General features: G+C 67.5%; 54 protein-coding genes (2 of these 54 running past the window's edge). 41 read left to right on the top strand and 13 right to left on the bottom strand.

The window, feature by feature from the left end; genetic code table 11:
* On the top strand, positions 1-911 hold the 3' portion of the coding sequence (locus tag ACTWPB_RS25320) for an ABC transporter substrate-binding protein (protein WP_446223024.1). The gene continues 802 nt to the left of window position 1, outside the view; 911 of the gene's 1,713 nt are visible here — the last part of the coding sequence; its start codon lies off the left edge, out of view; its stop codon occupies positions 909-911.
* Positions 912-939: 28 nt separating this feature from the next.
* Positions 940-1,512, top strand: coding sequence for an adenine phosphoribosyltransferase (locus ACTWPB_RS25315; protein WP_446223023.1), 573 nt, complete (start codon positions 940-942; stop codon positions 1,510-1,512).
* Positions 1,513-1,519: 7 nt separating this feature from the next.
* On the opposite strand, the gene ACTWPB_RS25310 is transcribed toward ACTWPB_RS25315, so the two are convergent.
* Positions 1,520-2,131, bottom strand: coding sequence for a GNAT family N-acetyltransferase (locus ACTWPB_RS25310; RefSeq protein ID WP_446223022.1), 612 nt, complete (start codon positions 2,129-2,131; stop codon positions 1,520-1,522).
* Positions 2,132-2,363: 232 nt separating this feature from the next.
* Here ACTWPB_RS25310 and ACTWPB_RS25305 point away from each other — a divergent pair, with 232 nt between their 5' ends.
* Complete coding sequence (locus ACTWPB_RS25305; protein ID WP_446223021.1) at positions 2,364-3,941, top strand: ABC-F family ATP-binding cassette domain-containing protein; 1,578 nt, start codon at positions 2,364-2,366, stop codon at positions 3,939-3,941.
* Between the two features lie 10 nt (positions 3,942-3,951).
* Here the strand turns inward: ACTWPB_RS25305 and ACTWPB_RS25300 are convergent, their stop codons facing one another.
* Positions 3,952-4,830, bottom strand: a complete 879-nt coding sequence (locus tag ACTWPB_RS25300) for a hypothetical protein (RefSeq protein ID WP_446223020.1) — start codon at positions 4,828-4,830, stop codon at positions 3,952-3,954.
* Between the two features lie 115 nt (positions 4,831-4,945).
* On the opposite strand from ACTWPB_RS25300, the gene ACTWPB_RS25295 reads away from it, so the two are divergent.
* The 3 genes from ACTWPB_RS25295 to ACTWPB_RS25285 all read left to right on the top strand — a co-directional run bounded on the left by ACTWPB_RS25295 (position 4,946) and on the right by ACTWPB_RS25285 (position 7,935).
* Positions 4,946-5,893 carry a hypothetical protein gene (locus ACTWPB_RS25295; protein ID WP_446223019.1) on the top strand — a complete coding sequence of 316 codons (948 nt, stop codon included), beginning with the start codon at positions 4,946-4,948 and terminating at the stop codon, positions 5,891-5,893.
* A 24-nt stretch (positions 5,894-5,917) separates the two neighbouring features.
* Positions 5,918-7,225 (top strand): adenylosuccinate synthetase, encoded by a 1,308-nt coding sequence (locus ACTWPB_RS25290; protein ID WP_446223018.1) that lies wholly within the window; start codon positions 5,918-5,920, stop codon positions 7,223-7,225.
* A gap of 68 nt (positions 7,226-7,293) precedes the next feature.
* Positions 7,294-7,935, top strand: a complete 642-nt coding sequence (locus tag ACTWPB_RS25285; RefSeq protein ID WP_446223017.1) for an NUDIX hydrolase — start codon at positions 7,294-7,296, stop codon at positions 7,933-7,935.
* A gap of 142 nt (positions 7,936-8,077) precedes the next feature.
* On the opposite strand, the gene ACTWPB_RS25280 is transcribed toward ACTWPB_RS25285, so the two are convergent.
* Positions 8,078-8,824, bottom strand: a complete 747-nt coding sequence (locus ACTWPB_RS25280) for a metallophosphoesterase family protein (RefSeq protein WP_446223016.1) — start codon at positions 8,822-8,824, stop codon at positions 8,078-8,080.
* A gap of 32 nt (positions 8,825-8,856) precedes the next feature.
* Positions 8,857-9,048: a hypothetical protein gene (locus tag ACTWPB_RS25275; RefSeq protein ID WP_446223015.1), complete on the bottom strand. Its 192-nt coding sequence runs from the start codon at positions 9,046-9,048 to the stop codon at positions 8,857-8,859.
* Positions 9,049-9,057: 9 nt separating this feature from the next.
* On the opposite strand from ACTWPB_RS25275, the gene ACTWPB_RS25270 reads away from it, so the two are divergent.
* The 26 genes from ACTWPB_RS25270 (at position 9,058) to ACTWPB_RS25145 (ending at position 38,786) form a co-directional block, all read left to right on the top strand.
* Positions 9,058-10,137 carry an alkaline phosphatase family protein gene (locus ACTWPB_RS25270; protein WP_446223014.1) on the top strand — a complete coding sequence of 360 codons (1,080 nt, stop codon included), beginning with the start codon at positions 9,058-9,060 and terminating at the stop codon, positions 10,135-10,137.
* Between the two features lie 310 nt (positions 10,138-10,447).
* Entirely contained in the window at positions 10,448-12,187 is a 1,740-nt protein-coding gene (locus tag ACTWPB_RS25265) for a hypothetical protein (RefSeq protein WP_446223013.1), read from the top strand.
* On the top strand, positions 12,184-12,960 hold the full coding sequence (locus tag ACTWPB_RS25260) for an ESX secretion-associated protein EspG (RefSeq protein WP_446223012.1): 777 nt from the start codon (positions 12,184-12,186) through the stop codon (positions 12,958-12,960). Before ACTWPB_RS25265 ends, ACTWPB_RS25260 begins: the two co-directional genes overlap by 4 nt.
* Complete coding sequence (locus ACTWPB_RS25255; protein WP_446223011.1) at positions 12,957-13,352, top strand: hypothetical protein; 396 nt, start codon at positions 12,957-12,959, stop codon at positions 13,350-13,352. The genes ACTWPB_RS25260 and ACTWPB_RS25255 overlap by 4 nt, the downstream gene beginning before the upstream one ends.
* Positions 13,353-13,357: 5 nt before the next feature.
* On the top strand, positions 13,358-13,975 hold the full coding sequence (locus ACTWPB_RS25250; RefSeq protein WP_446226474.1) for a DUF3558 family protein: 618 nt from the start codon (positions 13,358-13,360) through the stop codon (positions 13,973-13,975).
* Between the two features lie 56 nt (positions 13,976-14,031).
* On the top strand, positions 14,032-14,340 hold the full coding sequence (locus ACTWPB_RS25245; protein ID WP_446223010.1) for a hypothetical protein: 309 nt from the start codon (positions 14,032-14,034) through the stop codon (positions 14,338-14,340).
* On the top strand, positions 14,337-16,655 hold the full coding sequence (locus tag ACTWPB_RS25240) for a TPR repeat region-containing protein (protein WP_446223009.1): 2,319 nt from the start codon (positions 14,337-14,339) through the stop codon (positions 16,653-16,655). Before ACTWPB_RS25245 ends, ACTWPB_RS25240 begins: the two co-directional genes overlap by 4 nt.
* The gene (locus ACTWPB_RS25235) at positions 16,652-17,215 is read left to right on the top strand and encodes a hypothetical protein (protein WP_446223008.1); all 564 of its coding nucleotides are present in this window, start codon (positions 16,652-16,654) and stop codon (positions 17,213-17,215) included. The genes ACTWPB_RS25240 and ACTWPB_RS25235 overlap by 4 nt, the downstream gene beginning before the upstream one ends.
* Positions 17,216-18,136: 921 nt before the next feature.
* Positions 18,137-19,279 (top strand): RNA-guided endonuclease InsQ/TnpB family protein, encoded by a 1,143-nt coding sequence (locus ACTWPB_RS25230; protein ID WP_446223007.1) that lies wholly within the window; start codon positions 18,137-18,139, stop codon positions 19,277-19,279.
* Between the two features lie 172 nt (positions 19,280-19,451).
* Complete coding sequence (locus ACTWPB_RS25225; RefSeq protein ID WP_446226473.1) at positions 19,452-21,710, top strand: RelA/SpoT family protein; 2,259 nt, start codon at positions 19,452-19,454, stop codon at positions 21,708-21,710.
* Positions 21,711-21,949: 239 nt separating this feature from the next.
* Entirely contained in the window at positions 21,950-23,560 is a 1,611-nt protein-coding gene (locus tag ACTWPB_RS25220) for a cutinase family protein (RefSeq protein ID WP_446223006.1), read from the top strand.
* A gap of 52 nt (positions 23,561-23,612) precedes the next feature.
* Positions 23,613-24,920, top strand: a complete 1,308-nt coding sequence (locus tag ACTWPB_RS25215) for a hypothetical protein (protein ID WP_446223005.1) — start codon at positions 23,613-23,615, stop codon at positions 24,918-24,920.
* 9 nt (positions 24,921-24,929) lie between these two features.
* Entirely contained in the window at positions 24,930-25,784 is an 855-nt protein-coding gene (locus tag ACTWPB_RS25210) for a MinD/ParA family ATP-binding protein (protein ID WP_446223004.1), read from the top strand.
* Positions 25,781-26,422 (top strand): hypothetical protein, encoded by a 642-nt coding sequence (locus tag ACTWPB_RS25205; protein ID WP_446223003.1) that lies wholly within the window; start codon positions 25,781-25,783, stop codon positions 26,420-26,422. The genes ACTWPB_RS25210 and ACTWPB_RS25205 overlap by 4 nt, the downstream gene beginning before the upstream one ends.
* A 94-nt stretch (positions 26,423-26,516) precedes the next feature.
* Complete coding sequence (locus tag ACTWPB_RS25200; protein ID WP_378913069.1) at positions 26,517-26,810, top strand: hypothetical protein; 294 nt, start codon at positions 26,517-26,519, stop codon at positions 26,808-26,810.
* Positions 26,810-27,064 carry a hypothetical protein gene (locus ACTWPB_RS25195; protein WP_056810720.1) on the top strand — a complete coding sequence of 85 codons (255 nt, stop codon included), beginning with the start codon at positions 26,810-26,812 and terminating at the stop codon, positions 27,062-27,064. Before ACTWPB_RS25200 ends, ACTWPB_RS25195 begins: the two co-directional genes overlap by 1 nt.
* Complete coding sequence (locus tag ACTWPB_RS25190; RefSeq protein WP_446223002.1) at positions 27,061-27,669, top strand: hypothetical protein; 609 nt, start codon at positions 27,061-27,063, stop codon at positions 27,667-27,669. Before ACTWPB_RS25195 ends, ACTWPB_RS25190 begins: the two co-directional genes overlap by 4 nt.
* Entirely contained in the window at positions 27,666-28,481 is an 816-nt protein-coding gene (locus ACTWPB_RS25185; RefSeq protein ID WP_446223001.1) for a hypothetical protein, read from the top strand. Before ACTWPB_RS25190 ends, ACTWPB_RS25185 begins: the two co-directional genes overlap by 4 nt.
* A 56-nt stretch (positions 28,482-28,537) precedes the next feature.
* Positions 28,538-29,986 carry a hypothetical protein gene (locus ACTWPB_RS25180; RefSeq protein WP_446223000.1) on the top strand — a complete coding sequence of 483 codons (1,449 nt, stop codon included), beginning with the start codon at positions 28,538-28,540 and terminating at the stop codon, positions 29,984-29,986.
* Complete coding sequence (locus tag ACTWPB_RS25175; RefSeq protein ID WP_446222999.1) at positions 29,983-31,479, top strand: SCO6880 family protein; 1,497 nt, start codon at positions 29,983-29,985, stop codon at positions 31,477-31,479. Before ACTWPB_RS25180 ends, ACTWPB_RS25175 begins: the two co-directional genes overlap by 4 nt.
* 7 nt (positions 31,480-31,486) lie before the next feature.
* Complete coding sequence (locus ACTWPB_RS25170) at positions 31,487-33,916, top strand: hypothetical protein (protein WP_446222998.1); 2,430 nt, start codon at positions 31,487-31,489, stop codon at positions 33,914-33,916.
* 4 nt (positions 33,917-33,920) lie between these two features.
* Positions 33,921-34,229 (top strand): transposase, encoded by a 309-nt coding sequence (locus tag ACTWPB_RS25165; RefSeq protein WP_056810706.1) that lies wholly within the window; start codon positions 33,921-33,923, stop codon positions 34,227-34,229.
* Between the two features lie 61 nt (positions 34,230-34,290).
* Complete coding sequence (locus ACTWPB_RS25160; protein WP_446222997.1) at positions 34,291-35,946, top strand: peptidoglycan DD-metalloendopeptidase family protein; 1,656 nt, start codon at positions 34,291-34,293, stop codon at positions 35,944-35,946.
* Entirely contained in the window at positions 35,943-36,509 is a 567-nt protein-coding gene (locus ACTWPB_RS25155; RefSeq protein ID WP_378913062.1) for a hypothetical protein, read from the top strand. Before ACTWPB_RS25160 ends, ACTWPB_RS25155 begins: the two co-directional genes overlap by 4 nt.
* Before the next feature lie 31 nt (positions 36,510-36,540).
* Entirely contained in the window at positions 36,541-38,373 is a 1,833-nt protein-coding gene (locus ACTWPB_RS25150; RefSeq protein WP_446222996.1) for a type IV secretory system conjugative DNA transfer family protein, read from the top strand.
* Positions 38,370-38,786 carry a DUF4913 domain-containing protein gene (locus ACTWPB_RS25145; protein WP_446222995.1) on the top strand — a complete coding sequence of 139 codons (417 nt, stop codon included), beginning with the start codon at positions 38,370-38,372 and terminating at the stop codon, positions 38,784-38,786. Before ACTWPB_RS25150 ends, ACTWPB_RS25145 begins: the two co-directional genes overlap by 4 nt.
* 58 nt (positions 38,787-38,844) lie before the next feature.
* Here the strand turns inward: ACTWPB_RS25145 and ACTWPB_RS25140 are convergent, their stop codons facing one another.
* Entirely contained in the window at positions 38,845-39,396 is a 552-nt protein-coding gene (locus ACTWPB_RS25140; protein ID WP_446222994.1) for a hypothetical protein, read from the bottom strand.
* A 238-nt stretch (positions 39,397-39,634) separates the two neighbouring features.
* Positions 39,635-40,531, bottom strand: a complete 897-nt coding sequence (locus ACTWPB_RS25135; RefSeq protein WP_446222993.1) for a peptidylprolyl isomerase — start codon at positions 40,529-40,531, stop codon at positions 39,635-39,637.
* Positions 40,532-40,616: 85 nt separating this feature from the next.
* Here ACTWPB_RS25135 and hisS point away from each other — a divergent pair, with 85 nt between their 5' ends.
* On the top strand, positions 40,617-41,891 hold the full coding sequence (gene hisS, locus ACTWPB_RS25130) for a histidine--tRNA ligase (RefSeq protein WP_446222992.1): 1,275 nt from the start codon (positions 40,617-40,619) through the stop codon (positions 41,889-41,891).
* A gap of 215 nt (positions 41,892-42,106) precedes the next feature.
* On the top strand, positions 42,107-42,754 hold the full coding sequence (locus tag ACTWPB_RS25125; protein ID WP_446222991.1) for a hypothetical protein: 648 nt from the start codon (positions 42,107-42,109) through the stop codon (positions 42,752-42,754).
* A gap of 29 nt (positions 42,755-42,783) precedes the next feature.
* Here the strand turns inward: ACTWPB_RS25125 and ACTWPB_RS25120 are convergent, their stop codons facing one another.
* On the bottom strand, positions 42,784-43,797 hold the full coding sequence (locus tag ACTWPB_RS25120) for an Rv2578c family radical SAM protein (RefSeq protein WP_446222990.1): 1,014 nt from the start codon (positions 43,795-43,797) through the stop codon (positions 42,784-42,786).
* Positions 43,798-44,001: 204 nt separating this feature from the next.
* Between ACTWPB_RS25120 and ACTWPB_RS25115 the strand changes: the two genes are divergently transcribed.
* On the top strand, positions 44,002-44,850 hold the full coding sequence (locus tag ACTWPB_RS25115) for an SGNH/GDSL hydrolase family protein (RefSeq protein WP_446222989.1): 849 nt from the start codon (positions 44,002-44,004) through the stop codon (positions 44,848-44,850).
* Positions 44,851-44,862: 12 nt separating this feature from the next.
* On the opposite strand, the gene ACTWPB_RS25110 is transcribed toward ACTWPB_RS25115, so the two are convergent.
* Positions 44,863-45,837: an NAD-dependent epimerase/dehydratase family protein gene (locus ACTWPB_RS25110; RefSeq protein ID WP_446222988.1), complete on the bottom strand. Its 975-nt coding sequence runs from the start codon at positions 45,835-45,837 to the stop codon at positions 44,863-44,865.
* A gap of 192 nt (positions 45,838-46,029) precedes the next feature.
* On the opposite strand from ACTWPB_RS25110, the gene ACTWPB_RS25105 reads away from it, so the two are divergent.
* Positions 46,030-46,347: a type VII secretion target gene (locus tag ACTWPB_RS25105; protein WP_446222987.1), complete on the top strand. Its 318-nt coding sequence runs from the start codon at positions 46,030-46,032 to the stop codon at positions 46,345-46,347.
* Positions 46,344-47,966, top strand: a complete 1,623-nt coding sequence (locus tag ACTWPB_RS25100) for a hypothetical protein (protein ID WP_446222986.1) — start codon at positions 46,344-46,346, stop codon at positions 47,964-47,966. Before ACTWPB_RS25105 ends, ACTWPB_RS25100 begins: the two co-directional genes overlap by 4 nt.
* A gap of 57 nt (positions 47,967-48,023) precedes the next feature.
* Here the strand turns inward: ACTWPB_RS25100 and ACTWPB_RS25095 are convergent, their stop codons facing one another.
* Both ACTWPB_RS25095 and ypfJ read right to left on the bottom strand, forming a co-directional pair.
* Positions 48,024-48,518, bottom strand: a complete 495-nt coding sequence (locus tag ACTWPB_RS25095; RefSeq protein ID WP_446222985.1) for a hypothetical protein — start codon at positions 48,516-48,518, stop codon at positions 48,024-48,026.
* Positions 48,519-48,564: 46 nt separating this feature from the next.
* Positions 48,565-49,491 (bottom strand): KPN_02809 family neutral zinc metallopeptidase, encoded by a 927-nt coding sequence (ypfJ, locus tag ACTWPB_RS25090; RefSeq protein ID WP_446222984.1) that lies wholly within the window; start codon positions 49,489-49,491, stop codon positions 48,565-48,567.
* Between the two features lie 209 nt (positions 49,492-49,700).
* Here ypfJ and aspS point away from each other — a divergent pair, with 209 nt between their 5' ends.
* Both aspS and ACTWPB_RS25080 read left to right on the top strand, forming a co-directional pair.
* Positions 49,701-51,515, top strand: a complete 1,815-nt coding sequence (gene aspS, locus ACTWPB_RS25085; RefSeq protein WP_446222983.1) for an aspartate--tRNA ligase — start codon at positions 49,701-49,703, stop codon at positions 51,513-51,515.
* A 76-nt stretch (positions 51,516-51,591) separates the two neighbouring features.
* The gene (locus ACTWPB_RS25080; RefSeq protein ID WP_446222982.1) at positions 51,592-52,560 is read left to right on the top strand and encodes a DUF389 domain-containing protein; all 969 of its coding nucleotides are present in this window, start codon (positions 51,592-51,594) and stop codon (positions 52,558-52,560) included.
* A gap of 2 nt (positions 52,561-52,562) precedes the next feature.
* Here the strand turns inward: ACTWPB_RS25080 and ACTWPB_RS25075 are convergent, their stop codons facing one another.
* Positions 52,563-53,435 (bottom strand): hypothetical protein, encoded by an 873-nt coding sequence (locus ACTWPB_RS25075; RefSeq protein ID WP_446222981.1) that lies wholly within the window; start codon positions 53,433-53,435, stop codon positions 52,563-52,565.
* Positions 53,436-53,775: 340 nt separating this feature from the next.
* On the opposite strand from ACTWPB_RS25075, the gene ACTWPB_RS25070 reads away from it, so the two are divergent.
* Together ACTWPB_RS25070 and ACTWPB_RS25065 are read left to right on the top strand one after the other, a co-directional pair.
* Positions 53,776-54,945, top strand: a complete 1,170-nt coding sequence (locus ACTWPB_RS25070) for a phosphotransferase family protein (RefSeq protein ID WP_446222980.1) — start codon at positions 53,776-53,778, stop codon at positions 54,943-54,945.
* A gap of 75 nt (positions 54,946-55,020) precedes the next feature.
* Complete coding sequence (locus tag ACTWPB_RS25065) at positions 55,021-55,842, top strand: siderophore-interacting protein (protein WP_446222979.1); 822 nt, start codon at positions 55,021-55,023, stop codon at positions 55,840-55,842.
* A gap of 26 nt (positions 55,843-55,868) precedes the next feature.
* Here ACTWPB_RS25065 and ACTWPB_RS25060 read toward each other — a convergent pair whose 3' ends face one another.
* Both ACTWPB_RS25060 and ACTWPB_RS25055 read right to left on the bottom strand, forming a co-directional pair.
* Complete coding sequence (locus ACTWPB_RS25060; RefSeq protein WP_446222978.1) at positions 55,869-57,116, bottom strand: RNA polymerase sigma factor; 1,248 nt, start codon at positions 57,114-57,116, stop codon at positions 55,869-55,871.
* Positions 57,113-57,196 carry the 3' portion of a YciI family protein gene (locus tag ACTWPB_RS25055; RefSeq protein WP_446222977.1) on the bottom strand. Its footprint extends 270 nt past the window's final position, so 84 of the gene's 354 nt are visible here — the last part of the coding sequence; its start codon lies off the right edge, out of view; the stop codon is at positions 57,113-57,115. The genes ACTWPB_RS25060 and ACTWPB_RS25055 overlap by 4 nt, the downstream gene beginning before the upstream one ends.

The raw sequence follows: 57,196 nt of genomic DNA, 5'->3' as shown, positions 1-57,196 counted from the left end.
AGCGGATCGTGGTGTGGCCGAAGGGCACCGACTTCGCCGCCAAGGCGAAGGAGAACGCGCTCGGGGTCGTCGATCTCGGGGCCGGGTCGGTCGCGGATCTGAAGCTCGACGGTTTCGACGAGCAGACGGTCGCGAGTCGCGGCGCCGAACAGCTCGTGCTCGCCACCGGCGGGGTGTTCTCGCGGGTGGAGGTGCGCCGGGCGTTCGCGCAGTGTGTGCCGCGGCAGGCGCTGTTCGACACCCTCGGTAAGGCGGGGGAGCCGCCGAAGCGCGGGCTCGGTGCGGGTGTTCTCAATGCCCGTGTGGTGCAGCAGGATTCGCTGTACTACCCGGCGGTGATCGGGGGCGCCGATCGGTATCGCGGCGCCGACATCCCCGCAGCCACCGCGACCTTGGCCTCCGTCGGCACGGCGCAGCCGACGGTGCGGATCGGTTATCAGGGGCCGGACGCGCGTCGCGCGCAGACCGTGGCGATGATCGCCGAGTCCTGCCGCGGGGCGGGAATCACCGTGGTCGACGCGGGTGCGCCCGAATTCACGCCATTGCGGCTTCCTGAGGGTGCGGTCGACGCGGTGCTCGGCGGAACCGGTGCGGTGCAGGGGCCCGCGGGGTCGAGCGCGGGTGTGGTCGCGTTCGCCGCGTTGCGGGCAGGTAGCGGTCTCGATTTCGGTGGCTTTGCTAACGGTCGCTACGATGCGATCACCGATCAGCTTGCGGGCGAGACCAACTCGACCGCGACGCTGAACCTGCTGACCGAGGCCGAGAACCTGCTGTGGGCACAGCTACCGAGCATTCCGCTGTTCGCGACGCCGCGCACCATCGCCTTCGGCAACGGCATGCAGAACGGGATCGCCGGGCCGACACAGGCCGGTACCGGGTGGAACATGGATCGCTGGGTGTTGCAGCGATGAGAAGTGTAGACGTGAGAGGCGAGGGTTGATGAGCAAGCACGCGGTGGCCGAGTCCGACGATCAGGCCAGTGAGCGGACCGCCGAGGCGGCCGAGGCGGTCACCCGGCTGACCCGCTGGCACGACGACTTCCCCACGCCGGGTGTGCGTTTCGCCGATCTCACCCCGGTCTTCGCCGACGCCGCCGGCTTCCGCGCGGTCATCGACTGCTTCGCCGCCATCGCCCCCGACGTCGACCTCGTGGCCGGTGTCGACGCGCGTGGCTTCCTGCTCGGCGCGGGTGTGGCGGCGACCCTCGGCACCGGTGTGCTCGCTATCCGCAAGGGCGGCAAGCTCCCGCCGCCGGTTGTCTCGCGCGAGTACGAGCTCGAATACGGTTGCGCCGCACTGGAAATCCCCGCCGACGGTGTCGCCCTCGAGGGCAAGCGGATCCTGCTGCTCGACGACGTCCTCGCCACCGGCGGCACCCTCGCCGCCGCGGCCGCCCTGTTCAAGGAGATCGGTGCCGAGGTGGTCGCCGCCGCCGTGGTGATGGAACTCGAGTTCCTGAAGGGGCGCGAGCACCAGGGCGATTACCCGGTGACCTCGATCGTCAAGATCTGACCCATCCTCAGCGTGCCGCGCGCAGCATCAGCCAGATCGGCGGGCCGCCCGGGATTTGGAGTTCGGCCGTCACCGTGAAGCCGAAGCGTTCGTAGTACGGAACGTTGGCCGGGTTGCTGGATTCGAGATAGGCGAGTCCGCCTTCGGCGTCGACGCGCTCGAGCCGGGAGCGCAGCAGGGCGTGTCCGAAGCCACCGCCTCTGGCATCCGGGGCAGTGCCGATCATGCCCAGGTACCAGTGTGGTTCGGCGGGGTGGTTCTTCTTCACCAGGTCACCGACCTGTTTGCCCGCCAGTGTGCGGCGGCCGAAGGCGCGCCAGAGGCCGGGCATCGTGCGAAGTTCGGTGATCGTCGACGTCTGAGCCCGGCGCGGCGGGGTCCACAGGGCCGCGCCGCCCACCGTGCCGTCCGGGCGCAGCGCCAGTTCGGACGCACCGCTGGGGATGAAGATGTGGCGCGCCATGGTGGCGAAGAATCGGGGCAGACCGACCGCTCGCCGGTGCGGATCCGGCAGGATCCAGCTCATTACCGGGTCGTTTTGGAAGGCCTCGGCCAGCGTCCGCGCCGCCGCATCGATGTCGCTCTGACCGGCTGTCCGCACCACAATCGTCTCCGACATCGCACTCCTCGGCTAGTGGGCTGTGCCTGTGCGCTCGCCCTGAATCCAGCCTAGCTGCGCCATGAGCGGGCTCACAGGTCTAGGAAAGGGGTGGCGCGCCGGGGTGCGGGGGTGTTATCAATGAGGGGTCTTGTTCCCGGCGATCGGAGTCACGCGTTGATTTCTTGAGGTAGCGCTCTCGGACGGTCCGCATGCTGCGCACCGTGTATCCGTCGCACCTCCAGGGATCCGCATGACCTCTCTTTCTTTTTCCGATCTCACCTTTCACTGGCCGGATGGCACCGCTGTCTTCGACGGGCTCGATGCTGTCGTCGGACCCGGGCAGATCGGCCTTGTCGGCAGCAACGGCGCCGGAAAATCCACGTTGCTGCGTCTGGTGGCCGGTGAACTGAAGCCGGTGCGTGGGTCGGTCTCCGTGCCGGGCAGCCTCGGGTACCTGCGTCAGGACCTGGGCATGCGCACCGGTCAGCGGGTCGACGCCCTGCTCGGCATCGCCGAGGTGCGCGAGGCACTGCACCGCATCGACAGCGGTATCGGCGAGCCCGTGGACTTCGACACCGTCGGCATGTCCTGGCAGGTCGAGGACGAGGCCGTCGCACTGCTCGGCAAGCTCGGGCTCGACTACGTCGCCACGTCGGTCGAGGACCTGGACCGCACCCTGGACACCCTGTCCGGCGGCGAAACCGTGCTGCTCGGCCTGGTCGCCGAACTCTTGCGCGAACCCGATGTGCTGCTGCTCGACGAACCGACCAACAACCTCGACGCGGTCGCCCGCGGGCGGCTCTACGCGGTGATCCGGCAGTTCGCCGGCACCGTGATCGTGGTCAGCCACGATCGCGAACTGCTCGACCGGATGGACGGCATCGCCGAACTGCGTGCGGGTGAAATCCGTTCCTTCGGAGGTGGTTTCAGCGACTACGAGCGGATCATCGAGGCCGAGCAAGAGGCGGCGCGCGCTGCCGTGCGTGACGCGCGCAGCGATGTGCGCAAGCAGGCGCGCGAACTCGTCGACGCGCGAACGAAACTGGACCGGCGGGCCCGCTTCGCGCAGAAGATGCAGGACAACAAGCGGGTGCCGAAAATCATTGCGGGACTGCGTAAGAACGCTGCCGAGGTGTCGGCGGGGAAACTGCGCAACTCCCACATCGACAAACTCGACTCCGCCCGCGAAACCCTCGACCACGCCGAGGACTTGGTGCGTGCCGACCGGGAGATCCGCGTCGAACTCCCCGGTACCCGGCTGTATCCGGGGCAGGATGTGCTCGACCTACAGCAGGTCGAACTGGCCAACGGGCCGGTAGTCGAGCTGCGCGTGAGCGGACCCGAGCGGATCGCGTTGACCGGGCGCAACGGGGCGGGCAAAACCACTCTGCTGCACCGGATCGTCGCCGAGGAGCCGAAGGTGGCGTGGCGGTTGCTGCCGCAGCGCCTCGACGTCTTCGACGAAACGCGAACGGTTTTCGAGAACGTCGCCGCGGCCGCACCGCACGCGACACCGGAACAGATCCGCGGTCAGCTCGCTCGGTTCCTGTTCCGCGGTGCCGACGCAGACATCGCCGCCGCCGCGCTCTCGGGCGGCGAGCGATTGCGCGCGGCCCTGGCGACCCTGCTGCTCGCCGAGCCTGCCCCCAAACTGCTGATGCTCGACGAACCGACCAACAACCTCGACCTACCCAGCCTCGCCCACCTCACCCAGGCACTGGCGAGTTTCGAGGGTGCGCTGATCGTGGTCAGCCACGACGAGCGCTTCCTCGACGACATCGGGGTCACCCGCAGGCTCGAGCTCACCCCCGGGGGGCTCGTCGAGTAGCGCCCGGCGATCAGTCCAGCAGGTCGGCGGCGTGGTTGACCTCGAGCGCCTTACGCAGCCACTTCTGCAACTGCTCGAAGTCGCCGCATTCCAGGATGCGATCGCGCACGTCGGCGGGCACCGCGATCCCGCGCGCGTCGAGCACGGTCAGAACCGACTTCGCCTCTCCACGTGCCTCTCCACGTGCTTCCCCTTCGGCGAAGTACGTGCGAGCGAAGTCGCTGCGGTATTCATACCCTTGAAGCCCGGCGGCCATCAGCGTCTCCCACTCGGTTCGTGCTGCGACGGGCAGCGTCGACAGGATGAAGTCATAGTACAGCGCAGCACGGTCGCCACCCAGGGTGCTGAGGGCAGAGAGCAGCGCCAGCCAGATCGACCGGTGCTCGGGATGTTCGGAATGTGCCAACGCGGAAAGCACTGCCAGCTCGGGTAGCGCTGTGGCGGTTTGGAGGTCGGTCACGACCGGGATGCCGGCGGGGTCGAGGACGATCGGGCACAGTCCGACAGAGGGATTGCCATAGCCGATATCGATCGGCTTTGCTGCCCAGCGGGCCGTCCGCGCATCGGGGCACAGCACGAGTAGCAATGTCCGGCAGCGGAGCTTTGCTCGCAGTGACGCTACATAGACCGGCCACGACCAGCGTTTGTCCGGGTCCGGTCTGCGCTGTACTTCCACGACGACCGCCAAGACTCGTCGGCCATCGTGGTGAAAGGCGACAACGGTGTCCGCGTGATACTCGGTCGGTGCCAGGACGGTGGCGTCGCCGGGGACAGTGGTGATCGTCTCGTACTCGGGTAGCTCACAACCCAGTCCGGTGAGGAGGGGCGCGACCAGGGCGGGCTGGTGCTGGAAGAGATCGATCACCACTTCGTGGGGAGCCGACGGCATGTGCCAGAAGGTAGCTGACGAGGAGGGTGTGTGGCGAATCTGGGGGTGCCCCTTGACGATCGCCGTTTTGGTTGAATAGACTAAAACAGCGAGAACGTGAGAGGGAGTGGTTCGGATGGGGTACGGGAACTGGGACGACACCGCCTACCGGGCGGGGAAGACATATCGCGCGCGGCAAGGAGTGGATGATTTCGGATACACCGCCCAGATGCGGGCGAAGCCGTACGACACCTGGTGCGCGCATCCGCTGCTCGATCCGTTCGGAGTCGGCAAGCGCGAGTGCCGGGACTCGACCGAACACGGGAACTCGCTGCCGGTGGCCGTGCTCTTCGATGTGACCGGGTCGATGGGGCGGGTGCCGCGCATCATGCAGGACAAGCTCGGGAAACTGCACGGGCTGCTGAAGAACAAGGGGTACGCGCAGGATCCGCAGGTCCTGTTCGGCGCGATCGGCGACGCCGATACCGATCGGGTGCCGTTGCAGGTCGGGCAGTTCGAATCCGACAACCGGATGGACGAACAGCTGCGGGCCATCCTGCTCGAAGGCGGCGGTGGCGGGCAGAAGTCCGAAAGCTATGAACTGGCCGCCTATTTCATCGCCGAGCACGTCGCGACGGACGCCTGGGACAAGCGCGGTAGGAAGGGCTATCTGTTCCTGATCGGCGACGAGCTGAACAAGCCTCGCCTGGCCGCGCGGCACATCCGGGCGGTGGTCGGTGACCATGTGCGCCGCGATGTGTCCGTCGAGTCGATCTATCGCGAACTCGAGCAGCGCTGGCACGTGTACTACATCCTGCCGAATCAGTCGTCGTACTACCGGGATCCGGAGATCGCCGAACACTGGCGGGCGTTGCTCGGGCAGAATTTCCTGAAGCTCGACGATCCCGGCGCGGTCTGCGAATTGATCGCGCTGACCATCGGATTGGGCGAGGACCGGGTCGATCTCGATACCGGGCTGGCCGATCTGCGCGACGTCGGGTCGGGTGCGGAGGCCGACGCGGTCGGCCGGGCGCTCGGGTCGAAGCCAGGGCGGACCATGCGCGCGCTACCACCGGGGCATTGAGCTCGAAGAGGAAGGAACGCTGCGATGTTCGGTGCTGATCACCTCGTCGTCGTCGACCTGGGCTTCGGTGATGCGGGTAAGGGTGCGACGGTCGACTGGTTGTGCTCACCCGAGGCGGATCTCGGGGTGGCGGCCGTCGTGCGGTTCAACGGCGGTGCGCAGGCCGCGCACAACGTCGTGGCCGATGGTCGCCACCACACCTTCGCGCAGTTCGGATCGGGGACCTTCGCCGGGGTGTCGACCCTGTTGTCGCGGCACATGCTGGTCGAGCCGATCGCGCTCGCCGCCGAATCCGAACAGTTGGCCGCGCTCGGCGTTCGCGACCCGCTCGGCCTGCTCGCCGTCGACGGGGGTGCCCTGCTGACCACGCCGATCCACATCGCGGCGAACCGTGCGCGCGAGGACGCGAGGGGTGCCTCGCGGCACGGTTCCTGTGGCCGTGGCATCGGCGAAACAGCCTGGTACGCACTGGAACACGACGCGCCGACCGTTGCCGACTGCCGGGCGCCGACCGTACTGCGCGCCAAACTGGATCGGCTTGCCGCGCACTACGGCAGCCTCGTCGGGCCGAGCACGCACGGCTACGAATCGATCGACGCCCTGGTGGCGATGTACCGCGATTTCGCGCGAGCCGTCCGCATCACGGGCGCGGATGAACTCGCCAGGGCCGCGCACGGCGGGCGATTGGTGTTCGAGGGTGCGCAGGGGGTGCTGCTCGACGAGTGGCGTGGCCTGCACCCGCACACCACCTGGTCGACGGTCGAGCCACGCAACGCGCGCGCCATGATTCGCGAAATCGGCGGAACCGCAGTAGTTCTCGGCGTCACCCGCACCTATATGACCCGGCACGGCGCGGGTCCGCTGCCGACCGAAGCGGCACTCGGAATTCCCGAACCGCACAACGGCACGGGGCAGTACCAGGGTGCGTTCCGGCAGGGACACCTCGACCCGATCCTGTTGCGCTACGCCGTCGATGTGTGCGGTGGGATCGACGGGTTGGTCGTCAACCACCTCGACGTGCCCGGAACGCTCTGTGCCGCACAGGCATACGACACACCTGCGGGCAGGCTGACCGAGCTCGCCCCCGGCCGGTGGCGTGATCTCGATCACCAGCAGCGGCTCACCGGCCAATTGCTGGACGCGACACCGATTCTCGCGCCGATCGACGACGACCCGGCAGCGTGGCTGGCCGAGCGGTTGCGGGTACCTGTGGTGCTGACCGCCCACGGCCCGGATCGGCGCGACCGCGCTGTCGCGGCTCCGCGCGCCGACCGGAGGGGGCGGCCCGGTTCTGTCGGTGGGCAGGGAAGAATCGGGGCATCCGTACTGTGAACCGCGGTATCGGCCGGTGACAACGCAATGCGCCCGGAGCAGGGCCGCTCGAGGCAGGATGGGGTGACGTGGAGCAATCCGTTGTGTCGATCGACGTCGTGACATTGCGGTGCTGGGACGCCGATAGCGGCGTTCGCCTCGGCATCGCCCCCCGCGAGTTCGAGCCGTTCACCGGCGAACTCGCGCTACCCGGCGTGCTGCTCGGCCGCGGCGAACGCCTCGTCGACGCCGCCCGACGCGCCGTACACACCAAACTCGGTGTGCCGACCGAGGCGATCGGTGCCGTCGGCCAGCTCGTCACGTTCGACGAGCCCCATCGCGACCCGCGCGGCCCGACGCTGGCCATCGCCATGTGGGCGGTGGTCGCCGAACACGATGGGCCTGCCGAGTGGGTGGGTTTCGACAAGGTCCCGCCGCTGGCGTTCGACCACAATCGCATCGTCGACACCAGCCGTAGCCTGCTGGCCGGACTCCTCTGGAAGGACGCGACGCTCACCCGAGCGCTGGCGGGCACCGAGTTTCCCGCTACCCGCGCGGTCGATCTCAGTACCTCCCTCCACGGCGCTCGTCCCGACGCGGCCAACCTCAACCGCACGCTCGCCGCGATTCCGGGGCTGGGCCGGACCGGTGAACGTCGCCGGGTGAAGGCCACCGGGCGGCCTGCCGTGGTGTGGGCGTTCGACGTCGACGAGGGCAGCTCCGCGCGCTGAGCCGCGTCGGCGACAGCGTGGCCGCGTTTCGCTCGGCGAGTCGAGCGCACCGCGGTGGCGCGGGCCATCGCCGCGAATGGCGGCTCGAATCCGTGACGATATCGGTGTTCGCCTGTGCCGCTGAGCCTTTCACCTTCCGCGCTCAGTCACCGAAGGCTGTGGTGTCGAGATCGTAGAGGGCGTAGGCGCGGCGGAGTACGGGGTAGGAAACATTGCGGACAGGGACGTTTCCGGTGGTGTGGCCGTATTCGGTGCCGGAGTGGGCGTGGCCGTGCAGGGCCAGGGTGGCGGCGGCCGTGTCGATGGCCTCGCCAAGGGCTTCGCAGCCCAGGCCGGGGTAGATCGACGGGGCCTCGCCGGTGAGAGTTTCGGTGGTGGGGGAGAAGTGGGTGAGAGCGATGCGGGTGGGGGTGTGCAGAGCTGTGAGGGCGTGGTGGAGGCGGTGCGCATCGACGGTGCCGCGGCGCATGAGGGCGCGGTGTTCGTCGGTGCCGTTCTCCGGGTCGCCGGGGTGAGTGGGGAAGCCGCCGGACCCGCCCATGACGCCGGCGATGCCGATGCGGTGGCCGCGAATGGTGCGGATCGTCGAATCACCTTCCAGCACTTGGACTCCGATGTCGGTGAGCATGCCGGTGATGAGATCGGTGCAGCCGCCGTCGTGGTCGTGATTGCCGAGAACCGCGATGACCGGCACGGCGATGTCGACGAGTTCGGCGCAGAGGAGTTCGGCCTCGTACTCGGTGCCGCCGTCGGTGAGATCACCTGCTAGCAGCAGCATTTCGGCGTGTGTGCCCAGACGGAGGAAGTCGGACCGGAACTTGCCTGCGACGGCCGGACGCATATGCAGGTCGGCGGTGGCGGCAATGCGGACGGGCGCTGGGTTCCCCACCTGCCAAGAGGGCCACAACGGCCACCCTGTTGTCAACGGAATTCGCGGACAACGGTGGTGGCCGGCTCGTGGAATCCACCGACGAAGCGCAGACCCCGGCGCGAGGCCGGACGAAAGGATGCGGTTCGTTGGTTGTTCAGCGGGGCGTACAGGCGATGCGTACCCGGTGAAACGTCGATGAATACCGTGGTGGCGGGCTCGCCGAAGCGCACGCGGTCCCTCATCGTGAGGGTATGCGCGAGATGTCGGCCCCGGCGAAAGTGCTTGTTGCGCTGGTCACCGCGTTGGTGACGATTCCGCTGGTCGGGTCTGCCGCGGGGTCGGTGGCGGCGTTCGACGATGTGGGGGCGACGGTCGATGCGGCTGCCGCGTTCGGAGCGCCGCGACGCGGGGTCGGCGCGGTGGTGAACAAGGTCGTGGTCATCGGGATCGACGGGTTGATGTTCGACAAGGCCGACTCCGCGCAGGCACCACGGTTGCGCCACCTCGCCGCGCAGGGGCTGCTGTCGCAAGGCAACATCGCGGGGCACATCACGATTTCCGGGCCGTCGTGGGCGAGCGCGCTGACCGGGGTGTGGGACACCGAGCACGGGATCACCGACAACGAATTCGACGCGAGTCCGTTCCTGGCGCACCCGACTGTGTTCACCCGGATCGAACGGGCCGACCCCGCCCGGCACACCGTGTCCATCGGCACCTGGCACCAGATCGCGACGATCGCCGCCACCGGTGACCGGCGCGCCGACCTCGCCCTCACCACCGCCCCGGTCGCCGACGACCCCGACGAGTCGGCCACCGACGCCGCGACCGCGACCGAAGTGGTGTCCTCGATCGAGCGTGCCGGCCCCGACCTGGTGTTCACTCACCTCGACCAGGTCGACCTCGCAGGCCACCAGCACGGCGGAGCGTCGCGCGCCTACCTTGCCGCGATTCGCCGGGTGGACGCCCTGGTCGGCCAGATCGTCGCGGTAGTCGACCGGCGCGCGGAAGCCTTTCCCCGCGAACAGTGGACCGTCCTGGTCACCACCGACCACGGCCACCTCCCGACCGGCGGCCACGGTGGCCAGACCCCCGCCGAAACCGCCAACTTCGTCATCGCCCGCGGCGCCGATTTCACCCCGGGCACCACCAGTGCCTACACCCTCGTCGACATCACTCCGACGATTCTCGACCTTCTCGCCACTCCGCCAGGCCGCCTTGACGGCCGTAGCATTCGCACCTGCATTGCCCCGGCGACGAGCACTGCGGGGGTCGGGCGCGCCCGCCGGCCTGAAACGCCTCGACGTCTTCATATAGGCCGTTCAACCAGCTAGCTGATGCCCGGATTTGCAGGAAATCGAGGAGTAGCCGTGAGTGCGCCTCGGCTGCTCCAGGGGGAAATCCGCACAGTGAATTGCCCCTGACTTATCTCACTAGTTGGGATCGTGAAAGGTTGGTGGAACCGTCCGGGTATGGCGTGCGTCTGAATTGATATCGGGCAATTGACGGCGGTTATGGAGGGCGGCTCGCGATGGCCAGTCTGATGGTTCGGGTCGGGGATCGCGATTCGCTGCGTAGGTCGACTACGGTTCGAGGTGGCTTCGGTCGTGTCCGGCGGGGCTGTTCGGCAACAGGGGAGGGCTGATGAGCTGGCTGGACGAAGTGATCCTGCAACGGGGTCCGCTACCGGCGATTATGAATCCGGCGGCGGTCACGGCGCTCACCACAATGGTGGAGCAGTTGCCGCAGAAGTTGGGCGCGGCGGCGGCGCGATCGAAGCAGATCGAGGACGCGCTGGCGGGGCAGGGCTCGGACCCGGACTACGCGAAGACGGTCGATCAGTTCGGGTCGATGTCGCACCAGCAGATCTACGACGCTGTGCACGGTGGGCAGGGTGGGATGGATGTCGCTGGGCTACAGACCATACGTGGGGTGTGGCAATCGGCAACGACACACCTGTCCACCGGGGCGCAAACAGCATGGACCGAGATCGATCGACTCTTCAGCGATGGTGAATGGGCAGGGGAGAGCGGCACTGCGGCCCAGTCCGCGTCGCGACGGTTGTTGAAGACGATCGATTCCATGTCGCAGGTATTCGCAGCCGTCGACGCACGGGTCGACGGATTGGCATGCGCTGCGGAAACGATCCGCGCTGCGGTGTCGGCTCCCATGCCGGAGTGGGGAGGGTCCGATCCTGATGACCCGCTGTCCCAGATTTTGCCCGGGCTGGTGAACCCGGTCACCGCGACCGACGAACGTGTCAAGACCGATCAGGCGACGGTGGCGGTACGGGAAGCGATGACCCAGCTGTACACGCCCAACTATCCGCCTGCTGGGACCGGCGTACCCGCCTATCCCACGGTGCAGTCGATCGGCGGCGACGGCGCGACGGCGGGCACGAGCGGACAGGGCGGCACAACACTGTCACCGAACAGGGCCGCGCCGAGCGGTAACGAGGGCACCCAGGACACCACGACGCCACAACCCGCCGATGAGAACTCCACCGCCATCGGCGACAGTGCCGGCACCGGCACCGGCGACGAAACCGACACTGGCACAGACTCATCGGCGACTGGCGGCGACGAGTCGGCCGGGCAGAACGACTCGACCCAAACCTCGGCGGCAGGCCTGGGAACGAACACGGGCGGCGATTCCTCGGCCTCGCCGAACGCGACGGGCAACGCAACACCGCGCACCAGTGGAGGAATCCCGACCGGTGCGCTCGGTGGCGTAGGCGCCGGGGTTCCAGGTCTAGGTGGCGCGGCCCCAGGGCGGGGCGCCGCGATCCCTGGGCAACCCGGAGCACTGAGCACCGGGAGCGCTCCGGGCGGCGCGTCCGGGTCTGCTAGCGGCGGTCGGCTCGGTGGTGGTCCGATGGGGCCCATGATGCCCGGTGCCGGTCAGCGCAAAGGCGGACCAAATGACGAAGAACACTCTTCCCCGGAATATTTGCGACGAGTCCATGACGACTGGGTCGACGGGATAATCGGAATCTCGCCGGTGATCGGTTACGACCCCGACGCAGCGTCGAACACCGCCCCGACCTCACGCCAAGCTCCCGCGATTTCTGAGGTCCCAGTGGACGGGGGCCCGATTCCGGCACCCACACAGGTTTCACAGCCCGTCGCAGACGACACCGCGCCAGCAGTCACACCAGCGGCATCCACGCCGAATACTGCGGCCGTGCCACCACCCGCTCCCACGCACGCAGACCAAGCAGCGCCGACCGGGCCCCCGGTGTCTGCGGACCCCGCGACCCCGCCTGGGGTGTCGCCTGCCGTGGCGAATCTGCTCGCTTCCTACGGATGGAACGCCGCAGCGCCCGCCCCGACCAGTGAGTCCGGGAATTCCGTTCAGCGGCCGGGTGGGGAGCGTTCGTCGTGAACGAACAATCCTGGATGCTGTCACCGGATGCGTTCGCGTGGGTGTGGCGCAACGAGACCGGGCTCGACGAGTTCGCCCATCCCGACCCGATCCGTATCGATCTGTCACCGCAGACCGAGCACGATGCCATCCTGATGGAACAGCATTTGCGGGCGGCGTATCCGGCGAAGGCCGATCAGGGCCTGAGTGCGGCGATGGCGCTTGTTGCCGCGCCCACGGCCCGGATTCGTTGTTTCGGAACGCTTTCCGATGGAACCCAGGTCCGTACTCACGCGGCGATCGACCGGGATCACGGGGTGGTGTTGTTCCAGCGGTCCAGCAAATCGACACCGACCGGGCCGGTGCGTGTGGTCGCTACCACCGCGCGTCTGGCTCCGGTGCATGTGGCTGCCACGCTGCCACCCGCTGCGGCCGGTGAAGCGGGCAGGATGGTCGGCTACACCCCACGGGTTCGGGGCGAGCAGATGCAGCAACAATGGAACCGCGATCCCGATGGTCGACTTCCCGTCGATGAACGAATCCGGAAACTGCTGCGGCTGCCACGCAGTGCGGAAGGCCAACTGATCATTGAACGCGACGTGGACCAGCAATCGCCGAGACCGGCCCGGTATTCGAGCTGGATCGATGTCGAGGCGGGCCGGTTCGGTGCGGGTCGCTACCTCATCGATGTGCGTAATGACGAAACCGCTGTGCTCCCAGTAGATCTGCCGACGCTCGCCGCGGCTGTCGCCGAACGTGCTGGGCTCGGCCGAGTGAAGGAACGGAACCGATGACAACCGATGCCCCGAAACTCCAACTCGACTACGGCCAAGCCGAAATCGGTGCCTTCCTCGAAGGCGCGCGTAACGGCCAGTTCAATTTCAATCCCGACGCGGTCAGGCAGATGGTCGCTGTCTACGACACCCTCCTCGCCGTCCTGACGAACGTCCGGAAGGACATGAAGAACGCCGTGTATGCGAAGGGATTCGGTGGGTTCGAGTCCGCGCAAGAGCTTCAGGCGGGGTTCGGAGGGAAGGCGGCAGAAGGCATCGACGCGATCGATCAAGTCATCGTCGGAATTCTCGACTTGCAGGAGGCTCATTTGCGTTCGGCTCGGTTGGTCACCGAGGTCGATGAACTGAGCCAGAAGCGAATTCGTTTGGCGGAGGAGGGGATCGGCGCGTGAACTCGATGATTCGGCGCTTGGGCGCCGCAACTGTGGTGGCAGCGACACTGACAATCACCGCTTGCACAGGAGACAAGTCCTCAGACACTTCCAATCTGGAGCCGTCGAGCCAGCAACAGTCCGCGCGTCCGCCGATCGCGGTCACTGTTGGTCCAGCACCGGCGCAGCCTGGCAAATCGGGGCGGGTTGCCGGTTACGATTCCTGCACCCAGATAGGTGACGACGTCGTCACGGCGCTCGGATTCGATGCGGCATCTCGACACCGGGCCGACTTTGTTTTCGACCACTATTCGTTCATAGGCTGTGAGTTCGACAGGATGGAAGACGTTCGCGGCCAACAGCTTCGGGTTGGGTCGCTCACGCTCTGGTCAAGCACGCTGAGCTTGGACGAACTTCGCGAGCGCCCCGACTTCCTTGCAAAACGTGAGCTCACAGTCAACGGGCGCGAGGCCTTCGGTCACCGTCTCGAGGATGACCCTGCGTGCAATATTGCGATGCCCGGTCCTGACGGTGTCTTTGTCGTGAAGGTATCCAGTTCGGCGGCGCTGACGAAGTGGGTGGCATGTGAGCACATCGAGGAAGCCGCTCAGGCAGTGGAAGCGGTTCTGCCACCGGTGAAGTAGCGGCGTCGGGTGCGGCTGCCGGTCAGAATTTTCGTATCAGTGAGGGGCCAGAGGGTATGACGGATCTGAGCGTCAACAAGGAACTATTGGTCGGGCTCGGCATGGAGCTGTGCCGGATCGGCGCCGCAATCGAGGCCATGGACACCCAGACCACATTCCGGGTCGGTGTCGATGACCTGCAAGGAACGGCGACCGCTGCGGTATCGGCAGCGGCGCGGGATCAGGTCAAGACCGCAATGGCCTCGGTGGCCTCGCGGATAAATGCCATGGGCGGTACCGCGATCCGCTGTTGCATGAACTACGAAGAAGCCGACAAGGCATTCGCGGACCTGCTCGGCAACCTCGGTAAAGGGGCGTACTCGTGACCGTCGGACTGGCCGCTATGCGCGGCTTCCACCCGCAAGCAACCACCGGTGCGGTCGCTGGAGCGATCGATGCCTTGGTGGCCGCCTTCAGCAAGCACATGAACGACATGTACGTCAAAGTCGATGCCAGCCAAGACCATTGGAAAGGCTCGGCTGCCACCGCAGCGAATCAGCGCTCCCTCGGCGAACGTATCGCCGGAAACACCCTCATCGGCGAACTCGACGACATCGCCCAGGCATACCGCAAACACGGCTCCGCGATGGACGGCTACTGCACCGCCGCAGTCACCGCCGCTGATGACTACCTGCGGCAAGGCTTCACAGTGGCCGATGATGGCACCGTCACCGTCCCGCCGGGAAAGAAAGACGTTCCGGGAGCTGTGCCGGGTCAAACGATCCCGATGAGCGCCGAGCAGCTCGCCACCTACGCGGTCGAAGCGAGTAACCGCGTCAAAGGGTTGGTCAACCAGTTCAACACCGAAGACCTCGCATTAGCGCAGGCAGCCGGGCAAGAGCTGCTCGACATGGTGCAGAAGGCCGCCGGGGAAGTGGGTCTGGGGTCGTGGACCATGGACACCATCGATTCCGGCAGCACCGGTGTGCAGGACGGTCTGTTGGTCGCAGACAAGAACGCGACCCCGGAGCAGATGCGCCTCATTGCCGACCGCCTGGCCGAAGCCGGACTCACCGCCCAGAACATCGCCGACATCAACTCCGGCAAGCACGTCGAACTCACCGAAGCCCACTTCGCTTACCTCCACTCGTTTTACAACACCGCAGGCAAAGACGGCCTCGTGTCGATGACCGAACAGATGAGCGCGGGCGGCGACACCGTGCACGCCGCCAGCGTTGTCAACGGGCTCAACACCCTCGCTAACCCCAATGTCGGCGCAACCGGCATCGGCCCCACCGGAAACCCGATGCCTTTGCAAGGCGGCCTCAACCAGATCCCGACCGGCCTAACGAACGTCCTGACCCGCGACTACGCCGTCCAAGACGGCAACCGCACCAAGCACTCCAACATCAACGGCGGCGAGCTGCGTGAGGTCACCTCCATGCTCGCCCTCGGCGACAAAATGTCCGCGCCCGGCAGCGAAATCAACACCAAGCTGTTCGAGCAAGCCGGTGCCCTCACCGAGCATTCAGGGCACCAAGTATCCGGAGAACGTGAGCCCGATGGACTGGTCAGTAACCTTGTTCAGAATATGGTCGAGGTAGCGGGCGAAGACAAGATCGCTGTCACCGAAGTGATGGTGGACGAAGGCAAACGAGAGAACATCTTCGGTCAGTTGCTGACGAACGAATACAACAGAGACGATGGTGCTGCAGTCGGAAACATGCTCAGTTGGATCGAAGGCGACGCGACATCGGCAGATCCCGCCGTCTCCGATCGTGCCGGATCGGCTGCGTCTGGGCTGGCCGACTACGTCACCAAGCACAAGGACGAACTCCTCAATCTCAACGGCCCTAACTCCGAATCGATCGGTGAGGTAAACCCACGCGCAACACAAGGCATTGCGTCGGCTCTCAGCCCCTATATTGCCGATATTGCGGGGGTTGATGATCAGAAAACAACAACTCGCAACTTCTATTGGAAGGATGATGAGAGCTATACCAAAGCCCTGAGTATTTTCACGGTCATGGATACGGACAAAGATGCGGCAACATATTTCAATGCGCAGGCGTTCATGGCAACGTCGGATCTGCAACAATCCTGGGTGAATTCGGTAGTCGAGAATCCGGGCGAGGCGAATGGTGAGCTTGCGAGTCGTGCCGGTGTAATACGGGGATTGATCGACCAAGGCCTCACCGCCGAAGCTGAAGAACGCGGCAAAGATGCGAAAGTTGATGGGGCCGGAGGCTTTGCCACGAAGGGGGAGGCCTACGATGGCATCAAATCTACATTGAACACAGGAATGAAATATATCCCTTTTGTGAAAGACGTGTGGGTGCCAGCCTATGACGCGTACAACACGGTTGCGAAGAACAGCATTGTCGGTGTCTACCTGCCACCCGACACTCCGGCGACCACTGTCAGTTACGGCACCTACGATGCTTCTCGGCAGAACTATCAGATTGCGCAAGCGCTTCAATCTCACGGATTACTCGATCACAGTCCGACCTACGGCTACATGTTCAACGACAACGGCGCATTGAAGAGCTATGACGAACTCCTGGCAGTCAAAGGCGGGGATGCCCACACAATTAACGGCAACCTGACGAATGTCCTGAATAACCATCGCGGTGGCATATTTCAAGACCAAATGCAGAACTACCACATTCAGTACGGTCAAGGATTGGGGTCCGTCAAATGACCCGAATAGCCCATCTTGCTGTCACATTCGCGCTGACGGCCGGTCTTACCGCTAGCTGTGCCGCTGGAGAAGAGCCAAAAGAGTCAACTCGTTCGCTATCGGATCTCTGCGTCCCCTGGAGTGACTTCATCGCGAAAGAACTGCATATCTCCGACGTGCAGGGTGGTACGCGTGATCCGAAGTACAAAATGGACGAAGATGGGGCGGGATGGCGAACATGCAATTTCCATGGGCCGGACTCCTGGCATATGTCTGCCGCCCTTTTTATAGATCGGAGCAAAGGTCTTCCGCACGCCGAACGAGAGAAGGAGCGCGCGGCCAATGCGAGCCTCAGAACGGGGCAGAACTACTCGTTAGTCGACGGCTACGGCTATCCGATCTGGGTGCTGGACCGTCGCCCCGGTGCGCGCGATGAATCAGAGGTCGAAGTCGACGGATATATCAACGACCATGTGGGCGGCTTTAGTATCACTCAGTCCGCAGCAACACCGCTGACGGATGAGCAGCTGACCAAGGCGATTCGATTCATGATCTCTATCACCGAAAAGCTCACTTCGTGACCACCGCCTACATGCAGCGGTCGACGATCAGACGTACTGCACCTTCGCCGCGCCGGTTTGGCAATTCATCGCAGGACGTGTCCAATGGCGGATTGATTTTCAGTCGGGTGGGGATCGAGTGAGGATGAACGATCGCGATGCCGTATGAACTCGCGGCGGTGGTCGCCGGGGTGTTGTGGCTATTGCCTGGTGGACGTGGCTATGTCGCCCGGTGCGGCGGCTGCCGAAAGCCACGTAGCTGATCATCGTCGCCGTGTTGCCGCTGCTGAGTGGCATCGTGTGAGTGCTGGCATGTAGCCCGGAGAGTCGCCGCCCCCGACGGCGCCACGCCACAACCCGTTTCGCCGAGTACGACCGACCAGGCCGTTACGTGGTGCAAGACCCCGCTGCCGACGACGCGTTCCCGGCCGGACTTCGTGAGGGCGCCCAGCGTGAACAGCGCGAGGCGCCGCTCGGCAGAGCAGCAACAAGCCGAACAGCAACGACGCTGGGCGAACGGAGAGCTACAGCTGCTACGCCGGTGACAGTGCTTGCCGCCTTGGTGACCACGTTGGTGACTGTTCCGCTGGTCGGGTCGTCGAGGCAGTGAACACGGGTTGTGGCCATCGGGTCGCCGTCGTTTGGGCGTACGGCGACCACCAGCGCAGACCGCCGGCCGACGAACGCTGATCGGTCCGCTGATCGGGGCCGGTTTTCGGGCCGGGTCGCTTCCGTCTCACGCTTGTGACCGTAGGGAATCGAACACCGGATCGCTGCGGGGACTAATGTTGAAGGCTGGGCGGTTGCGGCACTCGGCCGACATCGCCTTGGTGGGCGTGGGAGGCGGTGGCATGACTGAGGAACGTAGCGCGAAGGCTTCGATCTTCAGGCCGGTTTCAGTTGATCAACCGGTTGACAGAATGCTGCTGTATTCTGTCAACTGTGGCGTCGAAGGTGGTGAAGCGGGCGTACAGGTACCGCTTCTATCCCACAGAGGAGCAGCGCGATCAGCTCGCTCGCACCTTCGGCTGTGTCCGTTACGTCTACAACCGCGCTCTGGCCGAACGCTCCCGCGCGTGGTCACAAGAGCAGCGGCGAGTCACTCATGCCGAGACCGACAAGATGCTGACGCAGTGGAAGCGCGAGCAGGACACGGTCTGGCTCACCGAGCCGTCGAAGGGGCCGCTGCAGGCGACGCTGCGGAATTTGCAGGGTGCGTTCGACAAGTTCTGGCGCAAACAGGGCGGTTACCCGAACTTCAAGAAGAAGGGCCGCAGTCGCGACTCCGCCACCTACTTCGCGAACTGTTTTTCCTTCCGGGATGGGCAGGTCAAACTTGCCAAACAGGCCGAGGCACTGGACATTCGCTGGTCGAGGCCGCTACCCGAGGGAGCGCAGCCCTCTCAGGTAACCGTGTCGAGGGATGCTGCGGGCCGATACCACATTTCGATCCTGGTCGAGGAGGCCGTGACCGAGCACGAACCGACCGGTGCCACGGTCGGCGTGGATGTGGGGATAACCAGTCTGTGCACCCTGTCCACCGGGGAGAAGATTCGCAACCCGCGCTACGAGCGCAGGGACCGCGAGCGCCTCGCCAAGGCCCAGCGACGCCTGGCGCGCACGCAGAAAGGATCCAACAATCGGGCCAAGATGCGCGTGAAGGTCGCCAAGGTCTACGCCCGCATCGCCGACCGGCGGCGGGACCATCTGCACAAACTCTCGACTCGGCTGGTGCGCGAAAACCAAGTGGTCGCCATCGAGGACCTGAGCGTGCGGAACATGGTCCGCAACCACAATCTCGCCCGCGCCATCGCGGATGCGAGTTGGGCGCAATTACGGTCGATGATCGAGTACAAGGCCGACTGGCGCGGGCGCGAGGTCGTGGCGATCGACCGGTTCTATCCATCGAGCAAGACGTGCTCAGCGTGTGGTCATATTGTCGACATCTTGCCGTTGAGCGTTCGGGAGTGGATATGTCCGTGCGGGGCGGTTCACGATCGGGATGTAAACGCCGCCAAGAACATTCAGGCGCTGGGGCTCAGCGTCTTGGCCTGCGGAGATGGTGTAAGACCTCCCCGCGCGTAAGCGTAGAGAGGCAGCCTCTGTGAAACAGGAACGCCCTGTCGTGAGTCAGGGAATCTCCGGCCTTCGGGCAGGCGAGGAAGTCAATCGACAATTGGGCGAGGCCACCGGCGCTTCGCAGAACGGCAATGCTCCGACGACCCCGGGGCCGCCCAGGCAATCCCCGACCGCGGCGGTGCCGAGTTCGGCATCCCGGCGCGTGCGGGCCCGGCTGGCTCGGCGGATGACCGGTCAACGGGGGATCGCGGCGGTCAAGCCGGTCCTCGAACCGTTGGCCACCGTCCACCGCGAGCTGTACCCGAAGGCCAATCTCGGCTTGCTCCAGCGCGCCTTCGACGTCGCCGACGAACGCCACGCCAAGCAGTTCCGTAAGTCCGGCGACCCGTACATCACCCACCCCCTCGCGGTCGCCAACATCCTCGCCGAACTCGGCATGGACACCACCACGCTGGTCGCGGCCCTGCTGCACGACACCGTCGAGGACACCGGCTACACGCTCGAGCAGCTCAAGGAAGAGTTCGGCCAGGAAGTGGCCCACCTCGTCGACGGTGTCACCAAACTCGACAAGGTCAACCTGGGCTCGGCGGCCGAGGCCGAGACCATCCGCAAGATGATCATCGCGATGGCGCGCGACCCGCGCGTGCTGGTGATCAAGGTCGCCGACCGGTTGCACAACATGCGCACCATGCGCTTCCTGCCGCCGGAGAAGCAGGCCAAGAAGGCCAAGGAAACCCTGGAAGTGATCGCGCCACTGGCGCATCGCCTCGGCATGGCCACCGTCAAATGGGAGCTCGAGGACCTCGCCTTCGCGATCCTGCACCCCAAGAAATACGACGAGATCGTGCGCCTGGTCGCCGACCGCGCACCCTCGCGCGACACCTACCTGGCGAAGGTGCGCGCCGAGATCACCAACACCCTGGCCGCGTCGCGGATCAACGCGATCGTCGAAGGCAGGCCCAAGCACTACTGGTCGATCTATCAGAAGATGATCGTCAAGGGCAAAGACTTCGACGACATCCATGACCTGGTCGGCATGCGCATTCTGTGCGAGGAAGTCCGCGACTGCTACGCGGCGGTCGGTGTCGTGCACTCGCTGTGGCAGCCGATGGCAGGCCGGTTCAAGGACTACATCGCGCAGCCGCGCTACGGCGTCTACCAGTCGCTGCACACCACCGTGGTCGGCCCCGACGGCAAGCCGCTGGAAGTGCAGATCCGTACCCAGGACATGCACCGGACCGCCGAGTTCGGCATCGCCGCGCACTGGCGGTACAAGGAGACCAAGGGCAAGCACTCCGGTGACGCCGCCGAAGTCGACGACATGGCGTGGATGCGTCAGCTGCTCGACTGGCAGCGAGAGGCCGCCGACCCCGCGGAATTCCTGGAATCGCTGCGCTTCGACCTGAAGTCGCCGGAGATCTTCGTGTTCACGCCCAAGGGTGACGTGATCACGCTGCCGCAGAAGTCGACCCCGGTCGACTTCGCCTACGCGGTGCACACCGAGGTCGGGCACAAGTGCATCGGCGCGCGGGTGAACGGACGGCTCGTCGCGCTGGAACGGCAGCTGGAGAACGGCGAAGTCGTCGAGGTGTTCACCTCCAAGGCACAGAACGCCGGGCCCAGCCGGGACTGGCAGAAGTTCGTGGTCTCCCCGCGCGCGAAAGCCAAGATTCGCCAGTGGTTTGCCAAGGAGCGGCGCGAGGAAGCGCTCGAGAGCGGTAAGGAGCAGATCTCCAAGGAGGTGCGCCGCGTCGGGCTGCCGCTGCAGCGGTTGATGAGCGTCGAGGCGATGACCGCGGTGGCGCACGAGCTGCACTACAGCGACATCTCCACGCTCTACACCGCCGTCGGCGAGCACCAGGTGTCGGCGCATCACGTGGTGCAGCGGCTCATGGCCCAGCTCGGGGGGATCGGCGATGTCGAGAACGAGCTGGCCGAGCGGTCGACACCGTCGACCACGCCCGCCCGGCAGCGCGTCACCGGTGATGCCGGTGTGCTCATTCCCGGGGCGCCGGGAACGGTCGCGAAGCTGGCCAAGTGCTGCACACCGGTGCCGGGCGACGAGATCATGGGTTTCGTCACCCGCGGTGGCGCGGTGAGTGTGCACCGGACCGACTGCACCAACGCCGATTCGTTGCAGGAGCAGGCGGAGCGGATCATCGCCGTCGAGTGGGCGCCGTCGCCCTCGTCGGTGTTCCTGGTGGCCATCCAGATCGAGGCACTCGACCGCACCCGATTGCTCTCGGATGTGACCAAGGTACTGGCCGACGAGAAGGTCAACATCCTGTCCGCCTCGGTGGCGACCCACGGCGACCGTGTCGCGATCAGCAAGTTCACCTTCGAGATGGGCGACCCCAAGCACCTGGGCCATCTGCTCAATGTGGTGCGCAACGTCGAAGGTGTGTACGACGTGTACCGGGTGACCTCCGCCGCCTGACCTCGACTACGGCCCGGGCACTCTCGCCTCGCGAGGGTGCCCGGGCCGCTGTCTGCCCGGTCGGTCGCCGAAAGGTTGCCGGCCGCAGCGGGTTTGCTGGAGGCAGTGAAAGGGCCGATTAGGGCAGCGGTTGGGTTACCCGGAATCTGTTACGGTTTAGTGCGTTTCAACGTTCCACTGGTCAGCCGAAACGGACTGTGATGCGGATCGATATGGCTCGGTGCACGACACGACTCACGGTGACGCTGATCGCGTTCACCGTCGCTTCGCTGTCGGTTACGGCGGGGGTGGCCGGCGCGGAAGACGGTACACCCACCACGCCGTCCACACAGGTATCTATCGCCGCGTGTCCGGCGCTGTACGCCTTGGGGATTCAGGGCACGGGCGAGTCCTCGCCCGACGCGGCGCCGAGCACCGACACCGGGATGCTGTCCACGGTGTTCCGCCCGATGCTGGCCGGTGCGGCCGAGGCGGGACTCGTCGATCGGGCCTACGTGCCCTACGAGGCGGGTTTCGGCGGTGCGGTACAGGGTGGGGCGGTGCCGTACACGGAATCGGTCGCCGGGGGCTTGCAGCGACTGCGCTCGATGGCGACCCAGGTGACGCAGCGTTGCCCGGACACCCGTATCGCGGTCGTCGGGTATTCCCAAGGCGCCCACGTCGCCTCGCTGTTCGCCCAGGAGGTCGGTGCGGGCACCGGGGCATTGTCCGCGGACAAGGTCGCCGCGGTCGCCCTGTTCGCCGACCCGACCCGCGCCGCGAACGCGCCACTGTTCCCCGGCGCGCCCGACCGGTCGTCGCCGCTGGCCGCACCGGGAACCTCCGGCGAGGCACTGAACGCCATCGGTGCGGTGCGGCAGGGTATCGCGTCCGGTGGTGGACTTGCCCCGCACAGTGATCAGGCCGACCACTTCGGCAAGCTCACCGGTCGCGTCGCAAGCTTTTGTGCCACCGGCGATCTCGCGTGCGACGCGCCGCAGGGGGCGCCGATCGTGCGGGCCGTCACCAATCTCATGAGCCAGTCGAAACTGTCCGGCGGCGATCCGATCGGCTCGTTGACCTCGATCGCGCAGGCGCTGGCGTTCACCTCCATCAAGACCGCCACCGCGGTGGTCGAGGAGGACATCTCCGGCGCCACGGTGGCCGATGTGTCGATCTCGCCGAAGAAGTCGATCTCACAGCGATTGTCCGACGCCTCGGATCCGAGCAGCAAGCTCGATGTGAACGCCGCGTATCACGCACTGCTGAAGGTGGGCATGATCGGGCTCAACGCCGTCGCCACCGTGGTGAAGTCGGTGATCAGCCCGGCGAGCATCAGCGAATTGGCCACGGCCACACTGTCGAATCCACTGGCTGGGCTGACGCTGCTCGGGACGAAACTGGCCGGTGCGGTCCCACAACTCGTGCCGCCGACCACCGGGGTGCGGCTGGTCAACGAGGCGTTCACCGCGGTCAAGCAGAACGTGACCGACAACTCCGAACTCCTCGATGTCACCACCTGGGTGCGCTACTGGAACACGCTGCAACGCCATGACGCGTACTCGCGTATGGGTGTCGGCGCGAACGGCGCGACGCCGACGCAGTACGTCGGCGAGTGGTTCGCCGCCCTCGCCCGCGACGCGGCAGGGGTTTCCGGGAAGGGTGCGGTACCGGTCGGCGGGTCCGACTCGCGTGGTATGGGAATATTTCCGAGCCGGACCGGCGCGTCTACGACACCCAAACCCTCCGGTGGGGGACAATTTCCATTCGGGACAGGAGCCGATGGCGCCTCATCCGGCGGCGCGACGACTCCGCCTGCCGCGACACCCGTAACCACCGCACCCATCACCCGTCCGTTCTCTGTGAACTGATCACCGAGAGGTCTTCGATGCGAACTGTGCCCGGCGCCGTGGAAAGGGGGGAATGTTGAAGTCGTACAACGAATTGTCGCGCTGGTACTCGGCGCTGGAGCCCGAGACCGATGCCGGTGCCCCCGCGCGCCCGGACACCACCGAACCGGTGGCAGGCGACGACGACAGCATCGACCGATATTCGGCGAGTTCGGAGTTCACCCCGACCGCCGAGCCGACACCGGAGCAGGCCACGGTGGGGGAGCGTCAGCCGGTACCGTTCAGCCTCGCCCTCGACGATCAGCCGAACACCACCGGCGATCCGCACAGCCGGCACGCGCGGCATCAGGCGACAGGTGCCGGCGACCCACATGGCTGGAACGTCGTGTCCGAGCCGCAAGCCGGCAACCAGGACGGCCGGCATGTCGAGTCCGCGCCGAACGCCGTCGACGACCAGGACAGCTGGAATCGCGAGTCCGCGCCGAACGCCGTCGACGACCGGGGCCGCCGACGGATTCAGCCACTGCCGGGCTCGAAGGTCGATCAGTTCCACCGGGCCGCCGAGTTCGATGACGTGACAGCTGAATCCGTCGATGTCGCCGCGGCCCAGTACGAGAAGCCGGCCTACCCGGTCGAACCCGAGCCGGTACCACCACCTCCCGCACAACTGGCCGGACGTCGCAGCGACTTCACCGGCGGCTGGTCGGACTGGGTCGCCGACCCGGCACCAGGCCCCGACGACGACTACGACGCCGAACTCGTCCAATTCCCCTGGCCTGATGCGGCCGCCGACGAATACGACAACGCCCGGATCCTCGAACCCTCCGGCGCCCTGCGCGCGAACCGGAAACGGCAGCGCGCCTGGGTGGTCCTCGCGGTCTCGGTCCTCGTGCTCGTCCTCGCCGCGACCGGTGTGTTCTTCCTGCTCTTCGGACGCGGCGGCGACGACACCGCCCGCGATGCCGCCCCACCACTGCATTTCACCGCGGGCAACCTCACCGCCGACACCGCGGGCTCGTGCCCGACCGAACGCACCGAGATCGTGCTGCGCAGCGCCGAATCGGGCGGCACCGACTCGGGCCCCGACGCCGTCCTCGCCTTCCAGTACGCCTACTACGTGACCCGATCGGGGGAGCAGGCCAGAGCGGTGGTCACTCCCGACGCCGATGTCTCGCCGGCCGCCGTGATCCAGCGCGGTATCGACACCATCCCGGTGGGGACCACCCACTGCGTGCGAATCACCACTGTCGCGGCCGACCGGTTCACGGTGGAGGTCACCGAGTTCCGGCCGGCGGGCGCACCGGCCACCTACACCAAGCAATCGGTGCGTACCGCGCTGGTCGGCGATCGCACGCTCATCACGGGCATCGCGGCAGGGTAAGGAGAGGCGATGACAGACGACTGGAGCCGATGGCTCGACGAGGCCCCCGACGGGGACCCGTCCGATGACCTGGCGCGTGATCCGGCTCCGGTGGTGCGGCTGCGGCGCCGCAACGGTGAGCGCCGCGACGGCACCCGCAGGCCGATCCTGGTGGTCGGCGGGTGCGGCGGTGCGGGCACGACAACGACGGCGCTCGGCTTGGCCGCGGAACTGGTCACCGCGGGTGCGACGACAGTGGCGGTGGACGCGACCGCGGCGGGCAGCGATATCGCCTTGCGCGGCGCCGACAAACACCTGCATCCGGTGAACCTGCAGTCGTGGGTATACGGCCGCGGCGACGACGAACCGGCACCGCTCGAGGACTGCCTTTCCCGCTCCACCTCCGGTTTCGGCCTGCTCTGGCGCGATGCGACCCCGCTGCGCCGCCGCGCGACATTTCTCACTGTCGCGCGGGCACTGGACACCGGTGGGTACACGGCGGTATACGACGGCGGCAACCCGATTGCCGGACGGCAACTGCGACCCCTGCTCGACGACGCCGATATCGCACTGGTACTCGCCATTCCGGCCCGCGTCGACGCCGCCAACCGGCTGCGGGTGACCCTGGAATGGCTCGACGACCACTACGGCGACGACGGCGCCGGGGTGGTCGCCGATACCACCATCGTTGTCTCACACCAGTATTCGCACGACGACTCGCGCGTAGCGGAGCATTTGCGCGAGCATCTGTCCGGCTGGGTGCGCGAGGTCGTCGAGATCCCCTACGATCCGCATCTCGCGCGCGGGGAACTCGTTCGCCACGCCGAGCTCGCCGAGGCGACGCGTTCGGCGTATGCGAGCTTGCTCGCCGGGGTGGCATCATGACGGCAGCCATGAATCTTCGTCGTCGTCGTGAACCGGACGCCCCCGCCGGTGTAGTCGCGCCGCCAGAATCGCTGCGCGCCAAGATCTGGGAGCGTCCGGTGCCCGGGGTCGGCCGGGCGCCGCTGCTGTGGTTGCTCGGGGTGCACGGTGGCGCGGGCGCGACCACGCTGTCCCATGTGCTCGCCCCCGCCGCCGACGCGCGCGGGCGCTGGCCCGGTGTCTTCGACCGCGAGTCTCCCTATGTCGTCCTGGTCGCCAGGGAAACCATCTCCGGACTCACCCGCGCGCACGATCTGCTGCGCCAGCACCACGCCGGGCTCGCAGGCCCGGCACTGGTACTCGGCATGATCACCGTCGCCGCGCGCCCGGGCCGGATGGCACCGGAGATCCGGCGCTACCGGGAGGTGGTCGGCTCGCTGGCCGGGCACGTCTGGCAGGTGCCGTGGTTCGAGGAATGGACTCTGGTGGAGTCCGACGTGCTTCCGGTGTGGTCGCCGGGCGACGAGGTGGCGGTCAAGAAACGCCGCCCCGATCCGCTCGACGACGTGCCGGTCGAAATCGGTGACCTCGGTACCGATGTGGTCGCCGCGATCCGGACGAGTCTCGGCGCGGCCGCGTCGGGCGAGGGTCGATCATGAACGCCGGGCGGGTTGCCGGTCGGTGGTGTACAAACGTGTGTCGTCGTCGAAGTGTTTGTGGCACAACACCTTTACAGTGGGAGAAAGGCACCCGATGAGCATGATCCTCCTCGCCGTGCAGGACACGTACGGCACCGTGCTGGCCCAGGTCGGTAATCCGACTCCGGAAGCTCCCCCCGGCTCGGAGAAGATCCTGCAGCTGGTGCGTTACCTCACCTGGTTCGTCCTGCTGTCGGGCATCTGCGGCATCACCTACGCGGGCGGCAAGTTCGCGTGGGAGCGCTGGACCGGTGGTGGTCTCGAGTCGCCGAAGATGGTGGCGGGCGCCATGATCGGTGGCGTCGTCGCGACCAGCGCCGGCACGATCATGAGTGCGGTCATCGGTTAGTGATCACCGTGCTCGCCTACAAGCAGATCCCGGCCGACGTGTTGGCGCCGATGATGCAGTTGCTCAACTGGCTGCTCTGGTTCGTCCTGCTGTCGTGCCTGGCCTGGATGATCCTGTCGGCGGGTCGACTGTGGATCGCGTTCCGCAGCGACCTGGCGGTGAACGACGCCTCGCACGGCGTCCTGATGAGCCTGATCGGTGCCTCGGTCGCCAGTACCGCGTCCGCGATCGCGCTGGCCTTCCTGCCGGCATGAATTCCACAGTGACACGACCGGTCGCGGTCGGTATCGCCTTGCTCGCGGCAGCCGTCGGCTGCGGTGGCGGTGGCGATACCGGCCCCGACCTGACAGCCGCCCCGACGGGGATCGGCTGGCAGGACTACCAGGGCATCCCCCTGCCGCACACCGACCAGGGCCCGACAACGGTGAGCCAGGGCGCCGCGACGGGTTTCGAGCATTCCCCGCGCGGGGCCGGGCTGGCGGCACTGACCCACACCATCCGGTTGTCGGTGGCACCGGACAGTCAGTGGGCCCAGGTGGTGAACGCCGAACTCGTCCCTGGCCCGGCGCGTGACGAGTGGGCGATCAACCGAGTGCAGCTGTCGATCACCGGACCCGCCACGGCGGAGTACGCGCCGAAATTGTTGGGTTACAAAATTACCGAATATCGTGACGAGCGAACGACAGTCGACGTCTACACCGAATACTCCGACCGGTCACGGGCGGTGAACCACACCACGGTCAGCTGGTACGGCGGAGACTGGCGACTGCAGTTACCCGATCCGCGCTCGGTCGACCGACCGGTCGACCCGATCGACGAATTACCGCAAGACATCGTGACATTGGAGGCACCGCAGTGAGCGAGAAGGAGCCGGGCACGCGCGACCGCGCGTCCTTCGGCATGATCGCCTCCGGTGCCCTGCTCGCCCTGATCATGGTCGTCGGCGCCGTCGTGTACTTCACTCGCGACGGCGCCAGCGAGGCCGACTTCGCGCCACCGCCCGCCCAGGCCGCGGGCGGAACGGGATTCGCCGAGCCCGAGGTCGACCTGCTCGGCAGGCGGGTGGACGTTCCGAACAACCCGGCGGGCCAGCCGCTGGCCCAGCAACCGGGTACGCAACGTACCGCCGCGGACCCGGATTGGCTGACCGGCGCGCCGGAGGGCACCAAGAAACCGCATGGCTGGCAGCGTGTCTACGGCGCGTCGGTGCCGTTCTCCACCTCGGACGGGCCGTCGCGAATCGAAGACGGACTGGCCGTCGGCTACGCGCGCACACCGCAGGGCGCCGCGCTGGCCGCCGCGCAGATCACCTACCGGCTCAACGCCCGCCCGGCCGACCGCGACCTGTATGTGACGCAATTGCGGGTCAGCACAGCGCAATTGGCCGCCTACGACTCCGCGCTCTCGGGTGAGCGGCTGCCGAAACAGCAGCCGGAGAAGGTGACCCGGTACTTCGTGGCCTCCGACGCGTTCAAGATCGACGACTTCGCCGAGGATCTGGCGATCGTGCGGCTGGCCTCGCGCGGCCCGGTGATCGACGGCAAGCAGTTATACGCCGCCATGCGGATGATCGTGGTGTGGGACGCCGGTGACTGGCGGCTCAAACCGTCGACGACAGCAAATACCCAGACCGAGTACGTGGAATCGCTGGCGGGGTGGACGACATGGTGATCGAGGTACAGCACAGCCCGGATCGACTCCGCGCGGACCATCGAGGGGTGCCAACTATGCTGAGGCGGATCGTCACTATTTTCGCGGTGATCTTCACCGTGATGATCGCGACGCCGACGGTGGCCTATGGCCAGACCTACGGCTTCGACGAGGCGTGCAACGAATTGCACGACACCCTCGACAGTGTCGCGATCCCCGGAGTCTCGCTCGGCGACGCGGCGTCGGCGGTGTGTAAGGCGGGCAATGCCGCCTCCCATCCCGGCGAAGCGGCCACCGCCGTCAAGGACAAGGCGTGGGATTCCACCTTCGGCAAGGTGGTCGACTCGCTGATGAAGGGCCTCGGCGAGGCGCTGATCCTGGCGTTGACCTTCTGGATGAAGGTGCCCAACGAGGCGGTGAGCGACTCGGGGGCACTGTTCACCAAGATCAACGACTACACCTATCAGATCCAGATATTGCTGTTGATCGCCTCGGTGATCATTACCGGCGGGCGATTGGCCGAGGCCAGACGCGGGGCGGCCGTGAGCGAGGCCGCCGAGTCGTTCCGCCTGTTCGCCAGAGTGGTGTTCAGTTCGTGGATGCTGGGCGCGGTGATCGTCGCGGGCACGCGAGCCTCGGACAAGTTCTCCGAGTGGATCATCGAAGACGCCACCGGCGGCAATGCCAAGAACATGGCCGAGTTGATGGTGAAAACCAGTAAGTTGCAGGCCTTTTCGCCAGGTTTGGTGCTGATCATCGCCATTGTCGGTCTGCTCGGCGCGCTCGCCCAGATCGTGCTCGCCATCGTTCGGCAGGGCTTGCTGGTGGTCGCCGCGGGCGTGCTGCCGCTGGCCGCGGCCGCCTCGGCGACCGGGACCGGCAAGCAGTCGTATCAGAAGCTGGTCGGCTGGATCATCGCGTTCATGCTGTTCAAACCGGTGGCCGCGATCGTGTACATGATCGCGTTCACCACCGCGGGCCACGTCGACGAGACCACCGAGTCCGGCGGGTTGCCCAGCGGTGAGGACGCGCAGCGGATGCTGGTCGCGCTGGTGCTGCTGTGCAGCGTGGCGTTCGTGCTGCCCGCGCTGATGCGCCTGGTGGCGCCGGCCGTCGCCACGGTCGGCACCGGCGGATCGGGTCTGATGGTGGCCGGTGGTACGGCGGTCGCCGCGATGGGACTCGGTGCGATCGGTACCAAGGCCGTCGCCTCCCGGCCGGTGGCGGCGCCCGGCTCGGCGGGCTACTTCGGCAGTGGCGGTGCGGGGCCGCGGCCGGGTGGGCCCGGCGGCGGCGGGGGTGGCGGAGGCGGCGGTGCGCCGCGACCCATGCCACCACCGCGCGGGGGTGCTCCCGCACCCGCGACGACCAGTTCCGGGGCGGTGCCCGCGGGCGCGCGCAATGTGGCGGCCGCGCGGACCGCGGCCAATACCACCGGCCGCGCGGACCAATCGATGGGCGACGTCGCCGGTGACCGCTGGGCGAATCGTTCACCCGACCTCGGCAGGAGCACGATTCCGCGATGACCACATCGGCGACCGACACCTACCAGCGCCGCTCGTACGGGCTGTGGCAGAAACCCCGCAGTGCCGGTCTTTTCGGCCTGCGCTGGGAAGAGACCGTGATCGGTTTCGTGGTGGTGATCACGGCACTGATCTGTGCGATGGTCGGTGGATTCACATGGGGTTTCATCGTCGGCGGGCTCGGCGCGCTGGTGATGGTGCCCCTGGTGTGGCGGACGGGGGGCCGCTCGGGCTATGAGACGGGACTGATGATGTTCAACTGGAGGCGCTCGCGCAACAACGGCGAGCACGTGTATCGCGGCGGCCGGTTCTCCCGGATCCCCGGCGGTGTCACGAAATTGCCCGGGCTGCTCGCTCCGTCGAAACTCTACGAAGGCATCGACGCCGGTGGCTATCACTTCGGGATGATCCATCTGCCCGCGTTCGCGCAGTACACGGTGGTGTTGCGGGCCTGGCCGCAGGGGCACGAGGCGGTGGACCAGCCGGTGATCGATCGCTGGGTCGCGGCCTGGGGTACCTTCCTCGCCTCGGTCGGGCAGACCAGCGACATCGTCGCGGTGGTGCCGGTGATCGACACGGTGCCCGAGACCGGAAACCGCTTGCTCAACGAGGTTTCCACGATCACCCGCCCCGAAGCCCCCGAGCTGGCCCAGCAGGTGATGTACGAGCTGGCCACCGAATTGCCGCAGGAGCGGGTGCAATTGCTGCCGCGGGTGGCGATCACGTTCAAGGCGACCACCGCCGAGCGGCGCAAGAACCCGGCCGAGGAAGCGGTGGAGATCGGGCGCAGGCTGCCCGGTATCTGCGCGGCGCTGGCCGAGGCGGGCGTGCGGGCGCAGCCGATGGCGGCGGAGGAGGTCATCTCCTTCATCCGCCGCAGCTACGACCCGGCCTCACAGGCCGATCTCGAGGTGGCCGCGGCCGATCCCGGTGGGCACGGCCTCGGCTGGGACGACGCGGGTCCGGTGTCCTACGACGAGAAGTGGGATCACCTGATCCACGACGGCGGCCGCTCGGTGACCTGGGAGATGGACGCGGCGCCCGAGGGCGCGGTGGACGAACGGGTGCTGCAGCGACTGCTCGCGCCCAATCCCGAAGTGCCACGCAAACGCATCGCGATCGTCTACCGGCCGCATTCGGCCGCCGATGCCGCGGAGATCGTCGACGACGACTTCAAGAACGCGCTCGTCGCACAGCAGAGCGAACGTGGTGTGGTCTCGGCGGCGGCGACGCTGCGAGTCGGCGCCACCCAGCAGGCTCGCGAGGAGCAGGCACGCGGACACGGTGTCACCCGTTTCGGCGCGCTGGTCACCATCACCGAACCGCTGCGCGGTGACCTGCCCCGGATCGAAGCCATCACCCGTGACCTCTCCACGCAGGCCCGGCTCAAGATCCGGCGCTGCTACCGCTACCAGTCCGCCGCGTTCGCGGCCTCTCTCGGTTGCGGCGTGATCCTGCCCGAACACGCAACCATTCCGAAGGCATTGGCGGGGTGAGGCGATTATGGGACGCGAATACGAACCCCCGGTACGCGATCGCGACGACGTCGCGTTGCGCCCGGTCCACCGGCCGCCGCGCATTCGCGGCGAACGCGAGCCACGGCCCGCGGGGAGCGCGCCGCGCGTGAGCGAGGACGTGCTCGGCCTCGACGAGCGCATCGAAGGCGACGAGCGCGAGCGCTCGGCGCGGGGATCGCGCACGACCGAAGAACGTCCGCCGGGCGAGCGCAGATCGCGTGAGGAACCGCGTGCCGACCGAGGCCGCCCGACGCGACCGCGCGGCGAGGAACCGCGCCGCCCGCGCGAGGACGAGGACGGCCGCCTTCGTTCCCGTGGTGACCAGACGCGCGGTCGCGGTGACGGATCGCGAGCAGCGGGCCGCGAAGGTGCGGGGGAGCGGCGCACTCGGCGCCCGCATCCCGATGCCGAGCGCGCCGCCAGGGCGCGGGCCGAACGGGGGCTGCGCGACGAGGACCACGGCCCACGTCTGGAACACCAACGCCCCCAGGGTGATCCGCGTCGGCGGCCGAAGCAGGCCGAACCCAAGCTGAGCAAGCGCAAGCCCAGGCCCGCGAAGGCGGTTCGCGCGATCCGGCCCGATGAGGCCGCCGACCGTGCGATGGGTGCGGGTCGATCCGCGAAATCGACCAAGCCGGACCGCCGTGCGCAGTCGGGTCCCTCGCTGCTCGATGACGCCACCCGCGCCCGCTACGAGATGATCGCCCGCGAGCAGTCGGGTCTGCGCGCGGCCTGGGCGACCTTCCGTATCCACACCGACGACCTGCGTCGCAACAACGCGCAGGCGCGGACCGAGGCCGTCGTCAAAGACGGATTCGACCGCACCACCGCCGAATTGACCGACCGCGGTTACTCGGGCGCGGGCGGCGGCAAGATGAACGTCGTCGGCCGCCCGGTGGAGTATCGGGCCACCACCGCCCAGGTCGCGGGCCTGTGGCCGTGGTCGGTCGGTGCCGGTGCGCCGCTGATCGGCACCCCGCTCGGCTCGCATCTGCATACCGGCGCCCCGGTCTGCTTCGATCCGATGAACTGGTTCATGCGTGGCAGTTTCATCACCGCGCCCAGCCTTTTCGTGCTCGGTCTCAACGGGTTCGGCAAGTCCTCGCTGGTGCGCCGGATCGTGCTCGGCGGCATCGCCCAGGGCATCACCCCGCTGATCCTGGCCGACGTGAAACCCGACTACCGCAAGATGGTCGAGCTCGTCGGCGGTCAGGTGATCGACCTCGGCTACGGGCACGGCAAGCTGAACCCCCTCGCCGCGGGTGTGCTCGGCTCGGTCGTGCCGCGCCTGGAAGACAAACCCGCACTGCAACGTCAGGTGCTGCAGGATCTGCGGGCCAGGCAGGTGACGCTGATCGCGGGCCTGGTGGAACTGGTGCGCGGCGCCCGCGTCGCCGACTTCGAGGAAACGCTGATCGCCACCGCGCTGCGCATCCTCTACCAGCCCGGCGGCTTCACCCCCGACAAACCGCCGATCATGGAAAACCTGCTCGAGGTGATCGTCGGCGGCGGCGCCGAGATGATGCTCGACGCGGGCGCCGACAACGCCGATGAATACCAGAACGCGATCAAGGGCCTGCGCCGATCGCTGCGCGCGCTCACCCAGGGCCCGTTCGGCGCGATCTTCAACGGCCAGACCAGTGTTCCCATCGACACCAGCGCCGTCGCGGTGTGCATCGACGTCTCGCACATCCCCAGTGGTGACAAGAAACTCAAGGCCGCGGTCATGCTGGCCTGCTGGGCCGACGGGTTCGCCTCCGTCGAGGCCGCGCACGTGCTGGCCGACGCCGACCTCGGGCCGCAGCGCTACTTCCAGGTGGTGATGGATGAGCTGTGGCAGGTGCTCGGTCTCGGCGACTTCATGGTCGACCGCGTCGACGAACTGACCCGCCTGCAGCGTGGCCTCGCCACCGCGCTGATCATGATCAGCCACACCATCAAGGACCTGCAGGCGCTCGGCTCGGACGCCGCGATCGCCAAGGCCATCGGCTTCCTCGAACGCGCGCGCGCCAAGATCTTCGGCGCGTTGCCCGCCGAGGAGATCAGCAGGCTCGACTCCACGGTGCCGTTCACCTCGGCCGAGCAGGAGATGGTGACCAGTTGGTCGGCGCCGCAGGCACTCACCGGTGAGGCGCTCAAGCCCGGCCAGCAGCGGCCCTCGCCGCCCGGTACCGGAAAGTTCTTGCTGAAGGTCGGCGAGGATCGCAGGCCCGGTATCCCCTTCCACATGGAATTCACGGTGTCGGAGCGAGAAAGCGGAATCCACGACACGAACCAGCGCTTCAGCGAGTTCGGTGACAACCCACGGGGTACGCCTGCCCACGGCGGGCCGGAGGCGGCAGCGGAGCGTCACCACGCAGGCCCTCGAGGGCAGGCGTCGTCAACGCTGCCGGACTACTCGAACGGGAGTGAGTAGGATAATGATGCCGCACCGGTCCTATCGCCGGGTCTCGCCAGAGGTCCGCAATGCCGCCGTCGCCCAGGTGGTTGCGCTGACCGACAAGTTGCGCAGCGAATCCGAGGCGTGCCGGATGGTTGCCGAACAGATCGGCGTGCACGCCAATTCGGTGCGCAACTGGGTTCGCGCGACCCAGGATCCGAGCCTGGACCGGATGGATGCCACCGCGCTACGCCGCAAAGTGGCGCTGCTGCAACAACAGCTGGCCGCCGCCGCGGAGATGAACCGCACGCTCGCCGACACGCTCAACGAGTCCCGGCGCCGCACATGAACGCCGCCGCGACCGGCGTTGCTGAAGTCGGCGCCCGGCGCGGAACGCGGGGAGGCGGCCGGTGAACGTCCGCACGATCATGATGACGGCGCTCGGCTCGGTCATCGGGTTGGTGGCGCTGGTGCTGGTGATCGTGTTGCCGTCCTCGGATGAGACCTGCGAGACCGGCGATGTGCTGGACGGATCGTCGGTGCCCACCCTGCCCCAGCTCGGCGGTGACCATCGCGCCGGCGCGACCAGTGCTGCCGCACCGACCTCGAATCCGGCGGTCACCGGCACGCCGGTGCTGGCGGCCGGCGTCGGTCCGCTGCGGCGCACGCTGCCGCTCGAGATCGGCACGTTCTCCGTCTCCGACGTGTTCGGTTCGCGCGGCGGCGACCACAAGGGCATCGACATGGCCGCGACCGACGGGACCACGATCTACTCGGTGTCGGATGGTCGCGTCGTCGCCGCCGGTCCCGCTTCGGGTTTCGGCAACTGGATCGTCGTGGATTCGGTCGACACCAACGGCCGCGCCTACTCCGCGGTCTACGGCCACATGTGGGACGCGGGCGTCAAGGTGCGCACCGGTCAGACGGTGACCGCGGGTCAGCCGATCGGGATGGTCGGTTCGGCGGGTGAATCCAGTGGCCCGCACCTGCATTTCGAGATCGTGCCCGGTGGCCGGTTCACCGGTGGCCGTCAGATCGACCCGATGCCGTGGCTCGACGGTGCACCGACCCCGGATGTCGGTGGCGCGCGGGCGTTTTCGAGCGATCCGAACTGCGTGCGCGGATTCGGTAGCGCCGGTGGGGTACTGGCCGACGGGAAGGTGCCCGCCGAACTCGAGATCTGGTATCGCCGGGCGGGGACGGTGTGCCCGGAGATCTCGTCGTCGCTGCTGGCCGCCCAAGCCAAGCAGGAGTCGGGATTCCGGCGCGGGCTCACCTCGCCCGCGGGTGCCCAGGGCTTGGCCCAGTTCCTGCCGGGCACGGCGGCCGGTATCAATCCCGTCGACGGTCAGCCCTACGTCATCGATGCCGACGGCAACGGTTCGGCCAGCGTGTGGGACGACGGCGACGCGATCATCGGCCAAGCCCGCTACATGTGCTCGATCGCCAACAAGATCGCCGGGTGGCTGGCCGCGGGCCGCGTCTCGGGCGATCTGACCGCACTCACCCTGGCCGGATACAACGCCGGTGAGGGGGCGGTGCTGGCGTCCGGTGGCATGCCCAATCAGTATGCGGCGCACTATTCCGAGACCAGGCCCTACGTCACCAATATCTTGTCGATGGAACCGCAGTACCGGGCGCCCGGCGCGCAAGGCCGATTCACCCCCGGGCAGGGCAGTGCCGGCGAACAGATCGTCGAGGCTGCCCACGACTGGCTCGGCACACCGTACGTGTGGGGTGGTGGCGGCGTGCAGGGGCCAAGCGGTGGCGGTTTCGACGGGCCGGGACTGACGGCCGCGGCGGTGTTCGCCGCGTCCTCGGGCGCGGTCTCGTTGCCGCGCACCGCCGAACAGCAATGGGAGGCCGGGCGGGAGGTACCGATCGCGAAGGCGGCGGCCGGTGATCTGGTGTTCAGCGGTTTCGGACGGCAGGGGCCCACGCAGGTCGGGATCTACGCGGGCAACGGTCAGCTGATCCAGGCGGTACCACCGACGAGCAATCGCGGTGGCGGGGGTGTCGCCGAAGTGGCGGTACCCGGCGACGCACGGGCGAGGAGGGTGTTGTGAGCGCGCGACCAGCGATAACCTGGTGGGAGAGAACACGAATCCGCACAACCGGGGCGGTGATGCTCGTGGTGGTCCTGCTCGCTGTCCCCGCCTGCGGTGGCGACGCCGAGCCGACGCGTCCCGAGACCACCCCCACCACCCGCCTGCTCGAAGCCGCGGTCGACCCGACCACGCCCGACGGGGTCGCTGTCGTGGCCCTGCGCGAGGTCTACACCTGGAACCCCGCGACCGAGCAACCGGGATCCTCGCTGCAGCGCGCGCGAGAATGGCTGGGGCCCAGCATGATACGTATGCTGGACAGTTCGATCGGCGCCACCGAAACCCCGAAACCGTCGCTGCAGTGGGCCGATTGGGCGAAGGCGAAAGCGCACGTGGAGGCGTTCACCTTCGCCTCGGGGGAGCCGGCGCCCGCGAGCGCCGATCCCACGGTGGCGCAGTACAAGATCGGCATCGAACAAACGGTCGTCTACCCGAACGGACGCACCGAAGCCCTACCGCCGAGCACGGTCATCGCGACCGTGGTGCAGACGCCGCAAGGCTGGCGCCTCGACGCGTTCCGCTGACCACCAACCACGTCCACACAAGGAGGCACCCGTGGCGAAGAAGAAGGTGACGGATCCGGCCGCGGTCGGACCCGACACGACGCTGATCATGATCGTGTTCGGCTTCGCGGCGCTGTTCACCCTCGCCGCCGCCCTGCATCTGGGCAACGCGCTGGCGGTTGTGCCGCAGAACATTCCGGTCAATCCGATCGCGGTGGTCGCCGACCTGGCGCGGGGCAAGCTGCACTGGCCGCGCGCGTCGACGGTGATCGTGCTGCTGGTGATCGCGTCGGCGATTGCCTATGTGGTGATCCGTAAGAAGCTGAAGAAGCGTGCGGGCGCGGGGCGGTTGGCGGTCGACGACAAGTCCGAGCACATGGGTAGTGGTAGTGCGATCGCGTCGATCACCGAGGCAGGGGTGCGCGAGAAGGCGAAGGATCTCGGTGTGCGGCTCGGCAGCACCGATGCGCCGGGAGTGCCGATCGGCGTCGCGGTGGCCGACGGCGCCCCGCTGTACGGATCGTACGAAGATCTCCACCTGGATATCTGGGGGCCCCGGCAAGGCAAGTCCACCTCGCGGGTGATTCCGGCGATCCTCTCCGCGATTGGGCCCGTGCTGACCACCTCGAACAAGCGCGACGTCGTCGACGCGACGCGCAACGTCCGGGAAGCCAAGGGCAGCGCGACCTTCGTGTTCGATCCGCAGGGTGTCGCTGGTGAACGACCTACCTGGTTCTGGGATCCGCTGGCATGGGTCGACTTCCGCAAGGAGGGTTGCGAGATGCGGGCGGCTCGACTGGCCGGGCACTTCGCCGACAGCGAGTCCGGCGATGGCGAGAACCGCGACAGCTTCTTCGATCCCGAGGCCGAAGACCTGCTGGCCGGTCTGTTCCTCGCGGCTGCCATCGCAGGCAAGCCGATCACGCAGGTGTGGGAGTGGGTGACCGACTCGCAGAACAGCGAGCCGATCGAGCACCTACGACAGTCAGGCCACGACTTCACCGCGTCGGGCCTTGCCATGCAGTACAACGCCGAAGGGCGAACCAAGAGCGGTATCTTCGGCACTGCGAAGAAGATGATCCGCTGCCTCCAGCTGTCGAACGTGCATCCCTGGATCACCCGAGGCAACAGCGACCGGCTTCAGTTCGACGAGCTCGAATTCGTCGAGCGCAATGGAACGCTGTACAGCCTCTCGCTCGAAGGCCGCGGTTCCGCGGCACCCCTGGTCAGTGCGCTGACCGAGGCCGTCATCGATGTGGCGATGCGCAAAGCCGCGCAGTCCTCGGGTGGTCGCTTGCCGATCCCGCTGCTGGCGGTGCTCGACGAGGCAGCCAACGTGGTCCGCTGGAAGGACCTGCCCAAGCAGTACAGCCACTTCGGGTCACGCGGCATCGTGGTGATGACCGTGTTGCAGTCGTGGGCGCAAGGGGCTCGTTGCTGGGGCGAGGCGGGGATGAACGCCCTGTGGTCGGCCGCCAACATCAAGGTACTCGGCAGCGGTGTCGACGACATGGCCTTCCTGCGGGACCGATCCGAGGCGATCGGTGAATACGACTCGATCTCGGCATCGATGTCGCAGTCGGGCAACAGCAAGAGCTACTCGCGTTCGCTCAGTTCCTCGGTGACGTTCACCGCGCAGGGCTTGGCGACCCTCCCGCGTGGCCGGGCGGTGGTGTTCACCTCGGGCCAGCCTGCGGTTCTTGTGCGCACGGTGCCGTGGTGGGAATCCGAGTACGCGGACGCGGTCAAGCGCTCGATAGACGACAACGACCCCACCCGCAAGACGCGGATCGACGATCTGATCACCTCACCGTCGACGACGCTGTCGAAATCCATTCCGCCGCAGGACGAGATCGGTGAAATCGAGGAGGTCAAGCCGCTGTGAGTAATGAGATTTCGGGCGCGGACAAGCAGGAAAAGGTCTATTCCGATGTCGCGGAGTTCGTGAAGGAGTATCTCAGCGAGATCTACCAGCGGCAGGTGACCGACATCAGCGATACGGTGTGGTGCCCCGAATGGTGGCGCCACCCCGAAGCTGCCGTGCGGCTCGCGGCGCTGTGGCAGGCCTGGGAGCACTATCGCATGCAGGGCGGGCCCGGCATCAGCGTGTGGTTCCTCGACCATGCCGACCCGCACATGACGAAGTTGTTCGACCCGCGTGGGCCGTTCAAATATTGCAGTGTGCGAAACGGTCACAAGGAAATGCTGAAATCGCTTCCGCTGGAGAAGCCCGATGCAAATCAGTGGACCGCGCCGAAAGACGGCCTGTGGGACAAGGAGAGTCCCAACGGGGCGTGATTCGGCGACGAACTGACGTTGTTCCCCGGCGGCCCCTTAGGTGCCGCCGGGGGCGGGGTCAGCGTCCGCGTTCGAGTCCGCGCGGGTCGACGCCACGCTCCCTGGTTGGGACGTGACGGGTTGCCGCGTCGCGCAGGCGAATTGCTTCGTCGGGCGAAATGCCCTGCCCCATTTCGACGAGCATCCGTACCTGGCTCAACTCGGGTGCGACTCCGGCCCGTTGCAGGTGCGCGGCGATAGCGGACCGGCGCTCGGCGGAGTCGTATCCGATCTGCGGTGCGGTGACACCCGTCGCGGCCACCGTCGTACTCGCGGCGAACGGCGACGACGGGTCCTTCTCCAGTGTCAGCCCGCGCTGCGGGGTTTTCGACGAACCCACCGACATCATCTGCCCGAGTTCGACATTGCGCGGATCCTTGGCCTTGAGGTCGCGGGCCTCGCGGATCTGCAGCTCCCGCGCTTCCTTCATCTTGGCCTCGATCGCCTTCGCGCGTGACTCGGCGTCTTTCTGACCGTGTTCACGCGACTTGACCGCGACCAAGATGGCCATCTGCAGCATGGTGCGCATCATGGACGCCGTTTCGCTGCCGATGTCGTCGAGTTCCGCCATGACTGCTCCCCGATGCTGCTGTGGAAGTGGACATCTGAGCGTACCGCGCGCACGACACAGTGCGATGTCCGGCGGGGCCGGTGGCAGCGGAGAAAATGCGGGTGGGCGCAGCGCGAGCCGAATGAATCGTAGGGTTGCCTAGCCTCTGATGATCTTCTTCGCACGTCGGGGCCCGAAAACCGGACACGGACCGGACACGCGAGCGTGTCCGGTCCGTGTCGTCGCCGGGAAAGCGTCGTCAGCCCACCTTGACAGTGTTGAATGAGATCGGGATGGCAGGCCCAACCTCTTCCGCGCCACCCTTGACGCCGCCACCCGCGACCTTGTCCAAGGTGGCGAGTCCGGCCTCGTCGATCGTGCCGAAGATGGTGTACTTCGGCGGCAACTGGGTGTCGCCGAAGACCAGGAAGAACTGACTTCCGTTGGTGCCCTTGCCCTCCGGCGAGGTGCCCGCGTTGGCCATGGCGACCACGCCGCGCTTGTAGTTCACCGGCTGCTGCAGCGCCGGGTCCCCGGCGGCGAACAGGTCGGTCGGGTATTCGTTGTCGAAGCTGTAGCCGGGGCCGCCCATGCCGGTGGCCGTCGGGTCACCGCACTGCAGGATGCCGAAGCCCGGCGTGGCCACGATGCGGTGGCAGCTGGTCTTATCGAAGTAGCCCTGCTCGGCCAGGCTCACCAGCGAGTTGACCGTGCACGGTGCCTGTGCGCTGTTGAGCGACAAACCGATCGGGCCCTGCGTGGAATCGATCGCGACCTTGACCTCGGGGCCATCGGTGGCGACCGATGTCGTGGCGGGCGCGGTGACGGGCTTCGCGGGGGGCTCCTGGCCCACCGGGTAGCTGCAGTCGACGGTCGCGGGCTTGGCCGCGGGGGGCTGCGGACCTGGGATGTCCAGGGGAGTGTTGACGAACTGGGTCGTCGGCACGGCCGAGGACGTTTCGGCGTTCGTCGCCGCGTCGTCATCGCCCCTGGTGAGGAAATACACGCCGGCCGCGGCGGCCGCGACGACTATCACACCCAGTACCGAGCCCGCGATCGTCAAGCGCTTGCGCTTCTTCTCCTGCTCGGCCCGTCGTACCAGCTGGCGTTCCAGCTTGCGCTTGGCCGCCGCCCGTCGCTGTTCGTTACTCGGCACTACCGCGTTCCTCCCGTGTCGTCAGGTTCGTCTAGAGGGTAACCGGTTGGACGCGGGGGGCGCCCGTGGGGAAAACTGGACTATCGTGACCAAGACCAGCAGCTTCACCGCCCCGAAGGGGGTCCCCGACTACCTGCCGCCCGGTTCGGCCGAGTTCGTCGCCGTGCGCGACGGCTTGATCCACGCCGCCCGACTGGCCGGATACGGGCATGTCGAGCTGCCGGTATTCGAACAGACCACCCTGTTCGCACGGGGTGTCGGCGAGTCGACCGACGTGGTCAGCAAGGAGATGTGGACCTTCGCCGACCGCAACGGGGAAAGCTTCACCCTGCGCCCAGAAGGCACCGCGGGCGTGATGCGCGCGGTGATCCAGCACGGTCTGGACAAGAGCGCTCAGCTGCCGGTGAAGCTCTGCTACGCCGGACCGTTCTTCCGATACGAGCGTCCGCAGGCCGGTCGCTACCGTCAGCTGCAGCAGGTGGGTATCGAAGCCATCGGCATCGACGATCCGGCGCTGGACGCCGAGGTCATCGCGATCGCCGACGCCGGATTCCGCTCGCTCGGCCTGGACGGATTCCGGCTCGAGATCACCTCGCTCGGCGACGAGACGTGTCGTCCGCAGTACCGCGAACTGCTGCAAGAGTTCCTCCTCGGACTTCCCCTCGACGAGGAAACCCAGCGTCGCGCGCTGATCAACCCGCTGCGCGTGCTCGACGACAAGCGTCCCGAAGTCCGCGAGCTGACCGCCAACGCGCCGCTGATGATCGACCACCTCTCGGAGTCGGCGAAGGCCCACTTCGAGCAGGTGCTTGCCCACCTCGACGCGCTCGGCGTGCCGTATGTGGTGAACCCGCGCATGGTGCGCGGCCTCGACTACTACACCAAGACCACGTTCGAATTCGTGCACGACCAGCTCGGCGCGCAATCGGGCATCGGTGGCGGTGGGCGCTACGACGGATTGATGGCCGAACTCGGCGGACAGCCGCTCTCGGGCATCGGTTTCGGCATCGGTGTCGACCGGACCGTGCTGGCGCTCGCGGCCGAGGGCAAGTCGGCCGCCGATCCGGCGCGCTGCCAGGTCTACGGCGTCGCGCTCGGTGACGCCGCCAAGGCGAAGCTGGTCATGCTGGCCGGCGAGCTGCGCGCGGCCGGCATCAGCGTCGACCTGGCCTACGGCGGACGCGGGATGAAGGGCGCGATGAAAGGCGCCGACCGTTCGGGGGCGCAGTACGCCCTCGTGCTCGGTGATCGCGATCTCGCCGAGAACACGATCGGGGTCAAGGAGATGGCGACGGGCGAGCAGCGGTCCGTCCCGCTCGACGGCGTCGTCGCGGTGCTGCGCGAGGAACTCGGCCGCTGAGTCCGCTGCTGGTTCGGGGCCTGTCGCTGAATCGGCTCGGTCGTGGGGCCCGGCGGTAGGTCGCCGAGTCCGCCCGGCTGGCGAGTGGCGCCCGGCGCTCGGGTCGCCCGGCCGGGAGATCCACCGGGCCCCGCGCTCGGCTGCTGAGGCCGGTGAGGCGCGGTAATCTGACCGCGCCTCACTCCGGGCGGGCCGGTGGGGGTGGAGAGGCAATCGTGGACGGGCAGTCCGGGCAGTCGGCGGCGACGGAACCGGTCGGTATCGACCTGGTGGCGCCCGAGGTGTTCGCGCCGATGTTGCGCAAGCTCGCGCTGACCGCGTTCGGCGTCGGTGTCGGGGCAGGGTTGCTGTCGGCGGTATGGCTGAGCTGGCCGTACGCGATTCTGATCGGGCTGGCCGTCGCGGTCCCGACCATCGGCTACGTGTTCGCGTTCCAGCGACGGCGAATGTGGTTGAGCGGCACCGTGATCCGCGCACACCGGCTGTTCGGCGCACACACTCTCGACCTCGCCGACGCCACCGGCGTGCACCTGCTGGTGTACCCGGCACGGCTCAGCCGCATCGTCCTGCGGGTCACCGCGGGCGGCGACACCCAATTGGTGCCGCTGGCGATGTACACCGACGTGGGCAGCGGCCGCGAACTGCACCTACTCGGCCTGCGCAAACTCGCCGACGCGCTCGCCGCCAGCGAACTCGTCGCCGCCATCGCGATCTCGGACGTGCTGATGGGGCAGTTGCGCGCCGAGGCCCGCGACGCTGGTCTCGACGAACGCCCGCTGTATCGCGCGGTGCGGGCGGTGCGTAGCAAGGACAGTGTCTCGCCGGTAGTCCTCACCGATTCCGAGGTCGCCGCACTGAGCTGAGCCTGGCAGTTGCGCGCGATCGAATCCGGTCAGCCGAACAGCGCGAGTTGCGTGTCCTGCGGGGTGGGTGGGTGACTGAGCGGGGTTGTGGGGCCCTGGGTTCGGCGGAGGCCGTGGTGGGTGAGTAGGGGGTTCACTCGGTCGCGTAGCCAATCGCGGTAGAGGGGAGTAACGGTGCCGCCGCGGGCGTAGAGCTGGCGGTAGCGGCGGATGAGGGCGGGGTGTTCGGTGCCGAGCCAGGTGAGGAACCAGTCGCGGGTGGGGCCGCGTAGGTGCATCGGGAAGGCCACGGCGCTGGCCGCGCCCGCGTCGGCGATCGCCGCGAACAGGGCCTCGAGGTGGGCTCGGCTGTCGGTGAGGCAGGGGATGATCGGCGCGGCCATGACGTGGACGGTGAAGCCGGCGTCGGCCAGGGCGCGGACCAGGTCGAGTCGGGCGCGGGGTTCGGGCGTGCCCGGTTCGAGGCTGTGGTGCAGGTCGGGATCGAGGATGGCGATCGACACCGCCACGCTCACCTCGACTCGCCGGGCCGCCTCGGTGAGCAGCGGGAGATCGCGGCGCAGCAGCGGGCCCTTGGTGAGGATGGAGAAGGGGGTGCCCGAATCGGCGAGGGCGGCGATGATGCCGGGCATCAAGCGGTATCGGCCCTCGGCACGTTGGTACGGATCGGTGTTGGTGCCGAGCGCCACCGCCTCGCGCTGCCAGGAACGCCGCGCGAGTTCGCGGCGCAGGACCGCGGCGATATTCGTTTTCACCACGATCTCGGAATCGAAATCCTCGCCCGCGTCGAGGCCGAGATATTCGTGGCTGCCACGCGCGAAGCAGTAGCGGCAGGCGTGTGAACAGCCGCGCATCGGGTTGATCGTCCAGCGGAAGGGCAGCGCGGAGCTCTCGGGCATCTTGTTCAGCGCGCTCTTGCACAGCACCTCGTGGAAGGTGATGCCGTCGAACTCGGGGGTGCGGACCGTGCGGACCAGCCCGGCCCTGGTGAGGCCTGGCAACGCGCCGTCATCGGCGTCTAGGGTCTGGGCTTGCCACCGCACTCCACGAGTCGAACATGTGTTCGACTATGTTGTCAAGCGCAACTCGGCAGCCTGTCGACGACCCGATCGATCGGCTGAGGCGCTGATGCGCCGCCACCGCGGATGGGCAGGGTGTGGGGCCACGTTCGTGCGCCGGCGCGGGTAAAATGGCTGATGCCGGACCTTCGGCCCGGTGAGCGGTGGTGTCTAGGTAAGAAGTGTTCGATGGGAAGGCCGTTGCTTGTCGCGGTCGTCGCTCAACTCGTCGTCGGCCTGCTGTTTCCGGGTGCCGCCTCGGCGCCCGCGATGTCCTATGTCGCGCTCGGGGATTCCTACACCGCCGCGCCGGGGCTGCTCGACCCGGTGCCGGGCAGCCCGCCCCTGTGCACTCGATCGGTGTCGAACTATCCGCATCGACTGGCCTCGGCGACGGGGTGGGAGCTCACCGACGTCAGCTGTGCGTCGGCAGCCACCGTGCACATGACCACCGCCCAATATCCTGATCAGCCACCGCAATTCGACGCGCTGTCGCCGCGGACCCGGGTCGTCACCTATCAGATCGGCGGCAACGACGACAACCTGTTCCAGACGATGGTCATGTCATGTATCGCGCTCAATCTCGGTAATGCCGCCGATGTCGGCGCGCCGTGTCGCGACACCTGGGGATCGCGATTCAGCGACGACATCGCGGCCAACGAACCCGCGATGGGTGCCGCCATCGCGCGCATCGGGACGCTCGCCCCGAACGCGCGCGTGTACGTCGTCGGATATCCGGCGGTGCTGCCGGAATCGGGCCGCTGCTATCCCCAGGTCCCGCTCAGCACCGGCGATATCGCCTACGCGCGGGGTGTCGAACAGGAACTCAACGCCGCGATGCGGCGACAGGCCGAAGCCAACGGTGCGAGCTATGTCGATATCTACACCCCGGGCATCGGGCACGACGCCTGTCGTGATCTCGCGACCCGGTGGGTCGAGCCGCCGGTGCCGGGTCAGCTCAACGCGACACCGGTGCACCCCAACGCCGCGGGGCAGCAGGCAACGGCGGACGTCATCGGCGAAGCGGTGGCGGCATAAGGGTGTTCGAGGTCAGGCGTTGCGCGGTGCGCGCAGGAAGTCGACCAGATCGGCGACGGTTTCCTCGGTCGGGCGAGGGTGGTAGCCGAGTTCGCGTTCGGCCTTGCCGTGATCGACGATCGGCGCCGAGATCAGCGCGCCGAGTGCGGCCTTGGACAGGACGTCGGAGCCGAGGCGCCTGCTGATCGGCTCGAGTACCGGCAGCAGCGCGCCGAGTGCTTTCGCGGGGACGGCGAAGCGTGGACCCTTGGCGCCGGTACGAGCCGCCGCCATCCGGCAGAAGTCGATCATCGCGGTCATCTCGCCGCCGAGCAGGTAGTTCTCACCGGTGCGACCCTTCTCGCCCGCGAGGATCAGGCCCTTGGCGACGTCGCGCACGTCGACCAGATCGAAGCCGCCGCCGATCATGGCCGGAATCTGGCCGCGCATCGCCTTGGTGGCGATGGAGTTCAGCCGGGACAGTCGCTCCGGGTGATCGACCGGACCGTAGACGCCGGTCGGATTCACGATCACCGCGTCGAGCCCGCGCTCGATCACCGGGCGCAAGGCCAGCTCGCCGGACCACTTCGACCGGTCGTACACCGGCAGGCCGGGATCGTCGGAGCGGCTGGAGGTCTCGTCGATGTGTCCGCCCGCGCGATACTGATCGAAGGCGTGGATGGAACTGGTGTGCACGAACCGGCGCACGCCCGATTCCAGCGCCGCCTCGGCGGTGACGCGCACGCCTTCGGTGTTCACCCGCCACGCCAGATCGTTGCGTTCGGCGAGGGTGATCAGCGCGACGAGGTGGTACACCACCTCGGTGCCCGCCAGCGCCGCACGCATCGACGCGGGGTCGAGCACATCGCCATCGACCCAGGTCACAGCCGGATCGGCGGTGGTAGTGGTCGTGCGGTCGATCGCGACGACCTCGTGGCCGCGCTCGACGAGCAGAGGGATCAAGTTGGTACCGAGGTAGCCGGCTGCGCCGGTCACTGCGACCTTCATGAGCCCAAGGATATAGAACATGTTCTAGTTTTGACAGTGGATCACGCGGATCGAAGGTGGCACGACTCGAAAACTGTCGGGGAGTTCGGCTATATTTGGCGCCAATCGCAGTTGGGTGGTCGCGTCGGGAGTTTCGCGGCCGCCGCTCGCTTCTGCAGGGCAGACTTTTCACGACGAGTTGGGGGATTTCGCATGACCGATCTCTCGGTGCAAACCGAAGAGGTCGCTGCGTTCGCGGCGACCAATGGCGGAGTGGCGGCACAGGTCGCCGCGGCGGGCAATTTCGACTTGGTCGCCAGCGTGTCGGCGGCGACGCCGGTGTTCGGCCTCATCGGCGCCGACTACCTCGCGATGTTCGCGGCCGCACAAGTGTTGCAGGCCAAGGACATCAACGACCTGTCGGCCAAGTTCAGCTCGCTCTCCGACGCCGCCTTCAAGTCGTCGGTGACCTTCGAGACGACCGATATCGACAACGCCGCCCAGCTCGCACGTCAGGCTGCTGGGCTGTGAAGCCGCTGAGTTCGGACGCGGGCGTCATCGCTCCCGACGCCGCCATGGCCGCTGCCGATGCCGCGACCGCATCGGTGATGGGTGCGGCACCCCTCGACTCGCAGGCGATTCTGGATGTGCCGCTGATGCAGGTACCCGAGGATGCTGCCGAGACCGGGGAAGCGGTCTTCACGCTCGCGCAGAAGATCACCGACGAAGCCCAGAACGCCGGCATGTCGCCGGCCGGGCTGGGCGGGCTCGGTGGCCTCGGCACCGGCGTCCAACCCCAGGACATCCTGTCCGGCGTCGCCGAGGATGCCTCCTCCGCGCTCAGCGGCTTGCAGGGCACGGTCGCTCAGGTCGCGGCGCCCGCGTCGGCTGCCGCGCTGACCGCCTACGACCAGGCCAAGGCCGCGCTCACCGGCACATCGGGCACCGGCGCCGCGAGCACCTCCGGCGCGAGCACGTCCGCTGCCGCGCCGACGCTGACCGACGATCCGGTCGCCGCGCTGATGAGCGGACTGTCGCTGCCCGCGCTGCCCGGCATCGACACCCTGTTCCAGCCGTTCCTCGACCTGCTCAGCAGCTTCGGTACCGGTGTCTTCAGCTCGCTGGACCCCACCGCGATCCTGAGCAACTCCTCCGCGGTCATCGAACAGGCGATGAGCCTGGCCCAAGGCGGGGTGAAGACCGTGCAGCAGTTGTGGGAAGGTGAGGCCGCCGACGCGGCGACCACCGCCAGCCAGCAGGCTCAGACCCAGGGTCAGGACACCAGCCAGCGCGGCATCGACATCTCCGCGCTCACCCAGCAGGCGGCTGCTGTCGTCCAGACCGGCAACGCCCAGCTCACCACGATCGCCACTACGTTCGCGGCCCAGGCCACCGCGCTCGCGCCGACGATCATGCTGCCGCCGACCCAGGCCACCCTGATCGGCTTGGCCACCACCCATCTCGGTGAAGCGGTGTCGGTTGTCAACGTCACCCGTGGGCAGTTGATGGGGTACACCGGCGAACTCAGCGGCGTCGTCGGGCAGCTCGCCAGCCAGAGTGGCCTGCCCTCGCCCGATGAAGTCCTGGCCGCGGCCTCGGAGAACATCGGCGAACCGCTGCTCACCCAGGCGGAGGAAGCCCTCACCGGCGGCGATTCCTCCACCACCGCGGCGAGCACCACCGCGGGCACCACCACTGCCGGCTCGACGACACCGTCGAGTCTTGGCACCGGTGGTTCCGGTGGCAGTGGCGGCAGCTCGGGCGCCTCACTCGGCGCGCTCGGCACCGCGCGCGGTAGCGCGGGTGGCAGTACCGGTGGCACCCCCAGCGCGGGCACGCCGAAGACCACGGCGGCCCTGCCGGGTGCGGCGCTTCCCGCATCGGGCCGTGCGATGACCGCCGGTCTGATGGGCTCGGGTTCCACCACGGCGGCGAGCACCGGCGGTACCTCCGGCATGATGGGCGGTGGCGCGGGAGCGGGCGCAGGCCGGGGCAACAACGAGGAAGAGCACGGTCGTACCGTGCAGCCCTACCAGAGCCGCACCGGCAACGACGATCTCACCGGCCCGCTGGGCGAATCCACGCCCGATGTCATCGGCGCCGTCCACGAGGACGAACGCGACGAAGACGCGACCGCGGACCGGTTCTGACCGGCAAGGGCCTCGCCGGTGGACACCGGCGAGGCCCTTCGGGTCAGCGTCGAACGATCAGCTCTTGAAGGCGTCGACCAGCTTCTTGTAGAGGTCGGTGAAGCGTTGACGGGCGGCCTTCTGCTCCGGGTTGAGGCCATCGGACGACTCGGGGGAGTAGATGACCAAGTGGGCCTCGTCGGCCGGGTCCTCGGGCATCAGATCGATGATCTGGGTGCCCCGGTTATCGCCTGCCGGGATCCCGAAATCGGTGTCCTTCAGTGCGTTGATCTCCTCGCGCGCGGCTGAGATCACGTCGGAGGCAACCGTTCCGGTCACCTTCTTTGGCGCGGTCTCGGGTTTGCGGTCCTTGCTCACCGCGTCGGGCATGTGCACGGCTTTGCCGTCGGGAAAGACCTGCAAGACCGGGCGCAGGTCGGTGCGCTGTGACCAGCCGTCGGGGATCGTGGTCAGGCTCACCAGCGGTAGTGGCGCCGGATCGGCATGGGCGAGTGCGCTCGCGCCGGGCAGGGCGAGAGCACAGACGAGCAGTCCGGTCAGGGTCGGGCGCATGGGTTCCCCTCGATCGAAAGACAGTGCGTGGGTATCGCGTTCGGGGTCAGCGTAGCCCGGGCGGGTTGTCGAGGTCACGCGCGGAATAGGTGTCGCATGACTGCACCGAACCGGTCCGGTAGCCGACGAGGAACCATCTCTGCCGTTGTTCGGAGGACCCGTGGGTCCACGACTCGGGATTGACGCCGCGGCCGGCGGAACGCTGGATGCGGTCGTCGCCGACGGCATTGGCGGCCGACAGCGCGTCGCGAATGTCTTTGTCGGACAGACGCTTCAGGAAGGGCTGCCCGCCGCCCGGTGCGGGCTGCTTGTCGGCGAAGTTGGCCCAGATGCCGGCGTAACAGTCGGCCTGTAGTTCGGTGCGCACCGCGCCGGAGGTCGCACCCTGTGGATCGCGCTGGGCCTTACCGATATCGCCGAGCTGGTTCTGGATGTGGTGGCCGACCTCGTGTGCGACCACGTACTCCTGCGCCAGCGGTCCCGCACTCGCGCCGAAGCGGTCGGTCAGTTCCTGGAAGAAGGCGGTGTCGAAGTAGGCGGTCTGGTCGGCAGGGCAGTAGAACGGGCCGACATCACTGGTGGCATTGCCGCACCCGGTGTTCACGACACCGGTGAACAGCACCAGTTCGGGCCGCACGTATCTCTTGCCGGTCTGTTCGGGTAGCTGCACCGACCACACCGCGTCCAGGCTCTGCGCGGTGGCCACCACCCGGCAGTCGACGTACTTGTTCGCGTCGGCGCCGGTCTTGCAGTGGGTCGGCGTCCCCGCGGTCCCCGGCTGCGCCTGCTGCTCGCCCTGCGCGCCGGTGAAGTTGCCGAGCACCGACCCCGGATCGCCACCCATGAGCAAGGTGATCACCAACAGGATCAGACCGCCCGCGCCGCCGCCGAGGGCGAGTTTGCCGCCCGTGCCGGGTCCGCCACCCGAGGAAGCCCGGCCGGGGTCGATCTGCATACCTTCGTTGAAGGTCATCGCGGTGCTCGCCTTCGCTCGGATGTCGGGCTGCCTCACAGCATGATTCACCGTCGGCGGGACCAGCGACGGCGAACAGGTGTCACAAGCTTGACACGGTGGGGTAGATATCGGTTTTCACTCGGGCACCGTGTCTCACTACGATGGCAGTGCACCCGGACATCTGCGCCGGTGCGACGAGTCCGCGAAAGTCTGTCGAAAGGAATACCGTGCTGCGCACCCACTTGGCTGGTTCGCTGCGAGGCGAGCACGCCGGTCAGACCGTCACCCTCACCGGCTGGGTGGCGAGGCGTCGTGACCACGGTGGTGTGACCTTCATCGATCTGCGCGACGCTTCTGGCGTCTCGCAGGTGGTTTTCCGCGAGGGCGAGGCGGCCGAACAGGCCCACAAGCTGCGCGCGGAATTCTGTGTGCAGGTCACCGGTGTGGTGGAACAGCGTCCCGACGGCAACGAGAACCCGGAGCTGCCGACCGGGCAGATCGAGGTCGACGTCAAGGAACTTCTCGTGCTCAACGAGAGCGCGCCGCTGCCGTTCCAGCTCGACGAGACCCCCGGCGACGAGGCCCGCCTCAAGTATCGCTACCTCGACCTGCGCCGCGAAGGCCCCGGCCGCGCCATCCGGCTGCGGTCCAAGGTCAACGCCGCCGCCCGCAACGTGCTGGCCGGCCACGACTTCGTCGAGGTCGAGACCCCCACGCTCACCCGCTCCACCCCCGAGGGTGCGCGCGACTTCCTGGTTCCCGCACGCCTGCAGCCGGGCAGCTTCTACGCGCTGCCGCAGAGCCCGCAGCTGTTCAAGCAGCTGCTCATGGTCGGTGGCATCGAGCGCTACTTCCAGATCGCGCGCTGCTACCGCGACGAGGACTTCCGCGCCGACCGCCAGCCGGAGTTCACTCAGCTCGACATCGAGATGAGCTTCGTGCGCCAGGACGATGTGATCCTGCTGGCCGAGGACATCCTGACCGCGCTGTGGAAGCTGGTCGGCCACGACATCGTCACCCCGATCCCCCACATGACGTACGCGGAAGCGATGCGCCGCTACGGCTCCGACAAGCCCGATCTGCGTTTCGGCGTCGAGATCACCGAGCTCACCGACTACTTCAAGGACACGACCTTCCGGGTGTTCCAGTCCGAATACGTCGGCGCGGTCGTGATGCCCGGTGGCGCGAGCCAGCCGCGACGTCAGCTCGATGCCTGGCAGGAGTGGGCCAAGCAGCGTGGCGCCAAGGGTCTGGCCTACATCCTGATCAACGAAGACGGCACCCTGGGCGGCCCGGTTGCCAAGAACCTGACCGACGCTGAACGTGAGGGTCTGGCCAAGCAGGTCGGTGCGGAGCCGGGCGACTGCGTGTTCTTCGCCGCCGGAGCGGTGAAGTCGAGCCGTGCCCTGCTCGGCGCAGCACGCGGCGAGATCGCCCGCAAGTGCGACCTCATCGACCCGAACGCCTGGGCCTTCGTCTGGATCGTCGACGCTCCGATGTTCGAGCCGACCGCCGAGGCTACCGCCAGCGGTGACGTGGCCCTCGGCTACTCGGCCTGGACCGCGGTGCACCACGCGTTCACCTCGCCCAAGCCGGAGTCCCTGGAAACCTTCGACACCGACCCCGGTTCCGCGCTCGCCTACGCCTACGACATCGTCTGCAACGGCAACGAGATCGGTGGCGGTTCCATCCGTATCCACCGTCGCGATGTGCAGGAACGCGTGTTCGCGGTGATGGGTATCGACCACGACGAAGCCCAGGACAAGTTCGGCTTCCTGCTCGACGCGTTCGCCTACGGCGCCCCGCCGCACGGCGGCATCGCCTTCGGCTGGGACCGCATCACCGCGCTGCTGGCCGGCGAGGACTCGATCCGCGAAGTGATCGCGTTCCCGAAGACCGGTGGCGGTGTCGACCCGCTCACCGACGCGCCCGCGCAGATCACCGCGCAGCAGCGCAAGGAAGCGGGCATCGACGCCAAGCCCGACATCAAGGGCAAGGGCGACGCCACCGCCGCGCCGAAAGTTGTTCCGGCCGAGAAATAGCGGTCATCGAGGGTAGCCCGGTACCTTCTGGTCAGTTCCCGTATCGCCACCGGCGATACCGATCAGGAGGACACCGGTGCTACATCTTCGCGTGATCAGCCCGCCCGAGCAGACCGACGAGCTGGTGCGGATCCTCGAAGCCGACGCCGGCGTCACCCACCTGACGGTGATGCGCGGCGTCGCGCTCGAGCCCGCGGGCGATCTCGTCCAGGCCGACGTGGCTCGGGAGGCGGGCAACACGGTGCTCGCCGACGTGAAATCGCTCGGCATCGTCGAGCACGGCGGGATCACCCTCGGCCCGGTCACCGCGGTGCTCTCCGATGCCGCGGACCGCGCCGTCCGCGCGGCGCCCGGTGACCCGAGTGACGCGGTGATCTGGGAGCAGCTGCTCAAGGAAACCCACGAGGAATCCTCGCTCAACGCCACCTTCGTAGCGTTCCTGACCATCGCCTGCCTGCTCGCCGCGATCGGGGTGGCGACCGACTCGCCGGTCACCATCGTCGGCGCGATGGTGGTGGGCCCGGAGTTCGGTCCCCTAGCAGCGTTGTCGGTGGCGCTGGTGCGCCGTGAGTGGCAGCTGGCGCGGCGCTCGATGATCGCCTTGGCGGTGGCCTTCCCGATCGCGATGGTTGTCACCCTCGGTGCGACGATCGTGTGGGAGAAGCTCGGCTGGATCACGACCGCGGGGGTGGTCGACGCGCACAGCGTCGACTTCATCTACGAGGTCGGACCGTTCTCACTGGTGGTGGCCTTGCTCGCCGGCGCGGCGGGCATGTTGTCGCTGGTCACCGCCAAGTCGGCGGCGCTGATCGGGGTCTTCATCTCGGTGACGACCGTGCCCGCCGCCGGGTACGCGGTGGTGGCCGCGACGCTCGGGCAGTGGCACCGGGCGTTCGAGTCGGCGGGCCAGCTGGCGCTGAACCTGTTCGGCATCGTGATCGCCGGGGTACTGGTGCTCGAGCTGCGGCCGAAGGCGGGCGAGGACAAGGGGCCGATCGGCCGGTTCAAACGAGCCATCGGCATGCGCTCGGCGCTCGAACGCTGATCTCAGACGCGGGCGACCGGTCCCGCCGTCAGCATCCGGTAGGAGTAGGTCACCGCGATCACGCACACCGGCCCCGCGACGAACAGGCCGAGCCCGCACAGTGCCGCGCCGACGACGGTGACCAGCATGACGGTCAGCGCCAGCAGCAGCGACGCCCACAGATTCGCCAGCACCAGCTGCGCGCTCGCCTTGATCGCTTCGACCGGGCCGTAGTCCTGATCGATCACGAAATGCAGCGAGAACATGCACAGGAACCCGGCGATCACCCCCGGCGCCAGGCACAGCGACGACAGCAGCAGGGTGATGGTGAACGCCAGCAGCGAGGTCAGCAGAACATTGCCTGCGTTGACGAACCGGAAGAACGACCCGAAAGCAGGTGGGTACCCGTCGGTTTCGTAGAGCGCGCCGCGCACCATCGCCGCCTGCAGCAGCCACAGCGCGACGATCACCATCAAGAACAGGAACAGGACACTGAACGGTGATGTCGGTTGGACGATCTGGACGACGGCGACGAAGCCGAGATAGATCAGGACTCCCACCGCGGTGACGCCGAGCCACGGACCCGGATTGGCCCGGAATCGCTCCCAGCCGTAGCTCAGCGATCGGCCGATATCGAGGGCCTGTGCTCCCGAATGGTAGTAACCGGGCGTCTGCCCGGCACCACCCGGCGACACGCCGGATGCGGGGGCGGCGGCGTACGCCGTATTCTCCGGTTTCGCCTGGGGGACCGCGTAACCGGGACCCGTGCCCGCGGGCCCGTACTGCGGTGTCTGCCCGCCATGGCCGGCAATCGGCGGTGGCGGCTCGACCGGCTCCTGCCCGTACTGGGCGGCGCCGGGGCCTTCGAATTGCGGATAGCCTGCGCCACCGGCCATTCCGTGCCTGCTCGGACCCGAACGGGGAGCCGGTGGTTGCCCGGTTCCCTCATGTCTGCCCGTGGGCCCGGCGAACTGTCCGCCACCGCCCGGAACAGGCGACCCGCCCGGAGAATCGCTCGATGCGGCGTACGGAGTGTCGGTCACTGTGATAGACCTTTCGACTCAACCGGTTTGCGGTGTGGCGCACAGCAGTTCACGATGAGAAAACCCGAAGACCGACTGATGTGTCAAGCGAACAGGCACACACGCGCAACCTCGGCGCCAACACGCCGAGCGACGCGGAAAGGTTGTCCAACCGCTCGCTAGAAGTGACCGGGTACGAGTAGCTTGAGAGGCGATGACCGCACTATTGGCCGAACGCGCCGCCGACGTCGTGTCCGCAGCACAACAGTTGCTCACAAAGCGAATGGGTGCTCCGGTAAAGCTGAGTGATCCGATCGAGCTCAGCGGCAGTGGTAGGACGACAGTCCTACGCGTGCGTGTTGCGGAAAACGCATTTTCCTTGCCGCGCACGCTGATCGTGAAGCAGGTGCGCGGTTCCAGTCCTGACCGCCGCACCGGTGGTTTGGCGCCCGGCGTCGCCAGCATCGATGCGGCATTCCTGCGCGAGGCGGTGTCCTACCAGTTCACCACCGCGCTGAGCCGCGAGCAGCGTCCCGGTGCCTTCCTGATCGCGCACAGCGTCCCCGACCGGCTCCTCGTGCTGTCCGATCTCGGCGACAACGCGTTGCTCACCTCGGTGCTGCAGGCACGCGTGGAGCCCGGTACCCGGAACTCGCTGATGGCGTTCGCGCAGGCGCTCGGCCGGATGCATGCCGCGACGGTCGGTCGCGAACCCGACTTCGTCGCCCTGATGCGGCGGGTCGACTCGGTACACCGCGTCGACGGGATCGCCCAGCAGGCCCAAGCCGCCATCGCCGAGGTTCCCGGGCTGCTCGAAGCCGAGTTCGGCATCGAGGTGCCGGGCGAGATCGCCGAACGCATCGTGCACGGCAACCGCCTGTTCACCGGTGGCCGCTATCGCGCGTTCAGCCCGTCGGACCTGTGCCCCGACAACGTGATCATGAACGAGGAAGGCGCGCGGTTCCTCGACTACGAGTGGGGCGGTTTCCGCGACGCCACGCTCGACATCGCCTACGCGCTGGTCTCCTTCCCCGGCTGCCTGTGCGATTTCGAACTCTCGCGCAGCCGCGCCAAGGAAATGGTCGAGGCCTGGCGTTCGGTCGTGGTCGGCGTCTGGCCGTCGCTGGCCGACGACACCGTTCTGGCCGAACGGATTCTCGAAGCCCGGTTGATCTGGGTCTGGCTGTCCACCTACTGGTTCCTGCCCGCCGACCACACCCGCATCGCTACGGCCCGCGAACACGGGCTGTCGGTGCCGCGCTCGGAAGCGCTGATCAATCGCTGGTCCGCGCTGGCCGAGGACGCCAGGATGACCGGTGACGACGCGGTCGGCGACTTCGCCGAACAGGTCTCGGCGATGCTCGAAGAGCGCTGGTCGGAGTAGCCGCGCGAGCGGGCTCCCCACTTCCCGGCGCGACGCGGGTACCGTCGGCAAGGATCTGAGGAGTTGGGAGCAGCCATGCCGATACCGGTCACCGTCACAGTCGTCCGCAAGCAGTGGTTGACCCCGCACCTGGTGCGGGTGGTCGGCACCGTCTCGGACGGATTCTCACCGAACGCGTTCGCCGATGCCTACGTGAAGTTGGTCTTCCCGGTTCCCGGCGTCGAATACCCCGAGCCGTTCGACCTCGACACGGTGCGGGCGACGCTCGGCCCGGACAGCCAGCCCGTGCTGCGTACCTACACCGTGCGGTCCTTCGATTCCGGGCGGCGCGAGATCAGCATCGACTTCGTGGTGCACGGTGACGAGGGCGTCGCGGGTCCATGGGCGCGCTCGGTGGAGCCGGGCGAGCGGTTCTGGTTGAACGGACCCGGCGGTGCGTTCGCGCCCGATCCGGCGGCCGGGTGGTATCTGCTCGCCGGCGACGAATCGGCGCTGCCCGCCATCGCGGCCGCGCTCGAAGCGTTGCCGACCGGTGCGCCCGCTCTCGTGTTCGTCGAGGTGGGCGGCACCGAGGACGAGATCCCCCTCGTCTCGGCTGCCGACCTGCGCCTGCACTGGGTACATCGCGGTGTGTCCTCGGACCGGATCACCGACGACCTCGCCGGGGCACACTCGCCACTGGTGGCCGCGGTGCGTGCGGCCGAGTGGCTGCCGGGACAGGTCCAAGCGTTCGTGCACGGCGAGGCCGAGTCCGTGATGCGTCAGCTGCGCCCTTACCTGCGCAAGGAACGCGGCGTCGCGCCGAAATGGCTCTCGATCTCGGGGTACTGGCGGCGCGGCCGCACCGAGGAGGGCTTCCGCGAATGGAAGCGGGAGCTGGCGGCCGAAGGCGCCTGATCCCGATCACGGAGTGCACCAAGTGATCAGCGGCTCAGCGCGGCGAGTTTGCCTCGTAGATGGGCACGTTCGACCGCGTTGTCGGTGAGCAGCAGCGCCGACTCGTAGGCGGCGACCGCTTCGGCGGTGCGTCCGAGCTCGGTGAGGAAGGCGGCGCGGGCGGCGTCGAGATAGCCATAGGCCGCCAGCGCGGGTTCCGCGCCGAGCGGATCGAGCAGCGCCAGCGCCTGTGCCGGATCGCCGGCGAGGCCGACCGCGATGGCGTGATTGAGCCCGGCGACCGGTGACGGCGAATCGCGCAGCAACAGCCGGTACAGGCCGATGATCTCTCGCCAGTCGGTGTCGGCCCACGTGGGCGCCTCGTCGTGGACCGCGGCGATCGCGGCCTGCAAGGTATACCGGTCGGTATGTGGCAGAGCGTGTTTCACCAGCGCGATGCCCTCGACGATGGCCGCTCTGTCCCAGCGGTCGCGGTCCTGGTGTTCGAGCGTGCACAGGTTGCCCTCGTTGTCGACCCGTGCCGCTCGCCGGGCGTCGGTGAGCAGGATCAGCGCCAGCAGCCCGGTCACCGATGGGTCGTCGGGGACGAGCGCGTGCATCATCCTGGCCAGCTGCAGCGACCGGTCGACGAGATCGGCCCGGACCAGCACATCGCCGGCGGGTGCGGTGTGGCCGGTGGTGAACAGCAGGTGGATCACCGCGCAGATGGAATCGAGCCGCTGCGGCAGCTCCCGCACCGAGGGCACTCGATACGGGATCGCCGCGACCGCGATCTTCTTCTTGGCGCGGGTGATGCGCGCGGCCATCGTCGCCTCGCTCACCAGGAACGCGCGAGCCACCTCGGCGGTGGTGACACCGCAGACCAGCCGCAGGGTCAGCGCGACCCGTGCCTGCGGCGCGAGCGCGGGGTGGCAGCAGGTACTGATCAGCCGCAGTCGGTCGTCGGGGATCGCCGGGTCGTCCAGCTCTGCCAGCGCCAGGTCGGCGGTATCGGCCACCGGTTCGTCGACGACGAGCCGGGGCAGCGCGCGACGGAAGGTGCCCTCGCGACGCAGCCGGTCGAGACCGCGGCGCCGCGCGACCGTCGTCAGCCAGGCGCCGGGCTTGGCCGGGACACCGTCGCTCGCCCAAGCGGTCAGCGCCGTGGCGTAGGCGTCCTGCACGCATTCCTCGGCGAGGTCGAAATCGCGGACCAGCCGCACCGTCGCGGCGAGCACGAAAGCCCATTCACGACGGTGCGCCTGCTCGACGGCCGCGGCCACCGCCGTGGTCACGACTGCGGGTAGGCCTGGATCGGGCGCACTTCGACGCCACCCGTGGGGGCAGGCACCTGTGCGGCGATCGCGATCGCGGC

The organism is Nocardia sp. IBHARD005, from assembly GCF_052814245.1.
This window is presented reverse-complemented; position numbering and strand designations above follow the sequence as displayed.

What these genes read in the sequence shown, in the direction of transcription:
- ACTWPB_RS25315 (WP_446223023.1), top strand. Translation starts at nt 940, where the DNA reads ATGAGCAAGCACGCGGTGGCCGAGTCCGACGATCAGGCCAGTGAGCGG.
- ACTWPB_RS25310 (WP_446223022.1), bottom strand. Translation starts at nt 2,131, where the DNA reads ATGTCGGAGACGATTGTGGTGCGGACAGCCGGTCAGAGCGACATCGAT.
- ACTWPB_RS25305 (WP_446223021.1), top strand. Translation starts at nt 2,364, where the DNA reads ATGACCTCTCTTTCTTTTTCCGATCTCACCTTTCACTGGCCGGATGGC.
- ACTWPB_RS25300 (WP_446223020.1), bottom strand. Translation starts at nt 4,830, where the DNA reads ATGCCGTCGGCTCCCCACGAAGTGGTGATCGATCTCTTCCAGCACCAG.
- ACTWPB_RS25295 (WP_446223019.1), top strand. Translation starts at nt 4,946, where the DNA reads ATGGGGTACGGGAACTGGGACGACACCGCCTACCGGGCGGGGAAGACA.
- ACTWPB_RS25290 (WP_446223018.1), top strand. Translation starts at nt 5,918, where the DNA reads ATGTTCGGTGCTGATCACCTCGTCGTCGTCGACCTGGGCTTCGGTGAT.
- ACTWPB_RS25275 (WP_446223015.1), bottom strand. Translation starts at nt 9,048, where the DNA reads ATGAGGGACCGCGTGCGCTTCGGCGAGCCCGCCACCACGGTATTCATC.
- ACTWPB_RS25270 (WP_446223014.1), top strand. Translation starts at nt 9,058, where the DNA reads ATGCGCGAGATGTCGGCCCCGGCGAAAGTGCTTGTTGCGCTGGTCACC.
- ACTWPB_RS25265 (WP_446223013.1), top strand. Translation starts at nt 10,448, where the DNA reads ATGAGCTGGCTGGACGAAGTGATCCTGCAACGGGGTCCGCTACCGGCG.
- ACTWPB_RS25255 (WP_446223011.1), top strand. Translation starts at nt 12,957, where the DNA reads ATGACAACCGATGCCCCGAAACTCCAACTCGACTACGGCCAAGCCGAA.
- ACTWPB_RS25250 (WP_446226474.1), top strand. Translation starts at nt 13,358, where the DNA reads ATGATTCGGCGCTTGGGCGCCGCAACTGTGGTGGCAGCGACACTGACA.
- ACTWPB_RS25245 (WP_446223010.1), top strand. Translation starts at nt 14,032, where the DNA reads ATGACGGATCTGAGCGTCAACAAGGAACTATTGGTCGGGCTCGGCATG.
- ACTWPB_RS25235 (WP_446223008.1), top strand. Translation starts at nt 16,652, where the DNA reads ATGACCCGAATAGCCCATCTTGCTGTCACATTCGCGCTGACGGCCGGT.
- ACTWPB_RS25215 (WP_446223005.1), top strand. Translation starts at nt 23,613, where the DNA reads ATGTTGAAGTCGTACAACGAATTGTCGCGCTGGTACTCGGCGCTGGAG.
- ACTWPB_RS25210 (WP_446223004.1), top strand. Translation starts at nt 24,930, where the DNA reads ATGACAGACGACTGGAGCCGATGGCTCGACGAGGCCCCCGACGGGGAC.
- ACTWPB_RS25205 (WP_446223003.1), top strand. Translation starts at nt 25,781, where the DNA reads ATGACGGCAGCCATGAATCTTCGTCGTCGTCGTGAACCGGACGCCCCC.
- ACTWPB_RS25200 (WP_378913069.1), top strand. Translation starts at nt 26,517, where the DNA reads ATGAGCATGATCCTCCTCGCCGTGCAGGACACGTACGGCACCGTGCTG.
- ACTWPB_RS25190 (WP_446223002.1), top strand. Translation starts at nt 27,061, where the DNA reads ATGAATTCCACAGTGACACGACCGGTCGCGGTCGGTATCGCCTTGCTC.
- ACTWPB_RS25180 (WP_446223000.1), top strand. Translation starts at nt 28,538, where the DNA reads ATGCTGAGGCGGATCGTCACTATTTTCGCGGTGATCTTCACCGTGATG.
- ACTWPB_RS25175 (WP_446222999.1), top strand. Translation starts at nt 29,983, where the DNA reads ATGACCACATCGGCGACCGACACCTACCAGCGCCGCTCGTACGGGCTG.
- ACTWPB_RS25170 (WP_446222998.1), top strand. Translation starts at nt 31,487, where the DNA reads ATGGGACGCGAATACGAACCCCCGGTACGCGATCGCGACGACGTCGCG.
- ACTWPB_RS25165 (WP_056810706.1), top strand. Translation starts at nt 33,921, where the DNA reads ATGATGCCGCACCGGTCCTATCGCCGGGTCTCGCCAGAGGTCCGCAAT.
- ACTWPB_RS25140 (WP_446222994.1), bottom strand. Translation starts at nt 39,396, where the DNA reads ATGGCGGAACTCGACGACATCGGCAGCGAAACGGCGTCCATGATGCGC.
- ACTWPB_RS25115 (WP_446222989.1), top strand. Translation starts at nt 44,002, where the DNA reads ATGGGAAGGCCGTTGCTTGTCGCGGTCGTCGCTCAACTCGTCGTCGGC.
- ACTWPB_RS25110 (WP_446222988.1), bottom strand. Translation starts at nt 45,837, where the DNA reads ATGAAGGTCGCAGTGACCGGCGCAGCCGGCTACCTCGGTACCAACTTG.
- ACTWPB_RS25105 (WP_446222987.1), top strand. Translation starts at nt 46,030, where the DNA reads ATGACCGATCTCTCGGTGCAAACCGAAGAGGTCGCTGCGTTCGCGGCG.
- ACTWPB_RS25095 (WP_446222985.1), bottom strand. Translation starts at nt 48,518, where the DNA reads ATGCGCCCGACCCTGACCGGACTGCTCGTCTGTGCTCTCGCCCTGCCC.
- ypfJ (WP_446222984.1), bottom strand. Translation starts at nt 49,491, where the DNA reads ATGACCTTCAACGAAGGTATGCAGATCGACCCCGGCCGGGCTTCCTCG.
- ACTWPB_RS25075 (WP_446222981.1), bottom strand. Translation starts at nt 53,435, where the DNA reads ATGGCCGGTGGCGCAGGCTATCCGCAATTCGAAGGCCCCGGCGCCGCC.
- ACTWPB_RS25070 (WP_446222980.1), top strand. Translation starts at nt 53,776, where the DNA reads ATGACCGCACTATTGGCCGAACGCGCCGCCGACGTCGTGTCCGCAGCA.
- ACTWPB_RS25065 (WP_446222979.1), top strand. Translation starts at nt 55,021, where the DNA reads ATGCCGATACCGGTCACCGTCACAGTCGTCCGCAAGCAGTGGTTGACC.